This is a genomic window from Pseudomonas sp. Irchel 3E13 (assembly GCF_900187455.1).
In the GTDB taxonomy this organism is placed as follows: Bacteria; Pseudomonadota; Gammaproteobacteria; order Pseudomonadales; family Pseudomonadaceae; genus Aquipseudomonas.
The window spans coordinates 57,672-112,687 of record NZ_FYDX01000014.1; the positions used below are offsets into that span (position 1 = coordinate 57,672).

Here is a 55,016-nt window from a genome sequence, read left to right on the forward strand (position 1 = left end):
ATAGGCAACGGACGCTCTTGGTCCTCTGCCAGCCTTGGAACGCGGCCGGGTGGAAAAATTCCCCGCGGGCATCAGGCCCGTACGAACGGGTTCTGGCGCATTTCCTCGCCCAGGCGGGTGTCGGGACCATGCCCGGCAACCACCGTCGCCTCTTCATCGAGGCTGTACAACCGCTCTCTGATCGAACGAACGATAGTCGCCTGGTCGCCGCCCCACAAATCGGTGCGGCCAATTCCACGACGGAACAAGGTATCGCCCGCGATCAACAGCTTGGCGTCGGCGAACCAGAAACTCATCGATCCCGGCGTATGCCCTGGCGTGTGCAATGCCACGCCGCAACCACAGGCCAGTTCCTCGTCATCCGCCAGCCAGCGGTCCGGCGAAGGGACCGGGACATAGGGCACGCCGAACATGCGGCACTGCATCTCGAGGTTGTCCCACAAGAACTGATCGTCCTTGTGCAGGTGCAGGGTGGCGCCGGTCTTCTCTTTCAACTGCCCGGACGCCAGGAAGTGATCGAGATGGGCGTGGGTGTGGATGATGCTGACCACCTTAAGGCCGTGGGCGTCGAGGCGTTTGATAATCAGGTCCGGGTCGCCGCCCGGGTCGACGACAATCGCTTTCTTCGTCACGGGATCACCGATGATCGTGCAGTTGCACTGCAACGGGCCGACGGGGAAGGTTTCGCGGATAAGCGTGGTGGGTGCGGGATTCATGGCAGCGTCCTCTCAGGCGAATCGGCCATTCTGGCCCCACCCGCCCCCTCAGATCCAGGGCAGCAGCACACTCACCGCCAACGGCAACGCCAGCGCCGCCAACAGCGTCTGCCCGGCAATGATCCCCGCCATCAGCGGCGCATCGCCGCCCAGTTGCCGGGCCATGATGTAGGACGACGAGGCGGTCGGCAGCGCCTGGAACAGCAACACCGCGACCGCCGCCTCGCCCTTGAGGCCGAACAGGTGGCAGGCCGCGAGGGTGATCAGCGGCATCACCATGAATTTCGCCACCGACGACAATCCCACCGGGCGCAGCCAACTGCGCACCGCGCGCAGGTCCAGCGCCGCGCCCACGCACAGCAGGCCCAGCGGCAGCGAGGCCTGGCCCAGCGTCTTCAGCAATGGCTCGATCGCCAGCGGCAAGCCCAACCCGGTGACATGCAGCAGGATGCCGCCGGCGCAGGCCATCAACAGCGGGTTCAACGCCAGTTGCTTCACCACCCCGCCCAACGACAGCCGCCCCGCCGTGCCATACCGGGCGAACACCAACACGCAGAGAATATTCACGGTCGGCACGATGGCGGCGTTGGCCACCGCCGCCAGGGCGATGCCCTGCGCCCCGAACAAGCCGGCCGCCGCCGAAACGCCGACGTAATTGTTGAACCGCACGCCGCCCTGGAACACCGAGGTGAACGCCGCGTCATCGACACGGAAACAGCGCCGCAACGCCACCAGCAGTGCCGCGACCAATACCGTGGAAGACACCAGCGCCAGCACCATGCCTTGCACCGGCACGCCATCGAGCCTGGCTGTGGACAGGCCGTGAAGAAACAGCGCCGGCAGCAGCACGTAGTAACCCAGGCGCTCGGCCTGCGGCCAGAAGCCGTCGGCGAGGAACTGACTGTGTCGCAGCCAGGCACCCAGGGCGATCAACAACGCGATGGGCAACAGCGCCAACAGCAGGGAAAGGGTCATCGCGCACTCCGGGGCACCAAGGGATGAGCGCTACGATAAAGACCCGGATGCTTGATTAAAAACGATGAATTCTTGAGCCATCCTCAAGTTTTACTCATCAGTCAGCGCAGCCTGGCGGCGCACCGCCTGGGCCAGAGCCGCCGCCAGCCGACCCCTCGGCCGGTCTTCGCGCTCGATCAACACCACCTGGCGGGTCCGTTGCGGATCACCGAACGGCATCAGGGCCAACAGGCCAAGACGTTCCAGGTTGCGCCGGGACGACGGCACGATGGACACCCCCAGCCCGCTGGCGACCATCTGGATAATCGCCTCCTGGCTGTCCAGCTCCATGGTGGTCCGCACCCGCAGGCGCAAACGCCGCAACTCCCGCTCGATGGTGCGCCCGGCCCAGGCCCGGCGGTCGAAACGGATGAAGGGCTGCTCCTGCAACAAGCGCCGCGGCTCGACCTGCGCCAACGCCAGCGGCGCAATGATCCAGAACCCTTCCTCGTACAACGAAGTGCTGACCAAGCCGTACGGGTGCGGTTTGACCGGCTCGGTGGTGACCGCCGCGTCCAGCTCGCCCGCCTCGACCCGCGTCGCCAGTTCGGCCGACATGCCCGAGGCGACGTTGACCCGCAGATGCGGGTGCTCGGCGCTCAGCGCGGCCAGGGCCTTGGGCAAGAGCCCGGCCAGCGTGGTGTGAATCGCCCCCACCCGCAGGCGCCCGCGCAACTCGCCGTCTTCGCCGAGTTCGGCGGCGATGCTGTCGTACAGCGCGAGGATTTCCCGCGCCCGCTCCAGCGCCAGGTGCCCGGCCTCGGTCAGCACCGGCAAGCGCCGCGAGCGGTCGAACAGCGGCGCGTTGAATTCTTCCTCAAGGCCACGGATATGCAGGCTCACCGCCGATTGCGTGAGGTGCACCGCGTCGGCGGCGCGGGCGAACGAGCCGTGCTGGGCGATGGCAACCAGGGTTCGCAGGGCGCGCAATGACATGGGAAAGATCCGTGGGAAAAGTCGCTACAGATTAGCAATCCGGCGGCGATGCGTCTGCGCTGGGCGCCGGCTGTCGCGAATGGACCTGCCCTCTGTCGCTCACAATAGTGTCAATCCGTTTGAACTCGCTATCCTCAGAGAAAGTCTCGACAGAAGACGGGTTGTGCTTGACGTGCGAGTGACATCCCGTCCCGGAAATTCACCTAACGGGACACGCCAATGCCAGGGAAAAATCGCCGAAGCCTCAAGGCCAGAGCCACCATCATTTGCCTGCGCAGCGGCAGGGTCCTGCTGGTGCGCAAAAAGGGCGGCAAGTGGAACTTCCCCGGCGGCACCATCGAGTCCGGTGAGCAGCCCGTCGAAGCCGCCGCCCGCGAGCTGAAAGAAGAAACCCGCATTCGCAGCCTCGGCCTGTTGCAGCTCTGCACCCTGGAGGTCGACGGGGTCGTCCATCACATCTTCACCACCCAGCTCGGCGACTACGCCGACGCGGTGGCCGACAACGAAATCGTCGCCTGCAAATGGGTCCGCCGCGACGCGCTCACCGCCACCCTGCTCACCCCCACCGCCGCCGCCCTGATAAGCCGTCAACTGCCCGCCTTGAGCGCCTGATCGAGCGAACCGAGCGCCGCACTTTGCACGGTGACCAAGCGGTCCGTCATGCAAATTGCAGACGCGGCACTTCGCCATCTATCTGTAAGCCCATGATTTTCAATAGATAACCCCTCAGCCAAAAGCGGCACGGCTTTCGCAATATTCCCAGGGATAACTCAGCGCCGGCGCCACCGCTGCCGGCGCGCACCTTATGCCTGGAGAAAACCATGAATGCCATCGACCTGCTGGAAGGCGATCACGAACGGGTCAAGGCCCTGCTGGCCGAGCTGAGCGACTCCACCGAGCGCGGTGTCAAAAAACGCACCGAACTGCTGGCCAAACTGGAGCGGGAAATCACCCTGCACACCCAGCTCGAAGAAGAAATCCTCTACCCCGCGTTCAAGTCCGAGGGCGGCAAGGAACAGGACGTCATGTACTACGAAGCCAAGGAAGAGCACCGCACCGTGGACTCCCTGGTGTTGCCCGACCTGAAGCACACCGACCCTGGCACTCCGGAGTTTTCCGGGCGGGTGAAGGTCGTCAAGGAACTGCTCGAGCACCATATCGAGGAAGAGGAAAAAGAGATGTTCCCGCAGGCTCGCAAGCTGTTGGGCAAGGCCAAGCTGGAGGAGCTGGGTGCCCAGATGGAAGCGATGAAGGCCGAGTACAAAAAAGCCTTCCGCGGCCAGGCATCGGCCTAGAACGCCTGCCGCGCACCGCTTTGAACGTGAAATGACCCGTGAGTCCCTGGCTCATGGGCAGAAACAAAGGAGGGGATTTCAATGGCAGGACCGCAACTGTACGTCATCGACTACGAGCTTCAGGGCAAGCAGCGCTCATTCATCATCCGTCTTGAGCACATGGACAACGTCGAGGCCTGGCACTGGGCGAGCTGCGATGCCGGGGTGGGTGTGATACCGCGTTTTGGTCAGCAGAAGATCAAGAAAGTCAGCCGACCCATGGCCGAGCGCTATGGCATCGCCAATGTCAGATGGAGGGTTTCCGGCCAGGGCCAGGAATTCGTACCGACGCCGGTCGACCCGAAGAAATTCGCCGAGTCCGATTGAGCCGCGCAACGCATGCGAAGGGCCGCAACGCGGCCCTCATCACAACCCCTTCGCCATCTCCGCCGTCCCCGCCCAGCCCAGCGCCTGATACAGCGGCCGCCCCGCCTCGGTGGCATGCAATATCGCGAACCCCAGCCCGCGCCGCGCGAACTCCGCCTCTCCCAGCCGCATCAACTTCGACGCCAGCCCGCGGCGCCGATACCCCGGCTCGACGTAGACATTGAGCACATACCCGCGCTGATCGACCGCCGGGTGCGCCGGATGCGGCGGCCATTCGATGCTCATCAACCCGATCGCCGCCGCCGGCGCATCGCCCTCCAGCACCACGAACCCGTAATAGCGCCCGTCTGCCAGGCGTGGCTCCAGCCAGGGCCGAAAGTGCTGCGTCATCCGCCGCAGGTTCTGCGCATCGCCACCGGCCTCGAGAAACATCGCCTCGCGATGACGGCAAACCATCTCGCGATCCCCCGTTTCAAGCCGGCGCAGCGTAAAGCCAGAGAAGTCGAGATCACCGGGAATGTCGTTCATTGCGTCGTACCTTGGTCGGAGTTCCAGATTCTCGCGCAACCCGTACCGGGCCGTTAGACACAGATCCCGGACCCGCCTGCCATACAGATTTGCCGGCGTTGCCGCCGCCTCCGCGCCCGTGCGACCAAAGCACTATCGGTAGAAACAGTGTGGGGTCGACGAAAAAAAACTTCTTTGTGGGCGCCGCGAATGTCCGCTATCAATTGCACAAAGCGCCTGCCAAGCAGGCATTCGATGCATTCAATGCAACAGGACCGAACCGTTCAGATGAATAACAACAAGACGACGGACGCTGTAGCCCTCCCCGCCCCCACCCACTGGATCGGCCCTGCGGCCTTCGCCTTGCTGGCCTTCGCCGCCAATTCGATCTTCTGCCGCCTGGCCCTGGTCAACGACGCCATCGACCCGCACAGCTTCACCGCCGTGCGCCTGCTCAGCGGTGCGGCCTTCCTGTTGCTGCTGGTCAGGCTGCGCCAGCCCGGCACGCCACTGGGCGGTAGCTGGAAAGGCGCACTGGCGCTGTTTCTCTATGCCTGGCTGTTTTCCATCGCCTACGTACGACTGGGCGCTGGCGTCGGGGCGTTGATCCTGTTCGGCGCGGTGCAGATCACCATGTTCGCGGTCTCCTGGCTGCGGGGCGACGGCGTTGCTCCGCGGGTGCTGCTGGGCATGCTCATCGCCTTTGCCGGGCTGGTTGCCCTGCTCCTGCCCGGCGCCAACGCCCCTGCGCCGGGCAGCGCGCTGATCATGGTGGTATCGGGCATTGCGTGGGGCGCCTACTCGCTGATTGGCAGGGGCTCGACCCACCCGGTGAGCGACACCGCCGGCAACTTCACCCGTGCCCTGCCACTGCTGCTGGTGCCGGCGCTGGCGGCGGTGTTCGCCGGGCACCTGCGGATCGGCTCTGCCGGCCTGTTCTATGCCCTCGGCTCCGGCATCCTCGCCTCGGGCGCTGGCTACGCGGTGTGGTACGGCGTCCTCAAACAGATCAGCGCGCAACAGGCTGCGACCCTGCAGTTGAGCGTGCCGGTGATCGCCGCGCTGGGCGGGGTGATGGTGTTGAGTGAGCCGGTGTCGATGAGGCTGGTGGGGGCTTCGGTGGTGGTGCTGGGTGGGGTGGGGCTGGCGTTGAGTGGGCGGAAATAGAAGCCCGCTTGAAGCCTTGATCCCCCGCGTACGGCTGCCACCCATTTGTTTGACAGCGAATTCGTGGCGGCTCCAACTGCAAGGTAGACGCCATGAAAAAGATCGTTCCAGATCCCCCATTCTCTTCCTCTATCAAACCACCCGGCCGCCGCCTGCCACCCGCAGATCGTCGCCTGGCCCCATGCCGATGTTGAAAACGGTCTGCAACAGCTGTCGAGGTTGCTTCGCTCGGCGACCGAATCCAATTACCAAGCCTGTGAACAAGCCGACTGCCGGGTCGAGGCATTGATCTGGAACACCCAGTTCATGCTGTAGGCGGCACAGGACGTCAGGTCACCGCGAAACGGCGTCCGGTGAATCCGCTCCCACAGAATGGTGAGCGGTTGGCGGTTTGCGATTGCCGCCGTCGGCCACGGCGGGGTTGTCCTACTCCGCGCCGACAGCCGCAGCGCATCTCCACAGCAAAAAAATATCCCGCCCTCAGAAACTTGTTTTCGACATCCCAGTCTGTAATAGCAAGCTGCCACTTCCGCTGTGGCAGCGCCCTCGCCCATGACCTGCGCGGGCCTGAAAACCTCCCGTAAATCACGAGCCCCCTCGTAAGGAAACACCCATGAAACTCAAGGTTGTGCTGTTGAGTGCGGTCCTGCTCGCCTCGCCTTTGTCCCAGGCGTTCGCCGACACCTGTCGGGAGAACATTTTCGGCGGACAGGACTGTCAGTATAGCGACGGCACCAGCTCCACCAGCCGCTCCAACATCTTTGGCGGACAAGACACCGATTACAGCGACGGGCGCCGCTCAACCAGCCGCGAAAACATCTTCGGCGGGCAGGACACCAACAACAGCGACGGCACCAGCTCTACCAGCCGCTCCAATATCTTCGGTGGACAAGACACCGATTACAGCGACGGGCGTCGCTCAACCAGCCGGGAGAACATCTTCGGCGGGCAAGACACCAACAACAGCGACGGCAGCAGCTCGACGAGCCGTTCCAACATCTTTGGTGGGCAGGACACGGACCACTCGGAGTAGCAGCTAACACATGGCCTTGGTAGTGGCGCCGGGGCTGTACGGCCAGCTTTTATCTTCGCGCCAGTCCACCATCCGCACGCCGAGGATCAGGCTGGCGCTGTCGGTCAGGTGCCGGCGCGAGGTCAGGTAGGTGGCGTATTGGGTCGCTGTCAAGGTTGCGGGAAGGTGGATGCTGACACTCAAACGATGCCCACGCGCCGCATAAGGCTGAGTACTATGCGGGGCATCACTTTCCAGGATGGAAACCCCACGGTGAATCGCCCCGGATTCTCTGGACACCTTGCAAGCTCATTGCGTAACGCTTTTCAAACTCTACCGGTGACTGAGGTGACTCCACTAATCGTGAGAGGTTACCCATGAAAAAGCTCGTCCCCGATCCACCACCCATCACCACTACCCACCATCCCTTCAGCCCTTTCCCGACCACAAAAGCCCCCTTGTTCGCCGTCTGCGACGGTGTCGAAATCGGCCACGCCCTGGAGCAGCTCGCGGGATTGCTGCGTTTGTCGTGGGACAGTAATTACCTGGCCTGCGAAACAGCGGAAACCAACAGCGGAATGAGCGAATTGCTCTGGTCCACCCAGCATGTCCTCGAGATGTCGCAGGCGCTGGTGGATTCATTACTGGCAGGCGTGGCGAGGCAACAGGCCGCGCGCTGAGCCGGCTGAATGTTGCGGGGGCCGCATTCGCGGCCCCACCGCTGTTCTGAAGAAGGGGCTGACACCAAGGCCATTTCCGTCCTACGCAGGCGCAAAGCCCGGCTGACTGTCCTACCGCCAGGCATGGGGAATAATTGCCCGCTCACTGCATCGGAGCTGACCCTCATGAATCCCGGCTACTACCTGCTGGCCGTTATCGGCTTTTTGCTCTCAGGGTGTGGAACCTTCAACACCGTTGTGCGCGGCGATGATGTCACCGCGAAGAATCTCAAGGAATGGCGCACCCAGTGTTCATCGCTGCCCCGTGTCTACAGCGGTGCGATTTACAACTTCTGCATTCTCAATGGCGCACCCAATCCGTCCACCGAGGCCCCTGGGTCACCCGGCGGCATTCCGTTCGTGATCTGGGATATCGCGCTTTCCGGTGCGCTGGACACACTGGCCCTGCCGTACACGATTTATCGGCAGGTTGGGGATGGGAATATCGAGTTGCGCCACTGATTTCTGATGGGTTTGAGGGCCTCGTCAGCCACTTGCAATCCTGTAGGAGCGGATTCATCCGCTCCTACAGTTTGCGGTGATATGACGCTTTTTACTTGCCTGCGAGATGTGTAGATATCCATGCTCATCGCTGGCAAGCCAGATCGTCGAGCCACCGAGCCGCAGCGATGACAGACTAAAATCCCCCATCAATCACGGCAAATACATCCTGAACAACCCGCCTCCCAACGCCCCGCCGTTGGCAATCTCGATCCGGCCCTGCACGCCATTACGCTCATGCAGCGCGGCGATGCGGGCGGCGAAGTACAGGCCCAGGCCAGTGCTCGCGGTGCTGTGTTCGATGCCCTGCACATACTGCTCCTGCTGCTCGATCATCTTCGCAGGGAAGCCGGTGCCGTCGTCGTTGATGCTGATGACCAGCATCTCGCCCTCTTCCCGCACCGTCACCAGCAACGCGTGCCCGGCATAGCGGGTGGCGTTGTTGATGATGTTGGACACCACCGACCCCACCAGCTCGCGGTCGAAGAAGCCCAGCGGCGTAGCCTCATCAATCTCGAAGCGGGCAACGATGTCGCGGCTGACGAGAATGCCCTCGTAGCCAGCGAGCAACCCGCCGATAAAGTCATCGAGGTCGTGGTAGTCAGGGAGCATCGGCAACTGGTTGATGCCCAGTTTGTACAGGCCAAGCAACTGCACGAGCATGCCGTTGAGGTGGGCGAACTCGTGCTCGATCACCACCTGCTCCGGCGCGTGGTGCTGTTGGTCCTGCAGACGTGCCTGCCACTGGCTGTGGGCCTGCATGAGCATGGCGAGGGAGTTCTTCATGTCGTGCACGGTGGAGGCGATCACCGTGGAAAAATCCAGCCCCGATTGCTTAGACATCATGTCCCCACGGCGCGGATGCGCAGTTTGCGGTAGCGCTCATAGCGCGGATCGGTATCGGGAATGCCGGCCACCTTGGCCAGGCAATCGCGACATTCCTGCAGCACCGCCGCCGCCGGTTGCTCACCCCCCAGACGCAGCAGCGCCTGGGCGGTGTTGAGGGCGATGCTGATGTTCTTCGGTTGCAGTTTCAGCGCCTTGCGGAACAGTTCCAGGGCTTCGGTCATCTGCCCGGCCTGGTAGCTGCGCACGCCTTGGCGGTTGAGGTCGACCGCTTCGTTGCCAGCGCCGAGGATGGAAGGATCGTCGGTGAGCTTGGCGATGTTTTTCATTACCGCGTTGTCGTCGCCGTAGACCTCGACGCAGTTTTTCAGAATCGATTTGCCGGCGTCTTCCTGGCCCAGTTGCTTGAGCTGCGCGGCCACGGCGAGGGCAGCTTCGGCGGAGAAGAACTGGTCCATGGTGTCGAGGCGGGCCATGGCTGCCTCGGTCAGTTTGGCGGCGGTCTCGGCGTCGCCGGCCTGCTGCAGGCCGGTGGCCTTGATCAGGCGGGCGCGCACTTGCAGGCCCTGGTCTTCGCCGTATTCCTTGGCGACATCGCCGAGCACCTGGTTGATCTCGACCCTGGTACGCGCATCGAGACCGTTGCCGGCGTTCTTGCTGATCAGCGCCTGGGCCAGGCCGAGGTTGCTTTCCGGGTCTTTGAAGCGCGAGTTCTGGCCCTGGCTGACGGCCTGGCGATACGCCCGCGAAGCGCTGTCGAAGTCGGCGTTGCCCAAGGCCAGCTTGCCCAGCAGCATCTGCCGCTTGACCGCCAGCGGCGACAGCCGCACCGCGTCTTCCAGCACATGCTGGGCGCGGCGGTGTTCGCCGCTGGCGGTGAGCACTTCGGCGAGGCCGTCGTACAGGCCGGGCATCATCGAGAAGCTTTTGATCGCCTGTTCGTAGACGTCTTGGGCCTGGGCGACCTGGCCGCGCTTGAACATCAGTTTGCCCAGTGCCGCGTAGGCCCAGGGCGTCGGGCGGTTGGCCAGAATCGCCTTGAGGAACCGCTCCAGTTCTTCATGGCGGTTCAGCGCGGCCATGGCGTCGGCGCGGTAACGCAGGCACAGCGGGGCGAAGCGCGGGTCCTGGCGGCAGAGCTGCTCGCAGGCCACCAGCACTTCGGCCGGGCGGCCACGGTCCAGCGCCTGGAGAATCGGCTTGAGCAGGGTTTTGCGCTGCACCAGTTTGTCCAGCCGCTGGGTCAGGCCGACCCGGTTGAAGGGCTTGGTCAGGTAGGCGTCGGGTTCGTATTCGAGGGCGCTGAGCACCACCGCCTGGCTGCTTTCGGCGGTGATCATGACGAAGATCGCTTCGTGGCTGATCAGCTTGTCCAGCATCAGGTCTTCAAGCACCTGCTGGCCGTTCTTCTTGCCGTCGCCCATGTGGAAGTCGTGCAGGACGAAGTCGTAGCGCTTCTGCGCGCACATGCGAAGGGCGGTTTCACCGCTTTCGGCGGTGTCGACGTCCTTGATGCCCATTTCGCGCAGCATCGATCGCAACGACGTCCGGAAATCGGTGAAGTCGTCGACGATCAGAAAACTCTTTTGGCTGTAAACCAGCATCCACAAAACCTGTCATTGAAATAATTGAGACGCCCGCACACGCAAGGACAGGCCCGGCATCGCCGCAAGGGAGGCACGATCACCCGCAACCCTCGCTACGCTATCGGCAGCGCGCAACCATTGCTTGAGCCGGGGAGACACGCTGTTGTGCTGATCGCACGGGAGGGTGAAACAAGGGCGCCGGAGCAGCTAAATAGCAATGTGCCATTATCGCCGTCCGGCGTGCGCCTTACAACGCGCAGTGATCGCAGACGAGAGCTGTCTCTCAGTTGGCAGGAGTGGCGACGGTCTCGGCACGGCGTTGGCGGCTGTAGCTCAGCACCCAATGGGCAACCAGGCCGAAGATCAGCCCCCAGAACGCTGCGGCCAAGCCGAGGAAGCTCATGCCCGAGGCGGTCACCAGGAAGGTGATCAGCGCCGCTTCACGCTGCTTTTCATCAGCCATGGCGCCCGCCAGCCCCGTCATGATCGCGCCGAACAGCGCCAGCCCGGCCAACGCGGCGATCAACTCTTTGGGCAAGGCGGAAAACACCGAGGCCAGGGTCGCGCCGAAAGTGCCCATGAGGATGTAGAACACCCCGCAGGCGATCCCCGCGATGTAGCGTTTGCTGGGTTGTTCGTGGGCTTCGCGGCCGGTGCAGATAGCTGCGGTGATTGCCGCCAGGTTGAAACCGTGGGAACCGAACGGCGCCAGCAGGACCGAGCCAATGGCGGTGACCGCGAGGATCGGCCGCGCCGGGGTGGTGTAGCCGGCGCTGCGCATCACCGCCATGCCCGGCACGTATTGCCCGGTGAGGCTGACCAGCGCCAGCGGCAGGCCGATGTTGATGATCGCGTGCCAGCTCCATTGCGGCGTGATGAACGCCGGTTCAGCCAGGGCCAGGGTCAGCGCCGAGCCGTTCAACTGGCCGAGCAGGCCGGCCACCGCGCAACCGACGATCAGCACCGAGAGAATCGCGTAGCGCGGCGACAGGCGCTTGAACACCAGGTAACTGGCGAACATCGACAGTACCAGCCACGGCTGCACCTTGATCGAGGTGAACAGCTCGGCGCCGAAGCGGAACAAGATGCCGGCCAGCATCGCCGCCGCGATGGCCTTGGGCAGGCGGCTCATCAGTTTGTCGAAGGCGCCGCTCAAGCCGACCAGCGCAATGACCAGAGCGGCGACGATATACGCCCCCACCGCTTCGGCCAGCGACACCTGCGGCAGCATCGACACCAGCAACGCCGCGCCAGGCGTGGACCACGCGGTAATCACCGGCGCGCGCAGACGCCAGCTCAGCAACAGGCCAGTGACGCCACTGCCAATGGAGATTGCCCAGATCCACGACGACACCTCGGCGGGCGACAACTGCGCCTCGCGGGCGGCCTGGAACACGATGATCAGCGGGCCGGCGTAGGAAATGATCACAGCGATCAACCCGGCGACAATCGCCGACAGCGAACAGTCTTTTCTCAGCGTTTCCATACAGTCTCCAGTGGCGGGCGGGGAGCAAATTGATTCGATTCATTTCAAATCTATTCGATTCAATCGAATCAATTCAATAGACTCAATTAAACATTTTGAAATATCTTCTCCCTCAACCCTGTCGCCGACAGCGCTGTATTGATCGCCCCATCGGGCCGATTGCTGCGATGTGATAGGCTCGATCCACTTGTTTTCACCGGTAGCAAATGTCCATGTGGGTCCCCCTTCTCAACGCCTTCAACCAACCCGTTTACCTGTCGATTGCCGACGCCCTGGCGCGGGATATCGCCAGCGGCCTGCTCAGCCCCGGCGAGCGCCTGCCGACCTTGCGCGAGCTGGCCCAGGCGCTGCAGGTCACGCCGGGCACGGTCAGCCGCGCCTACAGCGAGGCGCAGCGGCGCGGGTTGTTGCAGGGTGAAGTCGGCCGCGGCACCTACGTCCGCGCCACGCCTGCGACCGAGATCAGCGCGCCCCCCGCCGTCGCGACCTCGCCGTTGCAGGGCAGCTCGCAGGTGCTGGACCTGTCCATCATCAAACCCGCCGGCGACACCGCCACGTCCTGGCTGCGCGGCGCGCTGGTGGAACTGGCCAACGGAACCGACTTCGCCCAGACCCTCGATTACGCCCCCGACGGCGGTCATCCCGCGCACCGCGAAGCCGGCGCGCAATGGCTGCGGCACTCGCTGCCGGACGCCGTATGGCAACAGGTGGTGATTACCGCCGGCGCCCAGCACGGGCTGCTGGTGGCGATCAGCGCGCTGACCGAATACAACGACCTGATCCTCTGCGAGTCGCTGTGCTACCCGGGGATCATCTCCCTGGCCCACAGCCTGCAACGGCGCCTGCGCGGCGTTGAGATGGACGAACAAGGCATCATCCCGGCGTCGCTGCGCGAGCTGTGCCAGCGTGAGCGCCCGACGATGCTGGTGTGTGTCGCCACCTGCCAGAACCCCACCACCGCCACCATGTCGCATGAACGTCGGGCGGAGATCGCGGCGATTGCCGAAGAGTTCGACTTCCTGATCCTGGACGACGACATCTACGGTTTCCTCGCCAGCGACACCACCCTGCGGCCGTTGGCGAGCTATGCGCCGGAGCGTTCGGTGTACCTCACCAGCTTGTCCAAGTCGGTGCTGCCGGCGCTGCGCATCGGCTACCTGTACAGCCCGCCGCGGCTGCTGTCGCGGCTGACGGCGATGGTGCGCAGCAGCGTCTGGATGCCGTCGCCGCTGACTGCGCAACTGGCGAGCAACATCATTGCCGAAGGGCTGGAATTGAAACTGGTGCGGCTCCAACGCGAAGAAGCGGCGCGCCGCCAGGCGTTGGCGCGCGAGCTGCTACCAGGATTGCGAATCAAGGCCGAGGCTCACAGCTATCACCTCTGGCTGGAACTGCCGGAGCCGTGGAGCGCGGATGAATTCACCACATTGGCGCGGGCGCAGGGGGTGAAAGTCCTCAGCGGATCGCAGTTCCAGCCCGAGCGCAACGGCGAGACACGCGGCGTGCGGGTGGTGCTGATGTCACCGACCCGCGAGGATGAATTGAGGTTCGCGTTGACCCAGTTGGCGAGCCTGGCGGGGGCTTCGGATCCGCGGCGGTTTTATTGATTTGAATGCAGGGTTGGCGCTGCCGGCCTCATCGCTGGCAAGCCCGCTGCCACAGGGATTTGTGTGAGCGGGTGAGATCTATTGCAGGGCTGTGGTGTTCAATCACCACAGCCCCCGTGGGAGCTGGCTTGCCAGCGATGAGTCCAGCAAGAGCACCACCACTTACCGCACAAACACCTGCGCCGTAGTAATCGCCATATCCCCCCCCGGCAACTGGATCTTGCCCTTCGGCTCAAGGCTATCGGCATCAAAAATAGCGATGTCGTTGTAGGTGCCCGCAAGGTAGATCCGCGTCCCCGCCTTGTTCATCGAGACGCAGTAGTACGAGTGATCCAGGGTCGCGGCCTTGATCAGTTTTTTCTCCTTGATGTCGTACTTGGCCAGGCGATTGAGCACGCCATAAACCACATTCGGGTCGGTCGGCGAGCGCATGCCGCTGAAGTAGATTTCGGTCAGCGGGCCGAAGTCGACGGTCTGGCTCTTGCCGGTAGCAAGGTCGATGTTGAAGAAGCCGTACACGTACTCGGCCGTCGCCGGGTCCTGTTTCTCGTCCTTGAATTTCGACGCGGTGTAGAGCAGCGAGAAATCATGCCGGTAGGTCTGCTGGTTCCACACGTAGAGCACGTCCGGGGCGCTGTAGTTGGGGCGCTTCCAGTTGCGGCTGGGGACGATGACGTCGAATTTTCCGGTCTTCACATCGACCTTGTAGATGTCCGGCCCGGCCACGTACAGGCTGCCGTCGTCACCGCTCTGCATGATGGTCAGTTGCCGCGGCGCCGGGAAGCTGCGCAGCGGCTTGGCGTTAAGTCCACCATCGGTGCCGTACACGTCCAGCCGCGGTGCCTGCACTTCGTAGTGGTCGCTGAACATCTTGGTCGGGTTGGCGACGGTGTAGATTTCCTTGCCGTCGTGGCTGATGGTGAAGGAGAACATCGACCGCGCTTTCTCGCCCGGCAACTGGCTGATGCTGGCATGGAACACCTGTTTGCAACTGTCCAGTTCGACGCCATAGATGTCGGCGTAGTGGTTGTTCAGCACATAAGCGATGCGTTTGTCCGGCGACATCTGCACCGAGCCCGGCCCGAAGGCGTCGGGCATCTGGCAGGTCTTGTAGAGCTTTTCACTGGCCAGGTCGATGATGTGCAGGTTGTTCGGGTAGTTGGTGGTGACCATGTATTCGTGGCCGGCGTTGAGCGCCTTGCCTTCGTCGGCGGCCATCGCCGAACCGGCGCCGAGCACCACCAGGGCGGCCAGGCCGCGGGTTGCAATCTGAAGCATGCGGATATCCCTCTTCTTGTCTGCCTGGGGGCTCATTTGTCGTCCGGGAACACGGTCCCGAGGTTGCGCCAGTTGTCGCCGGAGGCCTGGGCATCTTTGTTCCAGTCGGGGTAGGTGCTCATCATGTCCGGCACCTGGGCCGGCCACCAGCAAGGGTCGGAGCAGCCATACAGGTCCGATTCCATCGGCTGGCACAGCGACGAGACGCCACCGAAGGCGTCGATTTCCCAGCCCGGGTCGGTGGTCGAGGCGCAGCCGGCGACCGAGTTCATCGCCAGCACTTCTTCGATGCGGTTTTCCTCGGCAGCCTGTTCCAGCTTCAGTGCTTTGTTGTTGATCGGCTTGAGATGCTTCATGTCAGTGGACCTTGCGCGCAGTGATGTAGCGGCTGATGAAGGCCGGGTTCTCGGCCATGATCCGGCTGTAGACTTCGATGCCGAAGTCCACCCAGTCACGCATCAGTTCGCAATAGTGGTAGGTCGGATGGGCCGGGTCGCCGTAGCGGGCGTAGCTCTCGTGGTAGCAGCCGCCGGAGCACAGGTTGCGGATGCGGCAGGTGTCGCAGCCGGTGTTGGTGCGGTCCAGGCGCTGTGAAAGGAACTCGTTGAGTTCGACCTGCTTCACGCCGCTGTGCACGTTGCCGAAAGTCGGCAGGCTGGAGCCGGTGAAGCGGTGGCAGAGGTTCAATTCGCCCTTGTGGTCCACCGCCAGCATCTTCAGCCCGGCGCCGCACGGCAGCGCTTTCTTGTGGCCTTCATGAATGTCGGTGAGCAACTGGTGCAGGTTGGAGAAGCCGATGTTGCGGTGCTCCAGCGCCGCCTCCAGGTACTTGCGGCCGAGGGCCTTCATGTTGGCGAAGACTTCGATCAGCTCCTCAGACGAGAGGTTGTAGTCGCTGATGTCGCCCGAGGTCACCGGGGCGAAACCGACTTCGGCAAAACCCATCTCGTTGAACAGGTGGTTCCAGATGGTCTCGATATCGGTCACGCCCTTGGTCAGGGTGACGCGCGCGCCCACCGGGCGGCTGTCGTAGCGCGACAGCAGCATGTCGGCCTTGCGCCGCACCACGTCATACGTGCCCTGCCCGCCCACGGTGATGCGGTTGCGGTCGTGCACGGTCTTCGGCCCGTCGATGCTCACCGACAGCCCGAAGCGGTGGGCATTGAGGTAGTCGACGATCTCTTCGGTGAGCAGCGTGGCGTTGGTGGTCATGACGAAGTCCACCCGCTTGCCCACCTCGCTGAAACGCCGCTCGCAGTAATCGACCATGTACTCGATCAACTTGCGGTTGCTCAGCGGCTCGCCGCCGAAGAACACCACGGTGTAGAACGGCTCGTCGGGCGACTCCTTGAGCAGCATTTCCACCGACGCCACTGCGGTCTCGACGTCCATGCGCTTGCCGGCCGAGGGCTTGTCCAGGTCTTCCTTGTAGCAGTAGGTGCAGCTCAGGTTGCAGCCGGTGTTGACGTTGAGCACCACGGTATTGAGCGCGGTGCGCTCGACTTTTTTCAGCGCCGTTTCCGGGCTCAGCGGCGAGCCGTCGCTCACCAGTTCCAGCGCGATCAACTCGCGCAGGGTCTCGTTGATTTCAACGCCATCGAAACGCGCCGCCAGGCGTTGCACCAGGGCATCGCTGGAGCAGCTTTCGTGGCGCAGTGCGTCGATGATTTCCCCGGTCAGGGCATCGCTGGCGAACAGCGAGCTGCTGGGGATGTGGAACAGCATGCGGGCGTCATCGACCCGCACTTCATGCAGATTGCGTTCTACCAAATTCAGAATCGCGCCCATCGCAACCTCCTAGAACATTCGGATGTGGCCAGGTCAAACCGCCGTGTCACGGGATGGGCGGGTTATTCCAGCGCTGGATGGTCACGATCAACTGACCTTCACCGGTACGTGCCGTGCCGGCGTCGTCCACGGCGGCAATGACCTTGAGGTTGCCGGCGTTGTTGGTGGACATCTTGCGCGCCGGGTTCGGGCCGGCATCGCCGGGGGTGAACACGCCGCTGTCGGCCTGCATGCTGCCGGCGAACTTGACGTCTTCGTCCTCGCGGGCGCGGTCGTCGAACGGCTCGACTTTCCATTGCGCCGGGAACACGCCGATGCGGTAAGCCTTGCCATCCACGCCCTGGCCCCAGGCCTCGGCGTCGAAGCGGCCCTGCACCTTCGGCGTGGAACCGCCGTTGTCACCCACCCGCGCCACGGAGAACGCCGGGACCACTTTCACCTCGGCGATCTCGCGGTACACCGCCAGTTGCGGACCGTCGAGCTTGCCGACGCTGACCACCTGCAGGCCCTGCGGCGCATCCGCGGCGGCCTTGACCTTGACCCGCACGCGCTGCGGCGTTTCCTCCAGCACTTCGAGCACTTGCACGCCCTTGCCGAACGACGGCGTGCCGCTCAGGCCGCTGCCGACCAGGGTCAACTCGGCTTCGCTGCCAGCCTTCACATAACCCGGCTGCACCGCCAGCAGACGCGGCGAGCCTTGCTGCGCGGCGACGAAATCGAGGCCGCGTTCATCGTGGGCTTTTTCGAACATGCGGCCGGTGAGCTGGCCGTTATTGGCGGCGAGCACCTGCCGCATGCTTACGCCATCCACGTCCACGGTGCCGCGCCATTCATAGCCGCTGTAGAGCATCGCCGTGCCCTGGCCCTTGAACGGCGTGCCGTCGGCGTACTGGCCGTCGAGGCTGACCTTGAAGCGATCGCCGGATTCCGGGCTGACGTTCATCACCCCGTTGAGTTCGCCCTTGCCCGGCAGGTGGCCGCTGAAGCTCCAGGTGCCGGCCAGGGTCGCGGCCTTGGGCATCGACTTCTGCCAGTCGCTCCAGGCCTTGCTGTCGAACGGGTACTGCTGCGCCAGCAGCGGCACCATGTCTTTCTTCGCCAGGTCGAACCAGTCGCGGTCGCGAGACAACGCCTGGTATTCCAGCGACGGCCACTGGCCGAGGTGGAAGTTGACCAAGTGTTCCCACTCCTTGGCCGGACGCCGCTGCAGGGCGATCCGCGCACCGGAGTGGCAGCGGGCGCACATTTGCTGAGTGGGTTCGCCGATCTGCTCGACGGTGTTCAGGCGGCGTTCGAGGGCGTAGCGCACGCCGTCGGTTTCGCTGGGCGCCAGGCCCTGGGTGTCGGCGAGGTACTTGACCAGCGTGCGGCGGTCTTCGTCGCTGATCTGCAACTGGTGCATGGTCTGCATGCGGCCGATGGTCATCAGCCAGCCTTCGGGGGTTTTGCGTTGGTGGCTGATGCGGCTCAAGGCGTTGTCACCTTCGGGCAGGTGGCAGCCCTGGCAGGTTTCCTTGAGGATCGCCTGGGCTTCGCGGGCCTGGCTGACCTGGGGCTGCAAGGCAAGGCTGACGGCCATTGCCAGCAAACCTCCAGCGCTGGCGAACCTGAGTGTTCTCTTCATCGATGACTGACCTCCACGGGGGTTCTTCTTATTGTTCGTACACTTCTTATAGGTCTCTTCTGTCGGCCGTACAGCGGCAGAGCACGGACCGAAGAGCAGCTTGCAAGGGCCGATACATATTGTGTGCCAAGAGCCGGAAGCACCGTATCAGGGGCTTCGCGGACCATATGACACGGGCCTCGCGGCTAAATTCGCGACAACTGAGACGGCGTGAGACGGCTGTCGCAGGCCGCTGAGAATGTCTCAGCGCCTGTCGCAATTTGCGACGGCCGGTGTGGGGCAGCAGCCAGGCTGCGGCAACGTTTCACCCCTTGGATTCACAGCGCTACAGGACGACACCCGGCACTTGGCACAGCGGTTGCGATCCGCCCTGGCAATCACTCACAAGAACGAGGTTTGCCATGTCCACCACTGCCCCCCTGCACCCTGCCGTCGAGGCGTTTATCCGACGTGCGCCGACCATGCTGATCGGCGCCGACTGGGTCGAGTCCAGCGACGGCGAGCGCCTGACCCTGCGCAACCCGGCCAGCGGCGAGGTGCTGTGCCAGGTGCCGGCAGCCACGCCCGCCGATGTCGGTCGCGCAGTGAGCGCCGCGCGCCAGGCCTTCGATGATTCGGCCTGGAGCCGGACCCGCCCGCGCGAACGGCAGAACCTGTTGTGGAAACTGGCCGACCTGATGGAGCGCGACGGCGAAATCCTCGCCCAGCTCGAATGCCTGAACAACGGCAAGAGCGCCGCGGTGGCGCGGGTGATGGACGTGCAACTGGCGATCGACTTCCTGCGCTACATGGCCGGCTGGGCGACCAAGATCGAGGGCCAGACCGTCGAGGTGTCGTTGCCACTGATGCCCAACGACGAGTTCCATGGTTTCGTGCGCCGCGAAGCGGTGGGTGTGGTCGGCGCCATCGTCGCCTGGAACTTCCCGCTGCTGCTGGCCTGCTGGAAACTCGGCCCGGCCCTGGCCACCGGGTGCAGCGTGGTGCTCAAGCCCGCCGACGAAACCCCGCTGAGCGCGCTGAAACTGGCCGAACTGGTGCTGGAAGCCGGCTACCCGGCGGGCGTGTTCAACGTGGTCACCGGCACCGGCGTGGTCGCCGGCGACGCCCTGACCCGCCACCCCGGCGTGGACAAACTGACCTTCACCGGCTCCACCGCCGTCGGCCAGCAGATCGGCAAAGTGGCGATGGACAACATGACCCGCGTCACCCTGGAACTGGGCGGCAAATCACCGACCATCGTCATGGCCGACGCCGACCTCTCCATCGCCGCCGCCGGCGCCGCCCAGGCGATCTTCTTCAACCAGGGCCAGGTCTGCTGCGCCGGCTCCCGCCTGTATGTGCACCGCAAGCACTTCGACAACGTGGTGGCCGACATCGCCGGCATCGCCAACAGCATGAAACTCGGCAACGGCCTCGACCCCAGCGTGCAGATGGGCCCGCTGATCTCCGCCCGCCAGCAGAAACGCGTGTTCGACTACATCGAACAAGGCCGCAACAGCGGCGCCACCATTGCCTGCGGCGGCGAGCAGTTCGGCCCTGGCTATTTCGTCAAGCCCACGGTGATCGTCGATGTCGATCAGAAGCACCCGCTGGTGCAGGAAGAAATCTTCGGCCCGGTGCTGGTGGCCATGCCGTTCGACGACGAAGCCGAGGCCCTGCGCCTGGCCAATGACAGCCCGTACGGCCTGGGCGCGAGCATCTGGTCCAACAACCTCGGCGCCGTGCACCGGATGATTCCGAAGATTCGCTCGGGCTCGGTATGGGTCAACTGCCACAGCGCCCTGGACCCGGCGCTGCCGTTCGGCGGCTACAAGATGTCCGGCGTTGGCCGGGAGATGGGCGCGGCGGCCATCGAACATTACACCGAGTTGAAATCGGTGTTGATCAAGCTTTAAGAATCAGGGACGGTAGCCCTGGCTCAGCAGCCAGCCACGGATGTGGCGCTGCTGTTCCGGGCTCAGCGGCGCCAGCACTTGATCGGCCGGTTCAGTGCGCAACCGGCTGACCAGCGGCGCCAGTTCCACACCATTCAGGTGCCAGATGCCCAATGGCTGATCGGGGCTGATCACCACGTGCGCGAGGTCCACAAGACCGTCACGCAGCACTGGCGCCTGTTCTATCCGCAAGCTGGCGAAATCCACCTCGGCGTGGATCGGTTCGGCGTCCGGCCATTGCCGCCGCGCCTGCCAGAACGGCTGGTCGGCCCAGCGTTGTTCCTCGATATAGAAATCCCGCCCGAGTCGGGCGAAGCGCCAGAACAGGTGCTCGACCCGCTGTTGATGAAACCGCAGCGCCAGGTCGCGGCGCTCCGGGCGGGTCAGCAGGGTGTTGATCACCGCCGGTGCCTGCAGGGCCGAGGACAGTGACTGGAAGATGCCGTTGCCCGACAGCGGGTCCACCGCCATCGCCGCATCGCCCACCCGCAGCCAGTTGTCGCCGCCACAGACCGGCGTGAGGATCGCCGTGCTGCTGCGCGCGTGCAGTTGCAGGTCGCGTTCGTCCTGCGCGGCGAAAAACGCCCGCGCCAGCGGCGATTGCCAGCGGCGTTCGCGGCAGAAATCGAGCAGCGCGGATTTGTCCGGCAACGTCGTGCCGGCAACATCCAAGGTCCATTGCCAGTAGCAGCGACCATCGGCCTGCCGGGCCATCCACATCCAGCCATCGGCCTGGCTTTCCACGGCGCTGGCGCTGCTGCCGGGCTCGCCCTGCCAGCGGTTCAGCAGGCTCAAGGTCTCCGGCCCGCGCCAGGCACGGCCCACGGAACGGTCGTGTTGCGGGGCCTGGCGCCCGCGGGCTTCGACGTAGAAATCAGCGGACAACGCGGGCGCGCCGTCCAGTTCGACGGTCACCCCGCCCGCTTCGCTCCGCACGCCAAGCACCCGTGCTTCGATCAGGCGAACGCCGGCGTGGTGCAGGTCGTCGCGCAGGCCCTGGTCGAAACGCGGACGGTCCAGCAGAAATTCGACATTGCGGTCATGGGCCTCGCCGTTCCAGCGCGCGTGGCGCCGCGACGGCTCGCTCGCCACCGCCAATGCCCGGTTCAGCCCGGCACCGCGAAGCGCTTCCAGCACCCGTTGCGACACGCCTTCGAGCGCGGCGAAGCGCCGCCATTCGCTGACCACGCACACCTCGAAACCAAGCCGGCGCAGGCCCAGGGCAACAGCGGCACCGGCAGGCCCGGCGCCGAGCACGACGATGGATTTCATGCCTGGCCTTTGTATTCGCGCCCACGGTACTGGGCGTTGTACAGCAGCCACGCCATTACTTGAGCGTTGCTCGCGTGAGGCTGGTCGCGCAGGAAGGCGGCGATGTGCCCGGTCAGTGCCGCGCAGCCAAAACTGGCGCCGGACAGCGGGCTTTCGCGGGCTCGCACGCAAGCACCGAAATCGGCCTGCGGCGTATCCAGCCAGCTCCACTCATCGGGCTGGCAACGCGCATCGCCGGTGATGCGCAGCACACCGGGATATGCGGCGGGAAACACCGGCATACCCTGCGCCGGGGTCGAGGCGCAGATCAGCACGCCGGCCTTGATCGCCGCCGCGCAGGACTCCCGCAGCGCCGGCCGGTCCTCGCGCAGGCCAAGACTGAGGTTGATCAAGCGCACGCCGCAGCTCACCAGCCAGTCGATCCCGGCGGCGACCTGCAAGGCAGTGGTGACACCCCGCTGATCGAAGACCTGGGCGACATGGATCGGCACGTCTCCGGCACCCGCAGCGATCAGTTGCACCACGGCGCTGCCGTGGCCGAGGGCGTCTTCCAGCGGCGGCTGTTCGCTGATCCCGACCGAGGCCAACTGGAAACGCCGCGCCTCGCCCATGCGCGCCAAGGGCGTGCCGCTGTCGACCACGCCAACCCGAAAATCACGCATGGCCGGCCTCCGTCAGAACGTGCAGGCGACCCTCACGCAGGACCAGATGCAGGCTGGCGTCGGCCAGGGTCGAGGGACGGTGGCTAACCAGGATGCGGGTACGGTCAGCAAAGAGTTGGTCAATCGCGGCAATCACTTCACGCTCCGTGTGTTCGTCAACTTGCGAGGTGGCTTCGTCCAGCACCAGCAGCAGCGGGTCCTGCAGCAGTGCGCGGGCGATAGCAATACGCTGTTTCTGACCGCCCGACAACTGCTGGCCGCGCTCGCCCAGCGGGCTGTCGAGGCCTTCCGGCAGGCTGGCGATCAGGCTGTCCAGTTGCGCCAGCCGGGCGACTTCGGCAATGGCTTCGCGACTGGCATCCGGCACGCTGTAGGCGAGGTTGTCGGCGAGGCTGCCACGGAACAGCACGATGTCCTGGCTGACCACCGCCACCCGCCGCCGCAAGGCGTGCAGATCGAGTTCGCGCAGGTCGACGCCGCCCAGCAGGATCTGCCCCGACTGCGGATCGTAGAAGCGCTGCAGCAGGTCGATCAAGGTGGATTTGCCGGCACCGGAGATACCGCGCAGGGCGACCTTGCTGCCGTGGGGAATACTCGCGCCGACATCCTGCAACAACGGCGGGCGCCCCGGGTGGGCGAAGCACACCCCGCGCAAATGCAGGTCGCCGCGGTCCGGCATCGGCCGGGTGTGGACCGGGCTGTCGACTTCCGGGGCAACGCCGCGCAACTCCATCACCCGGCCAAGGCTGACGCTCATGCGCTGCATCGCCACATACAAGCCCAGCAGGCTTTGTACCGGGCCGACGGCCATGCCGAGGTAGGTGGAAAACGCGATCAGCGCGCCCAGTTGCCAGGTGCCCTGCACCACCCAGTAACCGCCCACCAGAAACGCGCAGGCGCGGGACAGCGACGTCAGGGTGCCAGGCACCGCCTGGGTAAAGAATTCGGTGACCTGCACCCGCAGCAACTGGCCCATATAGCCCTGCCCCAGGCCATCAAGACGGCGGGCCTCGCGTTGCTGCTGGCCGGCGGACTGGATGAATTTCATCGCCGGCAGGGTCTCCACCAGAAACGACGAAACGTCCGCCGAACGCTCGCGCAACTGCCGCACCTCGCGCTCGACCTTGCGCCGCATCCAGCGCAGCCAGAGCACGTCCAGCGGAATCAGCACCAGCGCCAGCAGCGCCAGCTTCCACGACAACACCAAGAGCATGGCCAACGCGCAGACCAGGCCGATCACGCTGGACACGGCGGAGAACAGCGAATCCACGGCAAAGCGCTGGATCTCGGCGACGTCACCGTCCAGCCGCGACATCAGGTCACCCAGCCGGCGCTGGCCGTAGAAGGTTGGCGAAAGACGTTGCAAGTGCCGGTACAACTCGTCGCGCAGGGCGAACAGAATGCGCCCCGAAAGGCGCGTGTGCAGGTAGCGGTTGAGGCCGGACAACAGCGTGCCGACGATCCCGGCCAGCACCATCAGGCCGGCGATCAGCGCCAGCTTCGGGAAGTCCTTGGCCAGCAGGCCGTCGTCGATCAGCAGCTTGGTCAGCCACGGCTGCACCAGCACCAGCGCCGTGGCGCACATCGACAGCCCGAGCAGGCCGGCGATGGCCAGCCGCTGCGGGCGGACGAAGCTGTACAACCAGCCCAGTGCGTCGTGCAGGGCGGGACGGTCCTGATGCTCGATCAGGCGCGCGAGCAGACGCTGCATCACTGCGGCATCTGCTTGAGCTTGCGGTACAGCGTGGCGCGGCTGATGCCCAAGGCATCGGCGGCCGCCGAGACATTGCCGTGATGACGGTCGAGGGCCTGGCGAATCAGGTCGTGCTGGTTGTGGCGCAGGTTGTCGCGGTTGACCGGTGGCTCGCCGGCGCGCAGCTCGTCCAGCAGGTTGTCTGGCAGATGGTCAAGGCCCAGCTCTTTTTCGCCGTCTTCGCGCATCGCCAGCAGCAGGCGCAGGCTCATTTCCAGTTGGCGGATGTTGCCCGGCCAGTGATAGCCGGCGAACAACCGCGACACTTCGACGGACAGCCGCACGCCCTGGCCGCCGAGGCGGGCCAGCAGGCTGTCGATCAGCGCGGGCAGGTCTTCGCGCTCGCGCAGAGCCGGCAACTGCACGCTGATGCCGTTGATGCGGTAGTAGAGGTCTTCGCGGAACTGCTGGTCTTGCACCTGGCGCTTGAGGTCGCGGTGCGTGGCGCAGACCAGCGCGATGTCCAGTTCCTGCTCCTGGGCCGCGCCCAGCGGCGCCACCTTGCGCTCCTGCAACACCCGCAACAGCCGGGCCTGCAAGGCCAGCGGCATGTCGCCGACTTCGTCGAGAAACAGCGTGCCGCCATGAGCCTGCTGCAAACGCCCGACCATGCCGCCGCGACGCGAGCCGGTGAAGGCGCCTTCGCGGTAGCCGAACAGTTCCGATTCGATCAGCCCTTCGGGGATCGCCGCGCAGTTCACCGCGATGAACGGTTTGCCGGCGCGGGCGCTTTCCTGATGCAGCGCGCGGGCGACCACTTCCTTGCCGCTGCCGGTTTCGCCCAGCAGCACCACCGGCAATTCATTGGCCAGCCCTTGGCGGGCCATGCGCAACGCCCGGGCAAACCGGCTGTTGCCGGCGCCGAGTGCTTCCAGCGACGGCGTGGTGGAAACAGCGGGGGCGACGCGGGCGACCAGCGCCGGAACCGACACCGCGAGCGGACGCTGCGGCACTTGCAGGGTCTTGTAGTAAAAGGCGCCTTTGGCGGTCTCGACGCTGTCGACCTGGCCAGGTTGCAAACGCGCCAGCCATTGCTCCAGGCGCATGCCCAGCAGGCCGTCGCAGCGCTGGCCAATCAAACTGGCGCGGTCGCTGCGCAGCAACTGGCAGGCCTGGTTGCTGGCGGCGAGGATATGCCCGTCCAGGCTCACCGCCAGCAGGCCCTGCCAGCAGGATTCCAGGTACTGCCGCCGGCTGTGGAAGGCCAGCACGATCTGTTCGGGGAAGCTGCTCTTGAACAGCCGGCTTTCGATCTGGCTGACCGCCAGCGCCAGCAGCGCGGTGCGGTCAGGCAGGCGGCCCAGCGGGCCTTGGCGGGTCAGGTCGAGGACGCCGAGCAGCTCACCTTGCGGGCAGTGGATCGGCACCGAGGTGCAGGAAAAATCGCTGAGCCGTTCGAGAAAGTGCTCGCCGCAATCGATCTGCACCGTGCGCGCTTCCACCAGCGCGGTGCCGAGGGCGTTGGTGCCGCGAGCGGCTTCGCTCCAGCAGGTGCCGGGGGAAATATCGCCGAGGCCACGGCGCTTGAGCACGGCGGATTCGCCATGGATGGTGAGGATGGTGGCGTCGGCATTGGCGAGGATAATCAGGCTGTCCTGACCCTGGCGCGCGCCGAGGTAATCGAGTTCGGCGGTCGCGGCGTCCAGCAGTGGGCGGTTGTTGGCCAGCAGCAGGTCGAGGCTGGCGGCGGAAGTCAGGGCGACTTCCTGCCCGGCGTTACCGGTAACCCCATGGCCGAGGCTACGGCGCCAGGAGGCGTCGATTTCGGCACGCAGGAAGCCATCGGGCAGTTGCCCTTCCACGGACAGGCGTTCCCGGGCAAGGCGGGGGTTAGAGGTCGCGGTGGCGGACGCTGTTTTTATTGTGCTCATCGGCGGCTCCGGATCGGTTAATCCGTTACAAGCAAGTCCTGCGCCATTTGGTGGCAGGGCTTTTCGGGGCCGTTTTATGGCGTATCGCGAGCAAGCTCGCTCCTACCGTAGGAGCGAGCTTGCTCGCGATGGGTCATGAAAGCAGCCCACTCACCCGAATATACCCTGTTACAAAAGACCGAGCGACTTGGCCCGCGCCACCGCCTGGGTGCGGCGCTCGACGCCGAGTTTGCTGTTGATGTGGCTGGCGTGGGTCTTGACGGTATGCAGCGAGATGAACAGTTGCTCGCTGATTTCCTGGTTGGAACAGCCCTGGGCGATCAGCTTGAGCACCGCCTGTTCGCGGACGCTGAGGGTTTCGCCACTGCCGTTGGCTTCCTGGTTGGGCAAGAAGCCCAGCAGGCTGACCTGGGCCGGGCTGGTCGATTGCGCCTGAAGTTGTTCGCGCAGCCAGTCGGGGTGTTCGTTGAGCAGGCGCTGATAGGGTTGCAACACCCCGCCCCGCGCGGATTCGAGGCTCGACACCAGACGCTCGCGGGCACCAGACAGGTCGCCCTGAGCCAAGAGCAAACCCACCTGCTGGCACAGCGCGATAACGCAGAGCAATTGCCCGCCGCTGGCCTGACCACGGCTGACCAGCGCCTGCAGCCGTTGCCCGGACTGGGCCAGCCGTCCCTGGGCCTGCTCCAGCAGGGCCTGCTGCAATTCGATGTGCAACGGCAGCAGCGGATGGAACTCCGGCGCCGCGGCGGCTTGTTGCCCGCCATAGGTCTGGCTCAGGCGCAGTAGCCAGGATTCGGCCAGGTCGTTGCGCCCCTGGGCCAGCCAGAGTTCGCATTTGACCAGGGTAATCATCGCCAGATAGAAGATCGGCGGCACGTCCCAGATGTGCATCAGGCGCTCGGCCTCGGCCAGCTCGGCAAAGGCTTCGGCGAAGCGTCCTTCGCGACCGTCCAGGGTCGCCAGGGCGCAATGGCCGATCAGCACGCTGATATCGCGACAGGCCCGCGCTTCGATCAACCCGGCCCGCAGGCGACTGCGCCCGGCTTCGGGTTGCAGGCGGCTGACCAGCAAGTAACCCTCGTAAAGCATCAACCGCGCGCGCACCGCATACAGCCGCTGCGCCGACAGGCCGTGCAGGCGTTGCAGGCCCTGACGCACCTCCTCCATCGAACGCAGCGTCTCGCCGCGGGCATGCAGCACCCGCGCCCGGTCGTAATGGGCCAGGGCCTCGAACAACGGATTGCCGACCCGCTGCGCCAGCTCAAGGGCTTCACGGTTCCAGCCCCGCGCGCGCCAGAAATCGGCGTCGGCGATGGCCAGGTTGGACAGCGTCGACAGGCACATCAGGCGCTGCCCATAGCGTTTGTTCGGCAGGCTTTGCAGGGCCTGCTCGCAATAAGAGCGGGTGCGTTCGCGATCACCCCGGCCGCGGGCGATGATTCCGCTCAAGGCCAGCCACTGCGCGAGCATGGACTTCTGCGCGGTGGCCGAAGGCGCCGGCAGGAAGCGGCTGAGGTGGCTGGCCAGTTCCTCGGCGGCGTCCAGTTGGCAGGCCAAGCCCAGCGCCCAGCTGTACAGCACGATCAGCCGCGGCGTGCTGATCAGCAGGCTGTCGGGCAGGTCCATCTTCCAGCGCAGCAGCATGCCGACGTTCTGTTCGGCCAGCAGTTGTTCTTCAGAGAGGTTCTGCACCAGGTTGGCCGCCACATCCAGGTGCCCGGCCCGCAGCGCCTGCTCCACGGCTTCGTCCAGCAGACCCTGGCCGTGGAACCAGCGACAGGCGCGCAGGTGCAGGCTCGACAGCGGCAGGCTGGCCTGGCGGGTGCGCAGCAGGTCGGAGAACAGGTGGTGATAGCGGAACCAGTAACCGTGCTCGTCCAGCGGCACGAGGAAGACCTGGTGGGATTGCAGGTAACGCAGGATTTCGTCGCTGTCGTGGCTTTCCCGCAGGGCGTCGCACAGGTCGGCGCAGAAACGCTCCTGGCAGGCGGTGTCGTTAAGGAAGCTCTGGACCTCGGCCGGCAGGCAGTCGATGACTTCTTCCAGCAGGTAATCGCGGATCAGCCCTTCGCCGCCGTGCAAGGCCTGGGGCAACGGGCTGTCGGCACCGGACTCGGTGGCCGCCAGCAGCCAGAAACGCAGCCCGGCAACCCAGCCGTCGCTGCGCTGGATCAGGTTGTCCAGCGCCTGCCCGCGCACCGACGGGTGCTGGCCGAGCACGGCGAGGGATTCGTCGGGGGTCAGGCGCAGGTCCTGTTCGTTGAGTTCGAGCAATTGCCGCGACAGCCGCAGCCGCGCGAGGTGCCAGTCGGGACGCTGGCGGCTGGTGACCAGCAGCACCAGGCCAGGCGGCAGGTGATTGAGGAAGAATTGCAGGCAACGGTCCAGCACGGGCCCTTGGGCCAGGTGATAGTCATCCAGCACCAGCAGCACCGGGGACGTGCTCAGCAAATGCTCGGCCAGTTCATCGAGCAGGCCGTCGAGCCATTCCTCGAACGCGAACGGCTGGTGCCGCTGGCGCATTTTCAGCAGGCCCAACGCCTGGCCGCCGAGGCTCGGGCAGTACTGTTGCAGACCTTCGAGCAGGCGTTCGAGAAAACGCCCGGGATCATTGTCACGTCGGCTCAGCCCCAGCCACAGGCTGCGCCAATGCGGCGGCAGGCTTTGGCAGAACTCCACCGCCAACGAACTCTTGCCGAATCCTGCGGGTGCATTGACCAGCAACAGACGCCCACCCAGCCCGGCCTGCAAACGCTGGCAAAGGCGTGCCCGCGGCACATGCCCGTCGGGCAGCGGTGGCCGGTAGAAACGCCCTTCCAGAACCGACACGGTCTGTTGGGTGAACCCTTGCGTGCTGGACAGATCGGTCATGGCCGGCTCGTTTTAGTTGAAATCTTCGGCAACAGGGATTGGCGCAGACTAGCGGTTTAACCGGCACATTTGAAGGCGATTGCCGCAAGTACGGAAAAAAGACTACAACAAGAAGCAACAGAGACAACATTGACAGGGCGCAATGGACTACCAGGTTAGCGGTAAAAACGGCGGGGCCAGCGGAAATAGTCGATGGCTGCGACGGAAATCAAAACGCCCCGGCAAGCCGGGGCGTTCTGGGGATCACACGGAGGGTTTGAAGCGTTAACGCACGCCCGACTGACGCAGGGCGGCTGGCTGGAAGTCAGCCTTGCTGGCGGTGAAGCCGAAGTCGTAGGCCTTCTTCTCTTCGTTCTTCATGCCCAGCGCCAGGTAACGGCCCGATTGCAGGTCGTAGATGGCTTCCAGGGTGTACCACGGCACTTCCACGTTGTAGTAGTCCTGGGAGTGGGCCTCGGAGACGCGCCACAACTGGTCACGACCGTCGTACTGGTCGATCACCGCCGCTTGCCAGGTGTCTTCGTCGATGTAGAAGTCACGTTTGGCATAGATGTGGCGCTGGCCCGGTTTCAGGGTCGCGACCACATGCCAGACGCGGCGCAGCTCGTAGCGGGTCAGGTCCTGATTGATATGGCCCGCCTTGAGGATGTCGGCGTACTTCAGGGTTGGCGAGTCCAGCTTGTAGCTGTTGGAGGCGATGAACAGCTCTTTCTTGCCTTCCAGTTTCCAGTCGTAGCGGTCTGGCGCACCGTTGAACATGTCCAGGTTGTCGGAAGTCCGCAGACCGTCGGCAGCGGTACCCGGACCGTCATAGGACACCTGCGGCGCCTGGCGTACACGGCGCTGACCGGCGTTGTAGACCCACGCCTTGCGCGGCTCCTTGACCTGGTCGAGGGTCTCGTGGACCAGCAGCACGGTACCGGCCAGACGTGCCGGAGCAGTCACTTCCTGCTTGAAGTAGAACAGCACGTTGCCTGGCTCTTGCGGGTTGTAGTCCTTCATCTTGTCGCGGAAGACGAACTGGTCCTGGAAGTACACCAGGCTGTAGCTGCCGTTGGGCTGCGGCGTGGCCTGGGTCACCAGGCGGGTCACGCTGCCGCCACGGTAGCGGGTGATGTGGTTCCAGATCACCTCGACGCCGCTTTTCGGAATCGGGAAAGGCACGGCGGTATCGAAGTTTTCCAGGCCGTTGCCACCCCCTACCAGCGTAGTGGAGGTGGCGTTCTTCTTGATAGCGGCGAAAACGCTGTCCGGCACGGTAGAGCCGCGGTGGGTCGGGTAGACCGGGATCTTGAAGGTCTCGGGGTAGCGCTTGAACATCGCGACCTGGCCAGGCGAGAGCTTGTCCTTGTACTGGTCGACGTTCTGCGCGGTGATGGTGAACTTCGGCTTTTCACTACCGTAAGGGTCGGACAGGAACCCCTTGGCATCGACGGTACCGGCAGTCTTCGACAGCGGCTGCCAGGCCGTGATGGAACCGTCGGCGTTACCGGCCTTTTCCGCGCCCATCGGGGTCAGCGTCGAGCCCAGTTTGGCCGCTTCGTCGGCGGAAACGGCAGCCATTACGCTGGTCGCCAGCAGGGACAGGCCCAGCACGCCGGCTTTCAGCAGAGTCTTGGTGGTTTTCATTGTCATGTTCTTCTTCCTGAATCAATGCGCTTAGAAGTTCACGCCGAAGCTGAGGGCGACAAAGTCGCGGTCATCCACGGTGGTGTACTTGCCGTCGAAGAAGTTGGTGTACGACAGGCTGGCGGTGTAGGTGTTCTGGTATTCGGCATCCAGACCGAGGCTGACGGCCTTGCGACCTTCCTCGAAGTTGCCGCCAGGACCAGGCGAGTAGCCTTCCACGTCGTGGGACCAGGCCACGCTCGGCTTGAGGTTCACGCCGGCGAACACGTCCGGGTAATCCCAGATGGCGCGGCCGCGGTAGCCCCAGGAGGTGCGGGTGGTGTAGCCGTCGTCTTCGCAATTGCGGTCGAGGTTGGCGGTCGAGGCACCATTGGCGGCACCACCGATGGTGCTGGTGTTGAGCACCACACAGGTATTGCGGCCCGCGGTGGCTGGCAGAGGGCCTGGGCCGTATACCGGGTCACGGCCGTAACGGACCTTGCTGCTGCTTTCCAGCCCGCCGACCACGGTCACACCGACTTCACCCACCAGCGTCAGGCGGCTGGCGCCCATGACCTGGTCGAAGAAGTGCGTGAAGGTGGTCTGGAACTGAGTGACTTCCTTGCGGCGATAGCCGTGCAGGTCCTGGCCTGGAGTGCCTTTGAGCAGCGAAGCGTTGCCCAGGCCGAAGGCCGGAGGCAGCGCGGTGACACCCGCGTAGAGAATGTCGGTGGTGTTGAGCTGCACCGGAGCATTCGGGCGATAGCTGACTTCACCGCTCCACGCGGTACCGGTTGGCAACGTGGTGGAGAAACTCAGGCCGTAGAGACGGATATCTTCCGGGTACTCGACAAAGTACTTCGAGTTGCCTGCAACGATGATCGGCGCTGCGGTACCCGCCCCGGCTGCCGCCGTGTAGGCCGCCTGAGGCGCGCCGGTGGCGCTGAAGATCGGTGCACGGCTGTGGTAGTTCATCGCGTACAGCCCGAACTCGGTGTTCAACGGCTCGTACATGTAGCGCAGGGCCACGCCGAACTGGCCGCTGTCGCGGGCATCACGGTCCGGGCCGCGAGCAACCTTCACGCCTTCGGCATTGACGTCGATGCCCAGGGCCCTGAATGTCGCCTGCTGTACCGGGGTCAGCGCACGGTTGCTGGCCAGTACGCGCAGGTTGTCCGAGCAACCATCCGCGATCACGTCCGGCTGCGAGAAGAACGTTCCGCAGTTATCCACCACGGTCTGGTCCCACTCGAGCTGGTAGAAGGCTTCGGCCGACAGGTTGTCGGTCAGGCTCTGGGAGATGTAGAACATGTTGACCGGGATCAGGCCTTCCTTGATCTCCGAGCCAGGACGGCGGAACGCGGATACGTCAATCGGGTTGATAGCGTTGATACCGCTGCCGATGAAGGTACTTTCACCCCAGCTCACCACCTGCTTGCCGAGGCGAACGCTACCCGGCAGATCGGCGATGGAATAGTTGTGGTACACGAAGGCGTCGAGAATCTGCGCGCCGGAGGACTTTGCGCCTTCCTTGCGGTTCGAGTCGCTGATGTCCTTGAACTCGCGGCCCTCATCCTTCAACTCGAAGTCATACCAGTACTTGCCCCGGACGAAGACGCCGGTGTCGCCGTACTTGAGTTCGAGGTCATGGATGCCCTTGAAGATCTTCGAGAAGGTCTCGCCCTTCTTGAAGTTCAGGTGACCGTCGTCGGAGGTCTGCGACAGACCCTTGCCGCCGTTGTTCACCCCGATCAGGTTCTTGTTCGGGTTGGCGGTGGACCAGCTCGCACCGACCGACAGCGACGAGTCGAAACTCCCCTCGATCTCACCGATGTTGAAACTGACGGCGAATGCTGGACTTGCAAGCGTAGAAGCGAGGCTGACGGCCAGGGGCAGTTTCGCCCGGCGCCAGAACAGATTTACTGATGTCATCGACGCTACTCCATGTACTTTATTTTTATGGCAGTGAGTCCTTCAATGAAACGGAGGCCGATCGGTCGCCAGACTGGCAGGGCGTATGTCGGTGCGCTGCATGCGCATTCCCCATTCCTCAAAATCCCCTGACCCGACTATAGCCAGCAGGTAGTAGTGCTTGATCCCTCTAAAGTGTGATTTGCACATCACACCCGCTCATGGCAGGGCCGGAGCGGGTGAGCTACAGGCTGGCTGGGCAAGAATGGCTGATATTTTCCATTTCACAAGGCAGCGGGGCCTCTGGAATGCGGCCCGCGTCGGTCAAGACGCGGGCCGGTGCGGCTTACAGGGTGGAAAGAAAAGCGCTGTTGCTGGCCTGCCACTCGACGATATCGATGCGGATACGCTTCTTGTCGAGCTTGCCGACACTGGTCTTGGGAATTTCGGTAACAAGCGCGATCTGGCTGGGGATTGCCCACTTGTTGATGTGGCCCAGCTCGACAAAAGGCTTCAAGTGTTCCTTCAATACCCGCGCATCGATGCTCGCGCCGTCCCGCACCACCAGCAGCGCGAACGGCCGCTCGCCCCACTGCGGATCGGCGATGCCCACCACCGCCACTTCGCGGACCGCCGGATGGCGACTGATCAGGTCTTCCAGGTCGAGTGACGACACCCACTCGCCGCCGGTCTTGATCACGTCCTTGATGCGGTCGCGGATGTCGATCACGCCCATGCTGTCGAGGGTTGCCACATCGCCGGTGTGCAGCCAGCCGCCGGCCCACAGCTCCTCGCTCTTGGCCTCTTCGCGGTAGTAACCCATGGTCAGCCACGGCGCACGCAGGACCAGTTCGCCCTGGGCTTCGCCATCGGCCGGAAGGAATCTGCCGTCGCCGTCGACGATCGCCGCTTCCACCAGCGGCACCGGCACGCCGGCCTTGATCCGATAAGTGACGCACTCGTCCTCGCTGCCGGCCAGCAGTTCTTCGTTAAGGTGCGCGCACGCTACCAGCGGGCAGGTCTCGGACATGCCGTAGGCGGCGGTCAACTGGATGCCGCGGGCCTTGGCCGCTTCGTACAGCGCGCGGTTCAGCGCGCTGCCGCCGATGATGATCTTCCAGCCGCCGAAGTCCTCGTTCTGCGCGCCCTTGGCGTTGAGCAGCATCTGCAGGATGGTCGGTACGCAGTGGGAGAAACTGACTTTCTCGTCGCGCCACAACTTGACCAACAGTTCCGGATCGTAACGCCCCGGGTACACCTGCTTGAGGCCGAGCATGGTCGCGACATACGGAATGCCCCAGGCGTGAACGTGGAACATCGGCGTGATGGGCATGTAGACGTCGTCGGTGCCGAGCAGGCGGATGCTGTCGATGCTACCGGTAACAGTGGCCACCCCCATGGTGTGCAGCACCAGTTGGCGGTGGGTGAAGTAGACGCCCTTGGGGTTACCGGTGGTGCCGGTGGTGTAGAAGGTGGTGGCGACGGAATTTTCGTCGAAATCCGGGAAGTCGTAGTGCGGGCTGGCGGCGGCCAGCAGTTGCTCGTATTCGCCGACCAGGCCAGGCAGCTCGGTGGTTTTCTCGGGACCATCGGTGAGCAGGATGGTTTTTTCCACCGTGGTCAATTGCCCGGCAATCGCCTGGTAGAGCCCGACGAACTCGCTGTTGACCAGCACGAAGCGGTCGTCGGCGTGGTTCATGGTGTAGAGGATCTGCTCCGGCGACAGGCGCACGTTGATGGTGTGCACCACCGCGCCGATCATCGGAATGGCAAACATGCACTCCAGGTAGCGATGGCTGTCCCAGTCCATCACTGCCACGGTATCGCCGGCCTTGACCCCGGCTTCGGTGAGCACGTTGGCCAGGCGCGCAATGCGCTCGTTGAGGGTCAGGTAGCTGTAGCGCAACTGGTCGCGGTAGACGATCTCGCGGGTTTTCTCGTAGCGGCTGCCAGACATGAGCAGGCGCTTGATCAACAGCGGAAACTGATACGCACCCTCGGCGGGGGCGATGATACGGGTCTGCAACATGGGAGTCCCTTTTCTGGAGTTGCACGGGGCATGGACAAAGCTGTCCTTACTCTAGAACGGGCCAGCGGCGGTCAAATCAGCCAAAGGAATGATTTGACCGCCATTCGACCGAACGGTCATACCGTCCGGCCGCCTCTGTTCAGCGTATTTCGCTGAACGCGATCTTTATCCCGAGGGCGATCAGCACAGCGCCCATGGTGCGGTCGAACCAGTGCCCCATGCGGGCAAAGCCGGCGCGCACGCGGGCCTGGCTGAACAGCATCGCCACCAGGCAGAACCACATGCCGGTGGCCAGCGCCAGGTACACGCCGTAACCGGCCTGGACCGACAGCGGTGTATGCGGGTTGATGACCACGGTGAACAACGACAGGAAAAACAGCGTCGCCTTGGGGTTCAGGCCATTGGTCATGAAACCGGCGACGAAGGCCGCGCGCGGTGTGCGTTCGACGGTGGAAACCTGGATCGCCTCGCCGCCCGCGCCAGCCGGCTTGGCGCGCAGGGCCTTGAAGCCGATGTACACGAGGTAGGCGGCGGCGGCCCATTTCAGCACGTTGAACAGCATGATCGACTGCGACACGATCAGGCCGATGCCCAGCAGCGAGTAGCCCACATGCAGGAAAATCGCCGTGCCCACGCCAAAGGCGGTCCAGGTCCCGGCACGGCGACCGTGGGTCACGCTTTCGCGCACGACCACGGCGAAGTCCGGGCCGGGGCTGGCGACGGCCAGCAAGTGAATCAGCGCGACCGTGAGAAATTCTGCCCAATACATGAAAAGCGGCTCCTGGTAAAAATGAGGGGCGTACCTTAACGATTCATAACTTGTTACAACAGGTACAGTTGGGTGTGGTCTTCAGTGCCCTACAAGCTTGACCCTCCCCCAAGGGTCAACCCCTACCCTGCGCCCTTTTCCCAAGGGCCCCGCCACACATGACCCAACGCATCCTGATCATCCTCGGCCACCCCGCCTCCGACAGTTTCTGCGCCACCCTAGGCCAGCACTACGCCGACGCTGCCCGCGAGGCCGGCCACGACGTCCGCCTCCTCAAACTGGGCGACCTCGCTTTCGACCCGATCCTGCGCCTGGGCTACCGCCAGGAGCAGCCGCTGGAACCCGACCTGCTCGAAGCCCAAGAGCACATCACCTGGGCCCAACGCCTGGTGCTGGTCTACCCGGTCTGGTGGGGCGGCGTGCCGGCGCTGCTCAAGGGTTTTCTCGACCGGATACTGCTGCCGGGCTTCGCCTTTCGCTACAGGAGCGGCTCGCCCTTCCCGGAAAAACTCCTGGCCGGGCGCACCGCCCACCTGCTGGTGACCCTGGACACTCCGCCCTGGTTCTTTCGCTGGATCTACGGCGCGCCCGCCCTGCACCAGATGCGCCGCACCACCCTGGCCTTCTGTGGTATCCGCCCGGAAAAGACGCTAACGTTCGGCCCGGTTCTCCACTCCACGCCGCGGCGCCGCCAGTCCTGGCTACAGCAGGTCCGCGCCCTGGCCCTGCATTGAAAGGATGTTCGATGTACATCGGCGAAGCCGCCCGCCTCTCCGGCACCACCATCAAGTGCATCCGCCACTACGAAAGCATCGGCCTGCTGCCCCCGGCGAAACGCCAGGGCAAGTACCGCATCTATGACCCGCACGACGTAGAGCTGCTGGCGCTGATCAAATGCGCGCAGCGGCTCGGCTTTACCCTCCGCGAGATGCAGGCTCTAATGGCCGACGGACAGATTTCCCTCGAGCGTGCCCGCCAGGCCATCGCCGGCAAGAGCACGCAACTGCGCCAGCGGATCGACGACCTGCAACGGCAATTCGATGAATTGCAGGCGTTCGACGCCAATCTGCAGCAGATTACCGACACCTGCTTTCCCCCTCTCTAATCCGCCACCGATCCAGGAGCCCTTCATGACCCACGCCGTCTTTCTCGATCACAGCTCGCTGGACCTCGGTGATCTCGACCTGAGCGGTCTGCGCGACTGTTTCGACAGTTTCGACGTCCACCCCGCCACCGCCCCCGAGCAGGTCGCCGAGCGCCTGCGCGGTGCCGATGTGGTGATCAGCAACAAGGTGGTGCTGGACGCCGCCGCCCTCAAGGCCAGCCCGGACCTGAAGCTGATCCTGGTGGCCGCCACTGGCACCAATAACGTCGACCTGCAGGCCGCCCGCGCCCAGGGCATTGTGGTCAGCAACTGCCAGGGCTACGGCACGCCGTCAGTAGCCCAGCACACCCTGACGTTGCTGCTGGCACTGGCCACTCGCCTGCCGGACTACCAACAGGCGGTCGCCGCCGGCAAATGGGGCCAGGCCAAGCAGTTCTGCCTGCTGGATTTCCCTATCGTCGAGCTGGAAGGCAAAACCCTCGGCCTGCTCGGCCACGGCGAGCTGGGCAGCGCCGTCGGGCGACTGGCCGAGGCCTTCGGCATGCGCGTCCTGCTCGGCCAACTGCCGGGCCGGCCACCGCGTGAAGATCGCCTGAGCCTGGACGAGTTGCTGCCCCAGGTCGACGCCCTGACCCTGCACTGCCCACTCAACGACAGCACCCGCCACATGATCGGCGCGGCGCAACTGGCGCTGCTCAAGCCCGGCGCCTTTATCGTCAACACCGCCCGCGGCGGCCTGATCGACGAACAGGCGCTGGCCGACACCCTGCGCGCGGGCCATCTGGGCGGTGCGGCGACCGACGTGCTTTCGGTCGAGCCGCCCGTCAACGGCAACCCGCTGCTGGCGCCCGACATCCCGCGCCTGATCGTCACCCCGCACAGCGCCTGGGGCGCGGTGGAAGCGCGGCAGCGGATCGTCGAGCAGTTGAGCGAAAACGCTCGTGCGTTCCTGAGTGGCAGCCCACGGCGGGTGGTCAGCTAAGCCAAGGCGGGTTCTGTTAGACTTCGCCACTTTTTTCAGGAGCCGCCGTCCATGGACCCGCGCAGTGAAGTGTTGCTTCGTCAGGCCGATCTGTTCACAGGCCCGCTGTTGCTCGCCGGGTTACCGGCCGACAGCCTGCTGGGCACCTTCAGCCAGGCACTGGGCTGGTCCTGGCATGCCGGCGACCAGGCAACGCTGGACGCCCGTTACAGCGGACGCAGCCACTACGGCGTCGACGTGCCGGAGGTGCCGTTCGACGGCGCCGTGCTGTTCCTGCCCAAGTCCCGTGACCTGGCCAACTACCTGCTCAACGCCCTCGCCTCGCGCCTGGGCGGCCGCGAACTGTTTCTGGTCGGGGAAAAACGCGGCGGCATCGAGGCGGCGGCCAAGCAACTTCACGCCTTCGGCAAACCGCGCAAGCTCGACAGCGCCCGCCACTGCCAGTTGTGGCAGGTGACCGTGGAGCACCCGCCCGTCGCGCAGCCGCTGGAAAGCCTCGCGGAACGCTTCGAACTGCCGCTGGCCGATGGCCCGTTGCAGATCGTCAGCCTGCCGGGCGTGTTCAGCCATGGCCGGCTGGACCGCGGCACCGCGCTGTTGCTGGAGCATCTGGACGGTCTGCCCTCGGGTCATGTGCTGGACTTCGGCTGCGGCGCCGGGGTGCTGGGCGCGACGATCAAACGGCGTTATCCACAGAGCCGGGTCACCCTGCTCGACGTCGACGCTTTCGCCGTCGCCAGCAGCCGCCTGACCCTGGCGGCCAACGGTCTGGAAGGCGAGGTGATCAGCGGCGACGGGATCGACGCCGCACCTCGTGGACTGGACGTCATTCTGAGTAATCCGCCGTTCCACACCGGGGTCCACACCAATTACCAGGCCTCGGAAAACCTGCTGAAAAAATCCGCCGAACATCTGCAAAAAGGCGGCGAAATGCGGCTTGTCGCCAACAGCTTCCTACGCTATCAGCCGCTTATCGAGGGCGCGCTGGGCAACTGCGAAGTGCGTGCCCAAGGCCAGGGATTCAAAATCTACCGGGCGTTGCGGTCGTAAAAACTTCGCTTGCCGAAACGGTTTTGCGAAGGCAGAATCCGCTCCGTCCTAGGGGAGTAGTCTCCCGCGAGCGCCCTGCTCGCCTGGTGCGACGTCAACATACTTGGTCCACAGACCATGGCGCGCACGACCCACGGTCCGCACAGACGGATCCAGGGTTTGACAAGACCTATGACACGCACACCTTACCCGGGGCGGGAAGGCTGTACGTGTCATAGCCGTGTCGACCCGCCCCCGTAGGAATCCTGATGCTGGAATCGTTGCTCGTCCCCACCGCAATCGTTGCGCTCGCTGAAATCGGCGACAAGACGCAGTTGCTGGCCCTCATTCTCGCCGCACGCTTTCGCAAGCCCTGGCCAATCATCGCCGGCATCGTCGCCGCAACCCTGGCCAACCACGCCGCTGCGGGTGCCGTCGGGGCCTGGTTCGGCAGCTTCTTCAGCGAAGCGACCTTGCACTGGATTCTGGCCGCGAGCTTCCTCGCTACCGCCTTGTGGACGCTGGTTCCGGACAAGATGGACGATGACGAAGCCAGCACCGCGCGGCGCTTCGGGCCATTCCTGACCACGCTGATCGCGTTCTTCATCGCGGAAATCGGTGACAAGACCCAGGTCGCCACGGTGATGCTGGCGGCGCAATATCCACACCTGATCCTGGTGATCATCGGCACCACCCTGGGCATGCTGATTGCCAACGTGCCGGTGGTACTGGCGGGCAACTTTGCCGCCGACAAACTGCCTCTGACCCTGATCCGCCGCCTGGCAGCGAGCGCCTTCGTGGTGCTGGCGGTGGTCGCGGTGTATTCGGCGATGAAGGTGAGTGGCTGGGTAGGCTGAGCCTGATCGGGTATTGCTGATGGCCTGATCGCCGGCAAGCCGGCGATCAGGCTTACAACCTCTTACTTCTTCGCCTGCTCATACAACGGCATCACCTTCGGAATCGCCGCCTGCAACGACGCGATGCGGCTGTCCGAAGCCGGGTGAGTGCTCATGAACTCCGGCGGCGAGTTGCCACCCGAAGCCTGGGCCATCTTGTTCCACAAGGTGATCGCGGCATTCGGGTTGTAGCCGGCACGGGCCGACAGTTCGAGGCCGATCAGGTCGGCTTCGTTCTCGTTGCCACGGCTGTTGGGCAAGGTCAGGCTGTACTGCACAACGGTATCAGCCAGGGCCAGGCTGTCTTCACCCAGACCCAGCAAGGCGCCAGCGCCCTGGCGGGCAATCTGGATGCCATAGGCCTTGGACATCGCTTCACGACCATGCTCGCGCAGGGCGTGGGCGATTTCATGGCCCATCACCGCGGCGATTTCATCGTCGGTCAGTTTCAGTTTGTCGATCAGGCCAGTGTAGAAAATGATCTTGCCGCCAGGACCGCAGTTGGCGTTGAGCTCGTCGCTCTTGATCAGGTTCACTTCCCACTTCCACTGCGCAGCATCCGGGCGGAACTGCGGCGCCTGGGCAATCAGCCGGTCAGCGATGGCCTGCACACGTTTGGCCGCAGCGCTGGTCTTGTCCAGTTGGCCCTTGGTGGACGCTTCGCCCAGGGTCTGCTGATAAGACTGGGCGTACATCTGGTTGACCTCATCGGTCGACAGCATGCTGAACATGTATTGCTTGCGTTCAACACCCACCGCTCCGCCGTTGGTGGTGTTCACCGCCTGGCAACCCGCCAGCAGCATCGAGGCGCTCAAGGCGCCAATAACAACCGATCTACGCATCAATAAAACTCCCTTCTAACGTGGGCCGTATCCTAGGCCGGCACGATTCATCGCGCCACAACCGTTAGCAAAGATTTCTGTCCGACAGTCTCATGATTTAGCGGCGGCACGCCGATAACACCGGGGCAAGGCGACTTTTCCCTGCGCTCGGAGCCTCTATGAAGTTCAAGTCGATCCAGTTTTCCGTTGCGGCCCTGGCGGGCGCCATCGTGTTGAGTATCGTCGCAGCCCTGGTGCTGTATGCGGTGTATTCCGGTGCAAAAACCCAGGAACTGGTGCAGAACCGCACGCAGCAGCAGTTCGATACATTGATAGAGCAGCGCCTGACCGCACTGGCCCAGACCCAGGTCAGCCAGATTCTGCGTCGCCTTGAAGCCCCCCTGTTGATCGCTCGCGGCCTGGCCACCACCAACGCCCAGATCGGCCAGAAAAACGAAGCCGGCACACCGCGCCTGCAGGTCCAGCGCGAAGAGTTGATCACCCTGCTGAAGCAGACGGTTGTGGATAACCCGCTGGTGCTGGGCGGTTACATCGCCTGGGAGCCGAACGCACTGGACCACGCCGACGCCAGCTTCGTCGGCACCTCGATCAAGGGCATCGACCCCAGCAACGGTCGCTTTCAGCCCTGGTGGTACCGCAATACCGATGGCAGCATGGCCGTGGAAGCGCTGGTCGACCTGAGCAACAACACCCTGCTGTCCACCGGCGTGCGCGCCAGCGAGTACTACCTGTGCTCGCAAGAAAGCCGGCGCGCCTGCGTGATCGACCCCGCGCCTTATAAAGTGGGCGACAAGATGGTCATGCTCGCCTCCTTTATCGAACCGATCCTGGTGGACGGCAAATTCCAGGGCATCGTCGGCGCCGACCTCTCGGTGAACTTCATCCAGGACCTGCTCAAGGCCGCCGACAGCCAGCTTTACAACGGCGCGGGCGAACTGGCGCTGATCTCCAACAACGGCCGTCTGGTCGCCTACACCAAGGACGAAAACAAGTTCGGCGAGAAAGCCAGCGACGTCCTCGACGCCGCCGATGCCGCCGGCCTGTCCAAGCTCGGTGGCGACACACTGCGCTATGAAGTCGACCATGAAAACGGTCAGATCCGCCTGTTCCTGCCGTTCAGGATTGCCGACACCGATACCCACTGGACCCTGCTGCTGCAACTGCCCACCAGCGCGGTCATGGCCGATTCGGAAAAACTGCAAAGCGAACTGAGCGAACAACGCCGCACCGACATCACCGGCATGACCCTGGTCGGCCTGGCCATCGCGGCCCTCGGCCTGCTGGTGATCTGGCTGCTGGCCCACGGCATCGCCCGTCCGCTGCGGCAGATGGTGGCCATGCTCGATGACATCGCTCAGGGCGAGGGCGACCTCACCCGCCGCCTGCACAGTGATCGTGCCGACGAACTGGGCTCGATCGCCAAGGGCTTCAATACCTTCCTCGGCAAGCTGCAATCGATGATCAGCCAGGTGGTCAGCTCGGTGCAGAAGGTCAGCGACTCGTCGGAGCACACCGCCGATATCGCCATTCGCACCAACCAGGGCGTGCACAAGCAGATGGCGGAGATCGACCTGGTCGCCACCGCGGTGCACGAAATGACCGCCACCGCCCAGGACGTGGCGCGCAACGCCACCCACGCCGCCCAGGCCGCGAGCAATGCCGACCAGGCCGCCAACCAGGGCCTGTCGATTGTCCGCGACACCTCGCAATCGATCACCGCCCTGGCCGAAGAGATCGGCCGCGCGGTTGGCGTGGTGCAGGCGCTGGCCCGCGACAGCGAGAACATCAACGCCATCCTGGTGGCGATCCGTGCCATTGCCGAGCAGACCAACCTGCTGGCGCTCAACGCCGCCATCGAGGCTGCGCGGGCGGGTGAGCAGGGCCGCGGCTTCGCCGTGGTCGCCGACGAGGTGCGCAACCTGGCGCAGAAGACCCAGCAGGCCACCGAAGAAATCCAGCAGATGATCCAGCAACTGCAGCAAGGCACCCGCGATGTGGTGCGGGTCATGGAAGACAGCCAGGGCAAGACCGACGTCAGCGTGCAGCAGGCGGCGCGGGCGGCCGAGGCGCTGGAAAGCATCACCCGCGCGGTGTCGGTGATCAACGACATGAACACCCAGATCGCCAGTGCCGCCGAAGAGCAAAGCGCGGTGGCCGAGGACATCAACCGCAACGTGATCAACATCGGTCAGGTGGCCAACGAAGTGGCCGGTGGCGCCGACGAGTCCAGCACCGCCAGCGCCGAGCTGACCAAGCTGGCCGAGCAGCAGCGCCGGTTGATCAATCAGTTCCGGGTCTGAGAACGCGTCGGGCGCCGGGTATCAACCCGGCGTCAGGCATTCCGGGCCATTCAGCTTCGGATCGTTGACGAAGTTGGCCAGCACCCGCTCGCGCAAGGCGGCGGGCTGGCTGGCCAGCAGGCCCTGGAGTTCACCGACCGGGGTGTCCGGGTTGAGCCAGGCGGCCTGCCCGGCGGCATCGAGGATCAGTGGACGACGCTGGTTCATCGCCGCCTGGGTCACCACCGCGGTGCTCAGCCAGACCTGCTCCTGCACCGGATACGCTTCCCAGATCGCCGCGAAGAACAACGACGAACCCTCCCCTGGCGTCAGCCAGTACGGGCGCTTGCGCACCGCGCCGCGCCATTCGTAGAAACCGTTGGCCGGCAGCAGGCAGCGACGCTTGGCGAAGGCTTCACGGAACATCGGTTGTTCGGCGAGGGTTTCGGCGCGGGCATGGGCGGGGGTGCGGGTGAGGTCGGTCAGCCAGGGCGGGGTCAGGCCCCAGCGGGCGCGGGCCAGAGTCATCTGGCCGTCGTCCAGGCGCTGGATCAGTACCTGGGCGCCGGGAGAAATGTTCCATTGGGCCTGCTGGCCCTCAGGAAAGCCGGGCAACGCGGCAAAGGCCGGCGACCAGCGAAACAGCGCATAACGTCCACACATTCAGGCGAAACCTAGCAAATCAGAATTCCCGGAAGGTGATCCGGCTCGTCGCCAGGAAGTGGCTGGGCCGCATTGTACGCGGCGATCAGTTGCCGTGCGTACTCGGCCTGCTCGTCGGGCACCGCGAGGCCGAGCAGGCCGTGCACCGGCAACTCGCCAATGCCGCCCATCAGGTCGCGCCCGGCCAGGTACGCCTCGATGCCTTCGCTGCCGAGCATGCCGATCAGCACTTCGGCTTCCAGCAGGTTTTCCGGCTCGTAGATTCGCTGCATCAGTCGTCCTCGCGCTTAACGTCCAGCATCCATTCGTCACCATGGACCTGCAAAATGAACACGATCGGGCGGCAACACACCGCGCAGTCCTCGATGTAATGCTGGTCACCGCCGGAGAGATCGACGGTGGTTTCCACGGCTTCGCCGCAATAAGGACAATCGTAGATCGCAGTTTCCAGCATCGCGGCCTCCGCAGTGATTGTGCGTATAATTGCCGGTCTTGCGCCCCCTCAAGCCGGTATTTCTGGGCGCAGCCTTACCCTTTACCCTAGCCGTTTCACAACAAGAGAGCATGATGGGCGAATTCGATGCCATCCGACCCTACGACGACGCTGAGGTCCCTGCCGTTCTGGCACGCCTGCTCAGCGACCCGGCATTCCTGGATATCCTCACCCGCTTCCGCTTCCCGCGCATGGCCACAGGTTTCGGCTGGCTGCTCAAGCCGCTGATCGCTCGCCGTCTGCGCAAGGAATTCGCCGGCGTGACCTGCGTCTCGACCCTGCAGGACAAGGTCGAGTTCTACGTCGACCACACCATCGAGCGCGCCACCGACGGCGTCACCTACACCGGTGTGGAGCAATTCAAGTCGGGTACCGCCTACCTGTTCCTGGCCAACCACCGCGACATCGTGATGGACCCGGCGTTCGTCAACTACGCGGTCTACCACGCCGGCCTGCCGACCCCGCGCATCGCCATCGGCGACAACCTGCTGCAGAAGCCCTTCGTCAGCGACATGATGCGCCTGAACAAGAGCTTCATCGTGCACCGCTCCATCAGCGGCCGGCGCGAGAAGCTGGCGGCCTATCAACTGCTCTCGGCCTACATCAACCACTCGATTCGCAACGACGGCGCCTCGATCTGGATCGCCCAGGCCGAAGGCCGCGCCAAGGACGGCGACGATCGCACCGATTCGGCGATCCTCAAGATGTTCCACATGAGCCGCAAGAGCGAGCCGTTCGGCGAGGTGATCCAGTCGCTGAACCTGAGCCCGGTGTCGATCAGCTACGAATACGACCCGTGCGACCAGGCCAAGGCCCGCGAGCTGTACATCCGCGCCACCACCGGCAGCTACAGCAAGGCGCCGGGTGAGGATGACCTGAGCATCGCCCAGGGCATCACCGGCTACAAAGGGCGGGTGCACATCAACTTCGCGGCGCCAGTAACTGAGCTCTTCGACGACACCAAGCAATTGGCGGCGGAGATCGACCGGCAGATTCTCGCTGGCTACCGGCTGTTCCCGGCGCATTACCTGGCGTACGCGCAGTGGGCGGATGCGGACCCAGAGTTGCAGGTGCCGAAGGCGGCCGAACTGTTTGGCGCCGAAGAGCTGGCCAAGGCTCAGGCGGAGTGGCAGCGCCGGCTGGAAGCGTGCCCGCAAGAGCATCGTCCGTACCTGGTGTTGCAGTACGCGATGCCGGTGCGCAATCAGTATCGGGTCAAGGCCGGGTTGCCGCTGTAACTTTCAGGGCCTCATGGCGAACGCGCGATGAGGCCCTGAAGAGGTCAGATCCAGGTGCTGACCCAGGACAACAGCAACGCCAGCGCCAGGAAAGCAAACCCCAGGCTGTAGTAGAACCGGTTGACCCGCTGGGTCAGCAGGTCGATGGCTGCCTCGCCCGCCGGCAGGCTGGCCATGGCCCGCGAGGCACGGCGTCGGGCGTTGTGCAGGAGCACGCCGCCAGGGCAGGTCAGCAGCAGGGCCAGCAGGTTGATCAGTTTGGTCGGGTGGGCAGCGAACAAGCCCCAGAACATTTGCAGCGACATCGCCTTACCTCGAAAGAACCACGATTGCTTCGAAACGCGCGCATTCTACCCAAGCCGCCCGTCCCTGCCCGCCCTTTACGACCAATGACGATAAATTGCGCCGTCATACAGTCGTCATCCAGACAAGCCACCCTGTTGCCCTCCCAACGAACCGGAGCTTGTCATGCTGCACGCCGAAAACCAGGATCGCCTCTATCTGATTGCCCAGAGCGAGGAGCAGGAAGCGCTGATCGACGGTTTGGCCTTCAACGTCCAGGACCGCCAATGGCTGGTCTACTGTGCCCTGGGCGGCCATCCCCACGATCATTTGCCGGAGGTCGACAGCCAGACCGGTATCAGCGTGCTCGACTTCTACGTCGACGCGGCCTGACCGCCGCCATGAAAAAGCCCGATGCCTGGCGACAGGCATCGGGCTTTTTGCGTTTGCTGCAGGAGCGAGCTTGCTCGCGAAGGGCTGCAAAGCAGCCCGATAGCGTTACTCGCCCAACACCTGACCGATGGTCGGATCCTTGAACAGGCGGGTCAGGGCGTCGCTGAGCACGTCGCTGACCAGCTTGGTGTTGGTTTCCTGGTTCGGCGCCATGCCGAAACGCTGGTCCAGCGAAGCGCCGTAGCGGCCGCTGTAACGGCGGTTGGCGTTGTTTACGTCAGCCTTGAAGGTCGCACCGATGGTGGCTTCGGTCACGTACAGGCCTTCTTTGGGCGACTGGTACTTGAGTTCGGCCAGGGTCACGGTCAACTGCGGCGCGTTATAGGCGTTCGGCGTCGGGGTGAAGCCCAACAGGCGGACAGCGGCTTCAGCCTGGGCCTGCAGCTTGGGCAGGATGTCGTTGCCGGTGACGCTGATGGCGCTGGTTTCCGGGTACAGACCACCGCGGGTGCCGAGGGTCTGGGTACCGCGTCCGTCGACCACCCGCACCACCACCGGCTGGCCATGACCAACGGGTGCGAGCTGGGCGGTGAGTTTCGGTTGCGGGCTGAGTTGTTGCGGACTGTGGGCACAACCCACCAGGGTCAGGCTGGTCACAGCGATCAAACCGAACAACAAACGTTGCAACATGCTCATCTCTCCTGGAATAGCGGCAAAGGCCGCCAGTATACCCAGCCCGTCGTGCGCCAGTCATCGGGCCTCTGGGGTTAGGACAGCGCTTTCATGCATCCAATTCCCTGTCATACGGACTTCATCATTGCCGACGTATGCTGACGCCAGTTTCCTACCGGTACATCGCCATGCACAGCCTCTGGTCCCTGCTCTTCAAACGCCAGCCGCAACGCCACTTCGCGCGCCTCGACGCGCAGGGCCTGTGCCAGGCATTCAAATGCTGCGAACAGCTACCTGCCGGGTTCGGCTGGGTGGAAGTCAGCGAATCGCGCCTGCAATGGCTGAACCGTCCACTCCCCGGTAACGCCCGGGTCGTACAGCGTCCGCGCGGCAATCGACTGCAGCGCATGCTCGCCGCCTGACGGCCGAGCAAGAAAAGTCGTTAATAAAGGTCGTTTCTCCCGGCGACCTCGTTATAATCTGCCCCCGATTATAAGGACGTCTCCTGATCGGGCCCCGCAGTACCGCCAATGCCACGCATCGGCTTCCCCGCATCCGCCCACAGAGAGCCGCCCACACAGGTCTTGCGAAGCCGGTGTGCCCGCTTTTTTCTCGGCCCCCATGCTCTGCCTGAACCTGACGGACCTGCCCTGCACGGTCCATTTTTGAGGTTCACGACTCCAAAAGAGCGTGAAAAAACGGGTTTTCACAACTTCACAAGAGTGTGGCGAGCAATGAACAGTCTGGTATGTGCAAAAGCATCATCAGTGTCCCGAACAGCCCCAAGCAGCTGGCTACGGCCTTCATCCGTCATGGGTGACTGAGGCCGGTTTCATAGCGCACGACGGGCGCCTCGACCATAAGTCGAATTGCCGCACCGGCCGCAAAATGCGTTCATACGCATCTAACGAGCCTGGTTGGCAGTGTCCGTGAACGTTGGAAAGCTGCGAAGTATCGGATAGGGCAGTCTCGGAGTTCCGGGGTCCTATGCTGTCAATTAGGTGCTGAAGATTTTGGAGATGCGTTAAATGGCGCAGAACGAAACAGTCGATGTGGTACTGGTAGGGGCAGGCATCATGAGTGCCACCCTGGCCGTGCTGCTCAAGGAACTCGACCCGGCAATCAAGCTGGAAGTCGTCGAGTTGATGGATTCGGGTGCCGCGGAAAGTTCCAATCCGTGGAACAACGCAGGTACGGGCCATGCCGGGCTGTGTGAACTGAACTACACGCCTCAGGCCGCTGACGGCAGCATCGACATCAAGAAAGCGGTGCTGATCAACACCCAGTTCGAGGTTTCCCGTCAGTTCTGGGCGTACCTGAGCAAAAAAGGTGCGTTCAGCTCGCCACGGGCGTTCATCAACCCGGTGCCACACCTGAGCTACGTCGAGGGTGACAAAGGCGTCGCGTTCCTGAAGAAGCGCTTCGAGCTGCTCAAGCAGCATCACGCCTTCACCGAGATGGAATACACCGAAGACCAGGCGGTGATGAAGGAGTGGATGCCACTGATGATGCCGGGTCGCCCGGCGGACCAGAAGATCGCCGCTACCCGCGTGATCAAGGGCACCGACGTCAACTTCGGCGCGCTGACCAACAAACTGCTCAAGCACCTGGCCAACGCGCCGGATGCGCAGGTCAAGTACAGCAAGAAGGTCACTGGCCTGCGCCGTAACGGCAGCGGCTGGACCGTCAGCGTCAAGGACGTCAACAGCGGCAGCAGCCGTGATGTCGACGCCCGCTTCGTGTTCCTCGGCGCCGGTGGCGCGGCCCTGCCGCTGCTGCAAGCGTCCGGTATCCCGGAAAGCAAAGGCTTCGGCGGCTTCCCGGTCAGTGGCCAGTGGCTGCGCTGCGACAACCCGGAAATCGTCAAGCAACACCAGGCCAAGGTCTACAGCCAGGCCGCGGTCGGTGCTCCGCCGATGTCGGTTCCGCACCTCGACACCCGTGTGGTGGACGGCAAGAAATCCCTGCTGTTCGGCCCATACGCGGGCTTTACCACCAAGTTCCTCAAGTACGGTTCGTTCCTTGACCTGCCGCTGTCGGTGCGCATGGGCAACATCGGCCCGATGCTGGCCGTGGCCCGCGACAACATGGACCTGACCAAGTACCTGGTCAGCGAAGTGATGCAGTCGATGGAGCAGCGCCTGGACTCCCTGCGCCGCTTCTATCCGGAAGCGAAAGCCGAGGACTGGCGCCTGGAAGTCGCCGGCCAGCGCGTGCAGATCATCAAGAAAGACCCGAAAAAAGGCGGCGTTCTGCAGTTCGGTACCGAACTGGTGGCCGCACAGGACGGCACCCTCGCCGCCCTGCTGGGTGCCTCGCCAGGCGCTTCGGTGACAGTGTCGATCATGCTGGATCTGATCGAACGCTGCTTTGCCGACAAGGCCAAGGGCGAGTGGGCCGAGAAGCTCAAGGAAATCTTCCCCGCGCGGGAGAAAGTCCTGGCAGCCGACGCAGCCCTGTACCACAAGGTCAGCGCCTACAACGACGAGGCCCTGGGCCTGGTCGAAAGCAGCCCGGCGCCAAGCTACGCTTGAGTCGCGCTCATAAAAAAACGCCCTTCGGGGCGTTTTTTTTGCGCCGAAGATCGATCAGCCGCGGGCTTTCTCTATGATCTCGACGTATTCCGGCGCGTTGCGCTGGTCGGCGATCGCCTCGACGAAGGTCTTGCCGTGCTCGTCCTTGCCGTCCAGGTCGTAACCGGCTTCAACGAAGAAACCGACATAACGCTCGAAGTCGTCGATGCGCAGGCCACGGTAGCCCTTGATCAGCTTGTGGTGCGAAGGCGAGGTCACGCCATCGGCTGGCTCGTAAATGAGGAACGATTTGACGTAGTCATCGCTGATTTCGTCGCCAATCACCTGCTTCTTGTCTTTACGCATTACCGACTCCAACTGAACCATCAAGGACATTTTCCACGGGGCGGGCAGTTTACCCCCCGGCGGGCCCGGCGCTCAACGCGCGCGAAGGGTTCCGGTGTGCAGATCGGCCCAGATGTGGCCGTTGGGGTAGCTGAGGAATTGCACGTAGACGGTGTCGTTGCGCAGCAGGTCGAGGATCACCTGGTACTGCGCCGGCGCGTAATTCAGGGTCAGGGTGCGGGTGGCACTGTCGAAAGCCGGCTTTTTCAGGCTTTTGCCCTCGCCGTCGAAGCTGATCACCACCTGGGTGATGGTCGCGCCCTGGCTGAGCGGCTTGCCTTTCAGGCGCATGGTCAGCGACGAAGTGATCGGCAGCGGTTGCTGGTTGGACTGGCGCTGGTTACCGACGACCACCGAATAGCTGGTCACTTGCAGCAGTTGCTGGCTTTCGGGGTTTTCCCCGCGTACCGACTGCTCGTCCGGCGGCAGGAACTGGCCATGCATCGGCGCCGCAACGGCAGGCAGGCTCAGGAACAGGAGAAGCGGGAGAATCGTCGCACGCATGACAGGCTCCTTGGAGGGCCTGGCACTCTACCATGATGTGTCCGGTTGTCGCGGGGCGCAGGCGTTGCGCCAGGCCCCGCGGGCAATCAGTCGAACTGTGCGCGCATCCACGCCTGGTAGGCCGCGACTTCCGGACCGCCTTCGCGCGGTGCCCAAGGGGCCATGTCGCCGTCGCTGACCGGGCGGTACGGGCCGGCCTTGCATTCGAACATCAGGGTGTCAGGTTCCATGACCACCAGGCCATGGAAAATGCCGGGCGCCAGATCAACCCCCAGGCAATCGCCGCCAGCCTGCATGATCCGCTTGTCCAGCACGTTGCCGGCCTCATCGAAAATCAGCACGCCTAGCTTGCCCTTGAGGACGATCAGGTTCTCGGCCTTGTCGGCCGCCTGGTGGCGGTGAGGCGGAACGTAGGTTTCCGGCTGCAGGCCGACCAGCATGCGGTGGCACGGATCTTCCATCTCATGGAAGTTGTGGTGCGCACGGGCCCGCGGGCTTTGCGCGGCCTTTTGTGCCACCTCGGCAAACAGCGACTGGTCCAGGTAGGAAGGCTTGGCCATGGTGTCAGAGTCCTTTGACGGCGTAGATGCCATTGGCGTTACGCCAGTAGCCCTTGTAATCCATGCCGTAGCCGAAGACATAGCGGTCGACGCAGCTCAGGCCAACGAAGTCGGCCTTGAGGTCCGGGCTGGCCTTGCGGTCGTGGTCCTTGTCGATCAGCACGGCGGTGTAGACGTTGCGCGCACCGGCATGACGGCAGAAATCCATGATGGCGCTGAGGGTGTGACCTTCGTCGAGGATGTCGTCGATGATCAGCACGTCGCGGTCGATGAACGAGACTTCCGGTTTGGCCTTCCAGAACAGGTCGCCGCCGCTGGTCTGGTTGCGGTAGCGGGTGGCGTGCAGGTAGGAGGATTCCAGCGGGAACGGCAGGTGGGTCAACAGTTTGCCGGCGAAGATCAGCCCGCCGTTCATGACACAGAACACCACCGGGTTGCTGTCGGCCAGGCGCTCGGTAATCTGCGCGCCGACCCGGGCGATGGCCGCCTCGACTGCGGCTTCATCGTGCAGGCAGTCGGCCTCGCGCATGACTTGACGGATGTGCTCGAGATCAGCGGACATGAAACTCTCCAGGGAGTCAGGATTTGGAAAAGCGGGCAAAGGTACGCATCCACACGCATCAGATCAAGCATTTCTGGACTAACGTCCAGTGTGGCTATAGGACACACACGGTCGAATAGATTAATCTAGCGCGGTTTTTTTGCCCGCATTCCGGAGCCCTTCCCCATGCCCATCCGTGAGATCCGCCATCCGCTGATCCGCCACAAGCTCGGCCTCATGCGCCGTGCCGATATCAGTACCAAGAATTTTCGCGAACTCGCCCAGGAAGTCGGCGCGCTCCTGACCTATGAAGCCACCAAGGACCTGCCGCTGGAAACCTATTCCATCGATGGCTGGTGCGGCGCCGTTGAAGTCGAGAAGATCGCCGGCAAGAAAATCACTGTAGTCCCGATCCTGCGCGCCGGCATCGGCATGCTCGAAGGCGTGCTCAGCCTGATCCCGGGCGCCAAAGTCAGCGCCGTAGGCGTGGCCCGCAACGAGGAAACCCTCGAAGCCCACACCTACCTGGAAAAACTCGCGCCGGAAATCGACCAGCGCCTGGCCCTGATCATCGACCCGATGCTGGCCACCGGCGGTTCCATGGTCGCGACCATCGAGCTGCTCAAGCGCGCCGGTTGCAAGGATATCCGCGCCATGGTCCTGGTGGCCGCGCCGGAAGGCATCGCCGTGGTGGAAAAAGCCCACCCTGACGTGCAGCTCTTCACCGCTTCGATCGACCAGCGCCTGAACGAAGACGGCTACATCATTCCCGGCCTGGGCGATGCCGGCGACAAGATCTTCGGCACCAAGCAGAAGGACGCCTGAGCATGCAGGACGAGTTCAACGAACCGCTCTGGCGCCAGATCGTCTCCGGCGCACAAATGCTCTTCGTGGCCTTCGGCGCCCTGGTGCTGATGCCACTGATCACCGGCCTTGATCCCAACGTTGCACTGTTTACCGCAGGCCTCGGCACGCTGCTGTTCCAGATCGTCACCGGGCGTCAGGTGCCGGTGTTCCTGGCCTCCAGCTTTGCCTTCATCACCCCGATCATCCTCGCCAAGGGCCAGTTCGGCCTGGCCGAAACCATGGGCGGCGTCATGGCTGCGGGCTTCGTCTACACCTTCCTGGGCCTGGCGGTGAAGATCAAAGGCACCGGGTTCATCGACCGCCTGCTGCCACCGGTGGTGATCGGTCCGGTCATCATCTCCATCGGCCTGGCCATGGCGCCGATCGCGGCCAACATGGCCATGGGCAAGGCCGGCGACGGCACCGCCCTGATGCCGTACAGCACGGCGATGATGATCTCGATGCCGGCACTGCTGACCACCCTGATCGTCGCGGTCTTCGGCAAAGGCATCTTCCGCCTGGTGCCGATCATTGCCGGCGTGCTGGTGGGCTTTGGCCTGTCGTTCGCCTTCGGTGTGGTCGATGTCGCCAAGATCGCTGCTGCGCCTTGGCTTGAACTGCCGAAGTTCACCGCGCCGGCGTTCAACTGGCAGGCCATCCTGTTCATCGTTCCGGTCGCCCTGGCGCCGGCGATCGAACATATCGGCGGCGTGATCGCGGTAGGCAGCGTGACCGGTCGCGATTACCTGAAGACCCCTGGCCTGCACCGCACCCTGCTGGGTGACGGCATTGCCACCACCACTGCCGGCCTGTTCGGCGGCCCGCCCAACACCACCTACGCCGAAGTGACTGGCGCGGTGATGCTGACCAAGAACTACAACCCGAAGATCATGACCTGGGCGGCGGTATTCGCCATTACCCTGGCGTTCATCGGCAAGTTCGGCGCGCTGTTGCAGAGCATTCCGGTGCCGGTGATGGGCGGCATTCTCTGCCTGCTGTTCGGCTCGATCGCTGCGGTCGGCATGAACACCATGATCCGCCACAAGATCGACCTGAGCGAAGCCCGCAACCTGGTGATCGTTTCGGTGACCCTGGTATTCGGTATCGGCGGTGTGCTGGTAGGTAGCGGTGACGGCCCGGATGACTGGGGCCTGAAAGGCATCGCGCTGTGCGCGGTGGTGGCTATCGCCCTGAACCTGCTGTTGCCGGGCAATGATGGTTGGAAGAACAAGGTGATGGATGATCATCTGCCCTGAGGGGAGTGATTTTCACCTGTAGAAATGGGGCTGCGTTGGCAGCCCTTTTTTTGTGGTGAATACAGGGACAACTGATGCGAGCACCGCAACCCTTGTGGGAGCTGGTCTTGCCAGCGAAAAGCATGGGTATCTACATATCTTTAGGTCATGTGGTGGCTGGAAGGCGCCTGTCAAAAGACCGAGTAATGGCCACCAGGCGCATGCCGGAAGATCTCTATCGCTCTCAAGATCGAGCGCCGCCCGCGCGGCGCATCGCGAGCAAGCTCGCTCCTACATTTGTTGCAACGTGCCTATGCCTGTCAGGCCATAGTTGACCGCCTTGTTTGTACGACGCGGTATCGAGTCGATTTCAACAGCCTCCCCGCGATTCATCGCCAAACGCCAAGGGCGGGCAACACCCCACCGTCAGGCCATGGCACGTTGCAACCGATGTAGGAGCGAGCTTGCTCGCGATGCGCCGCGCGGGCGGCGCTCGGTCTTGAGAGCGCTGAAAAATTGTCGGCTAGCGAATGGTGGCCATTACTCGGTTTCCTGACTGGCGCCTCATGGTCTTTAGGCAATCCCGAGATGTGTAGATACCCATGCAGCGATGAGGCCCGCCAGAGCAACCATGATGCTCCTGCCACCGCCATCGCTGGCAAGCCAGCCCCACAAGGATCAAGCCCGCTCGCACAGCGTAACCAGCGCCTGCACCCATTGCGGGTGATCATTCAGACAAGGCACCAACTTCAACTCCTCCCCGCCCGCCTCGATGAACTGCTCGCGACCGCGGTCGCCAATTTCTTCGAGGGTCTCGATACAGTCGGCAACGAACGCCGGGCACATCACCAACAGCTTTTTCGCCCCGGCCTTGGCCAGTTCATCCAGCCGCGCTTCGGTGTAGGGCTCGATCCACTTCGCCTTGCCCAGCCGCGACTGGAAGGACACCGACCATTTGCCATCCGGCAAGCCCATCTTGCGCGCGAAGGCCTGGGCGGTCCGCAGGCACTGACCGCGATAACAGACGGCGAGCATTTCCGCCGAGGCCTCACGACAGCAGTCGGCGTCCTGGAAGTTATGCGTACCAGTCGGGTCGAGCTTCTTCAGGTGCCGCTCCGGCAGCCCGTGGAAACTCAGCAGAAGATGATCGAAATCCTGTTCCAGGTAAGGCCTGGCACTCGCCACCAGGGCATCGATGTACTCGGGCTGGTCATAGAACGGCTTCAACACCGTCATCTGCAACGGCAGTTGCTGCTCGGCGATGACCGCGTTCGCCTGAGTGATCACGGTGGTCACCGTGCTGTCGGCGAACTGCGGATACAGGGGCGCGAGGGTCACTTTGCGCACGCCTTGGGCGGCGAGTTTCTTCAACACCGAGGGCAGCGACGGCTCGCCATAGCGCATGGCGATTTCCACCGGCCCGTGGGTCCAGTGCGGCGCCACGGCCTGTTGCAGACGACGGGTCAGCACCACCAGCGGCGAGCCCTCGTCCCACCAGATCGATGCGTAGGCATGGGCGGACTGTTCCGGGCGCTTGATCAGGATCAGCGACACCAGCAGACGCCGCACCGGCCACGGCAAGTCGATCACGTAAGGGTCCATCAGGAACTGATTGAGGTAACGGCGCACATCGGCGACGGAGGTGGACGCCGGTGAACCCAGGTTGACCAGCAGCAAAGCATGATCGGTCATGCAACATCCTTTTCAGAGGCGGGGGGACAACTCATCCAGCGCCGATTGCACATCGTTGAAACGGAAGGTGAAGCCCGCCGCCAGCGCACGCACCGGGCGGGCGCGCTGGCCACCGAGCAGCAAGGTCGACAGCTCGCCAAGCCCCGCTTTCAACACCAGCGCAGGCAGCGGCATGAACGCCGGCCGGTGCAGCGTGCGGCCCAGGCGCCGGGCGAACTCGCGGTTGCGGACAGGCTCCGGAGCGCAGGCATTATAAGGACCGCTGGCATCGTTGCGCTGCAAGAGAAAATCAATCAGGGCGATTTCGTCGTGGATATGAATCCACGGCATCCACTGCCGGCCATCGCCGATCGGCCCGCCCAGCCCGAGTTTGAAGGGCAGCCGCAGGCGCGACAAAAAGCCGCCCTCGCTGGCCAGGACCAACCCGGTGCGAAGCAGCACGACACGGATGCCCAGGGCTTCGGCGCGCTGCGCGGTTTCTTCCCAGGCGATGCACAACTGGCTGGCGAAGTCCTCTTTGACCGGGCGCGAAGACTCGGTCAATTCACGCTCGCCGCCATCGCCATACCAACCCACCGCGGAGCCGGAAATCATCACGGCCGGGCGCTGCTCACGGCGCTCCAGCCAGGCCAGCAGGTGTTCGGTCAGGGTGATCCGGCTGCCCCACAACTGCGCCCGCCGCGACACGGTCCAGGGCCGATCGGCGATCGGCGCG

General features: G+C 64.0%; 54 protein-coding genes and 1 pseudogene (1 of these 55 only partly in view). 22 read left to right on the top strand and 33 right to left on the bottom strand.

Going from position 1 to position 55,016, the window contains the following annotated elements; translation table 11 throughout:
- Positions 1-71: 71 nt before the first annotated feature.
- The 3 genes from CKW37_RS23350 to CKW37_RS23360 form a co-directional block, all read right to left on the bottom strand.
- A complete protein-coding gene (locus tag CKW37_RS23350) occupies positions 72-716 on the bottom strand; it encodes an MBL fold metallo-hydrolase (protein WP_095158586.1) in 645 nt (214 codons plus the stop codon).
- Between the two features lie 48 nt (positions 717-764).
- Complete coding sequence (locus CKW37_RS23355; protein ID WP_095158587.1) at positions 765-1,691, bottom strand: AEC family transporter; 927 nt, start codon at positions 1,689-1,691, stop codon at positions 765-767.
- 90 nt (positions 1,692-1,781) lie between these two features.
- Positions 1,782-2,666, bottom strand: coding sequence for a LysR substrate-binding domain-containing protein (locus CKW37_RS23360; RefSeq protein WP_095158588.1), 885 nt, complete (start codon positions 2,664-2,666; stop codon positions 1,782-1,784).
- Between the two features lie 219 nt (positions 2,667-2,885).
- On the opposite strand from CKW37_RS23360, the gene CKW37_RS23365 reads away from it, so the two are divergent.
- The 3 genes from CKW37_RS23365 (at position 2,886) to CKW37_RS23375 (ending at position 4,327) form a co-directional block, all read left to right on the top strand.
- Positions 2,886-3,278 carry an NUDIX hydrolase gene (locus tag CKW37_RS23365; RefSeq protein ID WP_095158589.1) on the top strand — a complete coding sequence of 131 codons (393 nt, stop codon included), beginning with the start codon at positions 2,886-2,888 and terminating at the stop codon, positions 3,276-3,278.
- Between the two features lie 209 nt (positions 3,279-3,487).
- Complete coding sequence (locus tag CKW37_RS23370; RefSeq protein ID WP_095158590.1) at positions 3,488-3,961, top strand: hemerythrin domain-containing protein; 474 nt, start codon at positions 3,488-3,490, stop codon at positions 3,959-3,961.
- An 81-nt stretch (positions 3,962-4,042) separates the two neighbouring features.
- On the top strand, positions 4,043-4,327 hold the full coding sequence (locus CKW37_RS23375) for a DUF6555 family protein (protein WP_095158591.1): 285 nt from the start codon (positions 4,043-4,045) through the stop codon (positions 4,325-4,327).
- Positions 4,328-4,366: 39 nt separating this feature from the next.
- Here CKW37_RS23375 and CKW37_RS23380 read toward each other — a convergent pair whose 3' ends face one another.
- Positions 4,367-4,855, bottom strand: a complete 489-nt coding sequence (locus CKW37_RS23380) for a GNAT family N-acetyltransferase (RefSeq protein WP_095158592.1) — start codon at positions 4,853-4,855, stop codon at positions 4,367-4,369.
- Positions 4,856-5,122: 267 nt separating this feature from the next.
- Here CKW37_RS23380 and CKW37_RS23385 point away from each other — a divergent pair, with 267 nt between their 5' ends.
- On the top strand, positions 5,123-6,001 hold the full coding sequence (locus tag CKW37_RS23385; protein ID WP_095158593.1) for a DMT family transporter: 879 nt from the start codon (positions 5,123-5,125) through the stop codon (positions 5,999-6,001).
- Positions 6,002-6,614: 613 nt separating this feature from the next.
- Positions 6,615-7,034 (top strand): hypothetical protein, encoded by a 420-nt coding sequence (locus tag CKW37_RS23390; RefSeq protein ID WP_095158594.1) that lies wholly within the window; start codon positions 6,615-6,617, stop codon positions 7,032-7,034.
- Positions 7,035-7,037: 3 nt separating this feature from the next.
- Here CKW37_RS23390 and CKW37_RS32605 read toward each other — a convergent pair whose 3' ends face one another.
- A complete protein-coding gene (locus CKW37_RS32605) occupies positions 7,038-7,313 on the bottom strand; it encodes a hypothetical protein (protein ID WP_143502123.1) in 276 nt (91 codons plus the stop codon).
- A 77-nt stretch (positions 7,314-7,390) separates the two neighbouring features.
- Between CKW37_RS32605 and CKW37_RS23395 the strand changes: the two genes are divergently transcribed.
- Both CKW37_RS23395 and CKW37_RS23400 read left to right on the top strand, forming a co-directional pair.
- Positions 7,391-7,693, top strand: coding sequence for a DUF3077 domain-containing protein (locus tag CKW37_RS23395; RefSeq protein WP_095158595.1), 303 nt, complete (start codon positions 7,391-7,393; stop codon positions 7,691-7,693).
- A gap of 165 nt (positions 7,694-7,858) precedes the next feature.
- Complete coding sequence (locus CKW37_RS23400) at positions 7,859-8,194, top strand: YceK/YidQ family lipoprotein (RefSeq protein ID WP_095158596.1); 336 nt, start codon at positions 7,859-7,861, stop codon at positions 8,192-8,194.
- Between the two features lie 192 nt (positions 8,195-8,386).
- Here the strand turns inward: CKW37_RS23400 and CKW37_RS23405 are convergent, their stop codons facing one another.
- The 3 genes from CKW37_RS23405 to CKW37_RS23415 all read right to left on the bottom strand — a co-directional run bounded on the left by CKW37_RS23405 (position 8,387) and on the right by CKW37_RS23415 (position 12,151).
- Positions 8,387-9,079: a sensor histidine kinase KdpD gene (locus tag CKW37_RS23405; RefSeq protein WP_095158597.1), complete on the bottom strand. Its 693-nt coding sequence runs from the start codon at positions 9,077-9,079 to the stop codon at positions 8,387-8,389.
- Entirely contained in the window at positions 9,076-10,683 is a 1,608-nt protein-coding gene (locus CKW37_RS23410; RefSeq protein ID WP_095158598.1) for a tetratricopeptide repeat-containing response regulator, read from the bottom strand. The genes CKW37_RS23405 and CKW37_RS23410 overlap by 4 nt, the downstream gene beginning before the upstream one ends.
- Before the next feature lie 265 nt (positions 10,684-10,948).
- Complete coding sequence (locus tag CKW37_RS23415; protein ID WP_095158599.1) at positions 10,949-12,151, bottom strand: benzoate/H(+) symporter BenE family transporter; 1,203 nt, start codon at positions 12,149-12,151, stop codon at positions 10,949-10,951.
- A gap of 212 nt (positions 12,152-12,363) precedes the next feature.
- Here CKW37_RS23415 and CKW37_RS23420 point away from each other — a divergent pair, with 212 nt between their 5' ends.
- Positions 12,364-13,758 (top strand): PLP-dependent aminotransferase family protein, encoded by a 1,395-nt coding sequence (locus CKW37_RS23420; RefSeq protein WP_095158600.1) that lies wholly within the window; start codon positions 12,364-12,366, stop codon positions 13,756-13,758.
- Between the two features lie 162 nt (positions 13,759-13,920).
- On the opposite strand, the gene peaD is transcribed toward CKW37_RS23420, so the two are convergent.
- The 4 genes from peaD to peaA are packed head-to-tail and all read right to left on the bottom strand — an operon-like array spanning position 13,921 to position 18,448.
- Complete coding sequence (gene peaD / locus CKW37_RS23425) at positions 13,921-15,036, bottom strand: quinohemoprotein amine dehydrogenase subunit beta (RefSeq protein WP_095158601.1); 1,116 nt, start codon at positions 15,034-15,036, stop codon at positions 13,921-13,923.
- A gap of 32 nt (positions 15,037-15,068) precedes the next feature.
- Positions 15,069-15,392 (bottom strand): quinohemoprotein amine dehydrogenase subunit gamma, encoded by a 324-nt coding sequence (qhpC, locus tag CKW37_RS23430; protein WP_095158602.1) that lies wholly within the window; start codon positions 15,390-15,392, stop codon positions 15,069-15,071.
- A 1-nt stretch (position 15,393) separates the two neighbouring features.
- Positions 15,394-16,824 carry a quinohemoprotein amine dehydrogenase maturation protein gene (gene peaB / locus CKW37_RS23435; protein WP_095158603.1) on the bottom strand — a complete coding sequence of 477 codons (1,431 nt, stop codon included), beginning with the start codon at positions 16,822-16,824 and terminating at the stop codon, positions 15,394-15,396.
- A 46-nt stretch (positions 16,825-16,870) separates the two neighbouring features.
- Positions 16,871-18,448 carry a quinohemoprotein amine dehydrogenase subunit alpha gene (gene peaA / locus CKW37_RS23440; protein WP_095158604.1) on the bottom strand — a complete coding sequence of 526 codons (1,578 nt, stop codon included), beginning with the start codon at positions 18,446-18,448 and terminating at the stop codon, positions 16,871-16,873.
- 401 nt (positions 18,449-18,849) lie between these two features.
- Between peaA and CKW37_RS23445 the strand changes: the two genes are divergently transcribed.
- On the top strand, positions 18,850-20,343 hold the full coding sequence (locus CKW37_RS23445; protein WP_095158605.1) for an aldehyde dehydrogenase: 1,494 nt from the start codon (positions 18,850-18,852) through the stop codon (positions 20,341-20,343).
- Positions 20,344-20,346: 3 nt separating this feature from the next.
- Here CKW37_RS23445 and CKW37_RS23450 read toward each other — a convergent pair whose 3' ends face one another.
- The 9 genes from CKW37_RS23450 to CKW37_RS23490 form a co-directional block, all read right to left on the bottom strand.
- Positions 20,347-21,654, bottom strand: coding sequence for an NAD(P)/FAD-dependent oxidoreductase (locus CKW37_RS23450; protein ID WP_095158606.1), 1,308 nt, complete (start codon positions 21,652-21,654; stop codon positions 20,347-20,349).
- Positions 21,651-22,316 (bottom strand): S8 family serine peptidase, encoded by a 666-nt coding sequence (locus tag CKW37_RS23455; protein ID WP_095158607.1) that lies wholly within the window; start codon positions 22,314-22,316, stop codon positions 21,651-21,653. Before CKW37_RS23455 ends, CKW37_RS23450 begins: the two co-directional genes overlap by 4 nt.
- The gene (locus tag CKW37_RS23460; protein WP_095158608.1) at positions 22,309-24,027 is read right to left on the bottom strand and encodes an ABC transporter ATP-binding protein; all 1,719 of its coding nucleotides are present in this window, start codon (positions 24,025-24,027) and stop codon (positions 22,309-22,311) included. Before CKW37_RS23460 ends, CKW37_RS23455 begins: the two co-directional genes overlap by 8 nt.
- Positions 24,027-25,940: a sigma-54-dependent Fis family transcriptional regulator gene (locus CKW37_RS23465; protein WP_095158609.1), complete on the bottom strand. Its 1,914-nt coding sequence runs from the start codon at positions 25,938-25,940 to the stop codon at positions 24,027-24,029. The genes CKW37_RS23460 and CKW37_RS23465 overlap by 1 nt, the downstream gene beginning before the upstream one ends.
- A 168-nt stretch (positions 25,941-26,108) precedes the next feature.
- The gene (locus tag CKW37_RS23470) at positions 26,109-28,814 is read right to left on the bottom strand and encodes a LuxR C-terminal-related transcriptional regulator (protein ID WP_095158610.1); all 2,706 of its coding nucleotides are present in this window, start codon (positions 28,812-28,814) and stop codon (positions 26,109-26,111) included.
- Positions 28,815-29,078: 264 nt separating this feature from the next.
- Positions 29,079-30,443: a DUF1329 domain-containing protein gene (locus CKW37_RS23475; protein ID WP_095158611.1), complete on the bottom strand. Its 1,365-nt coding sequence runs from the start codon at positions 30,441-30,443 to the stop codon at positions 29,079-29,081.
- 30 nt (positions 30,444-30,473) lie between these two features.
- Positions 30,474-32,354, bottom strand: a complete 1,881-nt coding sequence (locus tag CKW37_RS23480) for a DUF1302 domain-containing protein (RefSeq protein WP_095158612.1) — start codon at positions 32,352-32,354, stop codon at positions 30,474-30,476.
- 325 nt (positions 32,355-32,679) lie between these two features.
- Positions 32,680-34,362 (bottom strand): fatty acid--CoA ligase, encoded by a 1,683-nt coding sequence (locus CKW37_RS23485; protein WP_095158613.1) that lies wholly within the window; start codon positions 34,360-34,362, stop codon positions 32,680-32,682.
- Between the two features lie 139 nt (positions 34,363-34,501).
- Positions 34,502-35,131 carry a LysE family translocator gene (locus CKW37_RS23490; RefSeq protein ID WP_095158614.1) on the bottom strand — a complete coding sequence of 210 codons (630 nt, stop codon included), beginning with the start codon at positions 35,129-35,131 and terminating at the stop codon, positions 34,502-34,504.
- A gap of 158 nt (positions 35,132-35,289) precedes the next feature.
- On the opposite strand from CKW37_RS23490, the gene CKW37_RS23495 reads away from it, so the two are divergent.
- The 5 genes from CKW37_RS23495 to CKW37_RS23515 all read left to right on the top strand — a co-directional run bounded on the left by CKW37_RS23495 (position 35,290) and on the right by CKW37_RS23515 (position 39,104).
- Positions 35,290-35,865 (top strand): NAD(P)H-dependent oxidoreductase, encoded by a 576-nt coding sequence (locus tag CKW37_RS23495; RefSeq protein ID WP_095158615.1) that lies wholly within the window; start codon positions 35,290-35,292, stop codon positions 35,863-35,865.
- Between the two features lie 11 nt (positions 35,866-35,876).
- Positions 35,877-36,236, top strand: a complete 360-nt coding sequence (locus CKW37_RS23500; RefSeq protein WP_095158616.1) for a MerR family transcriptional regulator — start codon at positions 35,877-35,879, stop codon at positions 36,234-36,236.
- Between the two features lie 25 nt (positions 36,237-36,261).
- Positions 36,262-37,218 (top strand): 2-hydroxyacid dehydrogenase, encoded by a 957-nt coding sequence (locus CKW37_RS23505; protein ID WP_095158617.1) that lies wholly within the window; start codon positions 36,262-36,264, stop codon positions 37,216-37,218.
- Between the two features lie 51 nt (positions 37,219-37,269).
- Positions 37,270-38,268 (top strand): class I SAM-dependent methyltransferase, encoded by a 999-nt coding sequence (locus CKW37_RS23510; protein WP_095158618.1) that lies wholly within the window; start codon positions 37,270-37,272, stop codon positions 38,266-38,268.
- 248 nt (positions 38,269-38,516) lie between these two features.
- Positions 38,517-39,104, top strand: a complete 588-nt coding sequence (locus CKW37_RS23515; RefSeq protein ID WP_095158619.1) for a TMEM165/GDT1 family protein — start codon at positions 38,517-38,519, stop codon at positions 39,102-39,104.
- A 62-nt stretch (positions 39,105-39,166) separates the two neighbouring features.
- On the opposite strand, the gene CKW37_RS23520 is transcribed toward CKW37_RS23515, so the two are convergent.
- Positions 39,167-39,985, bottom strand: a complete 819-nt coding sequence (locus CKW37_RS23520) for a M48 family metallopeptidase (RefSeq protein ID WP_095158620.1) — start codon at positions 39,983-39,985, stop codon at positions 39,167-39,169.
- Between the two features lie 1,241 nt (positions 39,986-41,226).
- On the opposite strand from CKW37_RS23520, the pseudogene CKW37_RS33790 reads away from it, so the two are divergent.
- Positions 41,227-41,427, top strand: a pseudogene (locus tag CKW37_RS33790) (HAMP domain-containing protein); the annotation flags it as partial.
- 114 nt (positions 41,428-41,541) lie between these two features.
- Entirely contained in the window at positions 41,542-42,285 is a 744-nt protein-coding gene (locus tag CKW37_RS33795) for a methyl-accepting chemotaxis protein (RefSeq protein WP_371864333.1), read from the top strand.
- Between the two features lie 21 nt (positions 42,286-42,306).
- On the opposite strand, the gene CKW37_RS23530 is transcribed toward CKW37_RS33795, so the two are convergent.
- Genes CKW37_RS23530 through CKW37_RS23540 form a run of 3 tightly spaced genes read right to left on the bottom strand, consistent with a single transcriptional unit; the run spans position 42,307 to position 43,381 of the window.
- On the bottom strand, positions 42,307-42,927 hold the full coding sequence (locus tag CKW37_RS23530) for an SOS response-associated peptidase (protein ID WP_095158622.1): 621 nt from the start codon (positions 42,925-42,927) through the stop codon (positions 42,307-42,309).
- Between the two features lie 11 nt (positions 42,928-42,938).
- Positions 42,939-43,199: a putative signal transducing protein gene (locus CKW37_RS23535; RefSeq protein ID WP_095158623.1), complete on the bottom strand. Its 261-nt coding sequence runs from the start codon at positions 43,197-43,199 to the stop codon at positions 42,939-42,941.
- The gene (locus tag CKW37_RS23540) at positions 43,199-43,381 is read right to left on the bottom strand and encodes a CPXCG motif-containing cysteine-rich protein (RefSeq protein WP_095158624.1); all 183 of its coding nucleotides are present in this window, start codon (positions 43,379-43,381) and stop codon (positions 43,199-43,201) included. Before CKW37_RS23540 ends, CKW37_RS23535 begins: the two co-directional genes overlap by 1 nt.
- A 110-nt stretch (positions 43,382-43,491) precedes the next feature.
- On the opposite strand from CKW37_RS23540, the gene CKW37_RS23545 reads away from it, so the two are divergent.
- Complete coding sequence (locus CKW37_RS23545) at positions 43,492-44,658, top strand: 1-acyl-sn-glycerol-3-phosphate acyltransferase (protein WP_095158625.1); 1,167 nt, start codon at positions 43,492-43,494, stop codon at positions 44,656-44,658.
- A gap of 44 nt (positions 44,659-44,702) precedes the next feature.
- On the opposite strand, the gene CKW37_RS23550 is transcribed toward CKW37_RS23545, so the two are convergent.
- Positions 44,703-44,963 (bottom strand): hypothetical protein, encoded by a 261-nt coding sequence (locus CKW37_RS23550; RefSeq protein ID WP_095158626.1) that lies wholly within the window; start codon positions 44,961-44,963, stop codon positions 44,703-44,705.
- 163 nt (positions 44,964-45,126) lie between these two features.
- Here CKW37_RS23550 and CKW37_RS23555 point away from each other — a divergent pair, with 163 nt between their 5' ends.
- Positions 45,127-45,333 (top strand): hypothetical protein, encoded by a 207-nt coding sequence (locus CKW37_RS23555; protein ID WP_095158627.1) that lies wholly within the window; start codon positions 45,127-45,129, stop codon positions 45,331-45,333.
- A gap of 105 nt (positions 45,334-45,438) precedes the next feature.
- Here the strand turns inward: CKW37_RS23555 and CKW37_RS23560 are convergent, their stop codons facing one another.
- Complete coding sequence (locus tag CKW37_RS23560; protein WP_095158628.1) at positions 45,439-46,023, bottom strand: YajG family lipoprotein; 585 nt, start codon at positions 46,021-46,023, stop codon at positions 45,439-45,441.
- Positions 46,024-46,193: 170 nt separating this feature from the next.
- Between CKW37_RS23560 and CKW37_RS23565 the strand changes: the two genes are divergently transcribed.
- Both CKW37_RS23565 and mqo read left to right on the top strand, forming a co-directional pair.
- Positions 46,194-46,427 carry a hypothetical protein gene (locus CKW37_RS23565; protein WP_095158725.1) on the top strand — a complete coding sequence of 78 codons (234 nt, stop codon included), beginning with the start codon at positions 46,194-46,196 and terminating at the stop codon, positions 46,425-46,427.
- 606 nt (positions 46,428-47,033) lie between these two features.
- Positions 47,034-48,539, top strand: a complete 1,506-nt coding sequence (gene mqo, locus CKW37_RS23570) for a malate dehydrogenase (quinone) (RefSeq protein ID WP_095158629.1) — start codon at positions 47,034-47,036, stop codon at positions 48,537-48,539.
- Positions 48,540-48,593: 54 nt separating this feature from the next.
- Here mqo and CKW37_RS23575 read toward each other — a convergent pair whose 3' ends face one another.
- The 4 genes from CKW37_RS23575 to CKW37_RS23590 all read right to left on the bottom strand — a co-directional run bounded on the left by CKW37_RS23575 (position 48,594) and on the right by CKW37_RS23590 (position 50,549).
- Entirely contained in the window at positions 48,594-48,884 is a 291-nt protein-coding gene (locus CKW37_RS23575) for a PA4642 family protein (protein ID WP_095158630.1), read from the bottom strand.
- A gap of 72 nt (positions 48,885-48,956) precedes the next feature.
- Positions 48,957-49,427 (bottom strand): hypothetical protein, encoded by a 471-nt coding sequence (locus CKW37_RS23580; protein ID WP_095158631.1) that lies wholly within the window; start codon positions 49,425-49,427, stop codon positions 48,957-48,959.
- An 86-nt stretch (positions 49,428-49,513) separates the two neighbouring features.
- Positions 49,514-49,987, bottom strand: a complete 474-nt coding sequence (locus tag CKW37_RS23585) for a WbuC family cupin fold metalloprotein (protein ID WP_095158632.1) — start codon at positions 49,985-49,987, stop codon at positions 49,514-49,516.
- 4 nt (positions 49,988-49,991) lie between these two features.
- Entirely contained in the window at positions 49,992-50,549 is a 558-nt protein-coding gene (locus tag CKW37_RS23590) for a hypoxanthine-guanine phosphoribosyltransferase (RefSeq protein WP_095158633.1), read from the bottom strand.
- Between the two features lie 165 nt (positions 50,550-50,714).
- Between CKW37_RS23590 and upp the strand changes: the two genes are divergently transcribed.
- Both upp and CKW37_RS23600 read left to right on the top strand, forming a co-directional pair.
- Complete coding sequence (gene upp, locus CKW37_RS23595) at positions 50,715-51,353, top strand: uracil phosphoribosyltransferase (RefSeq protein WP_095158634.1); 639 nt, start codon at positions 50,715-50,717, stop codon at positions 51,351-51,353.
- 2 nt (positions 51,354-51,355) lie between these two features.
- The gene (locus tag CKW37_RS23600) at positions 51,356-52,630 is read left to right on the top strand and encodes a uracil-xanthine permease family protein (RefSeq protein ID WP_095158635.1); all 1,275 of its coding nucleotides are present in this window, start codon (positions 51,356-51,358) and stop codon (positions 52,628-52,630) included.
- Between the two features lie 657 nt (positions 52,631-53,287).
- On the opposite strand, the gene hemH is transcribed toward CKW37_RS23600, so the two are convergent.
- Together hemH and CKW37_RS23610 are read right to left on the bottom strand one after the other, a co-directional pair.
- On the bottom strand, positions 53,288-54,301 hold the full coding sequence (gene hemH / locus CKW37_RS23605) for a ferrochelatase (RefSeq protein ID WP_095158636.1): 1,014 nt from the start codon (positions 54,299-54,301) through the stop codon (positions 53,288-53,290).
- Between the two features lie 12 nt (positions 54,302-54,313).
- Positions 54,314-55,016 carry the 3' portion of a TIGR01777 family oxidoreductase gene (locus tag CKW37_RS23610; RefSeq protein WP_095158637.1) on the bottom strand. 200 nt of this gene lie beyond the right edge of the window, so only the last 703 of its 903 coding nucleotides appear in the window; its start codon lies beyond the right edge, outside the window; its stop codon occupies positions 54,314-54,316.

Coding starts and splice junctions, on each gene's coding strand:
- CKW37_RS23350 (WP_095158586.1), bottom strand. CDS start 716: ATGAATCCCGCACCCACCACGCTTATCCGCGAAACCTTCCCCGTCGGC.
- CKW37_RS23355 (WP_095158587.1), bottom strand. CDS start 1,691: ATGACCCTTTCCCTGCTGTTGGCGCTGTTGCCCATCGCGTTGTTGATC.
- CKW37_RS23360 (WP_095158588.1), bottom strand. CDS start 2,666: ATGTCATTGCGCGCCCTGCGAACCCTGGTTGCCATCGCCCAGCACGGC.
- CKW37_RS23365 (WP_095158589.1), top strand. CDS start 2,886: ATGCCAGGGAAAAATCGCCGAAGCCTCAAGGCCAGAGCCACCATCATT.
- CKW37_RS23370 (WP_095158590.1), top strand. CDS start 3,488: ATGAATGCCATCGACCTGCTGGAAGGCGATCACGAACGGGTCAAGGCC.
- CKW37_RS23375 (WP_095158591.1), top strand. CDS start 4,043: ATGGCAGGACCGCAACTGTACGTCATCGACTACGAGCTTCAGGGCAAG.
- CKW37_RS23380 (WP_095158592.1), bottom strand. CDS start 4,855: ATGAACGACATTCCCGGTGATCTCGACTTCTCTGGCTTTACGCTGCGC.
- CKW37_RS23385 (WP_095158593.1), top strand. CDS start 5,123: ATGAATAACAACAAGACGACGGACGCTGTAGCCCTCCCCGCCCCCACC.
- CKW37_RS23390 (WP_095158594.1), top strand. CDS start 6,615: ATGAAACTCAAGGTTGTGCTGTTGAGTGCGGTCCTGCTCGCCTCGCCT.
- CKW37_RS23395 (WP_095158595.1), top strand. CDS start 7,391: ATGAAAAAGCTCGTCCCCGATCCACCACCCATCACCACTACCCACCAT.
- CKW37_RS23400 (WP_095158596.1), top strand. CDS start 7,859: ATGAATCCCGGCTACTACCTGCTGGCCGTTATCGGCTTTTTGCTCTCA.
- CKW37_RS23405 (WP_095158597.1), bottom strand. CDS start 9,079: ATGATGTCTAAGCAATCGGGGCTGGATTTTTCCACGGTGATCGCCTCC.
- CKW37_RS23410 (WP_095158598.1), bottom strand. CDS start 10,683: ATGCTGGTTTACAGCCAAAAGAGTTTTCTGATCGTCGACGACTTCACC.
- CKW37_RS23415 (WP_095158599.1), bottom strand. CDS start 12,151: ATGGAAACGCTGAGAAAAGACTGTTCGCTGTCGGCGATTGTCGCCGGG.
- CKW37_RS23420 (WP_095158600.1), top strand. CDS start 12,364: ATGTGGGTCCCCCTTCTCAACGCCTTCAACCAACCCGTTTACCTGTCG.
- peaD (WP_095158601.1), bottom strand. CDS start 15,036: ATGCTTCAGATTGCAACCCGCGGCCTGGCCGCCCTGGTGGTGCTCGGC.
- qhpC (WP_095158602.1), bottom strand. CDS start 15,392: ATGAAGCATCTCAAGCCGATCAACAACAAAGCACTGAAGCTGGAACAG.
- peaB (WP_095158603.1), bottom strand. CDS start 16,824: ATGGGCGCGATTCTGAATTTGGTAGAACGCAATCTGCATGAAGTGCGG.
- peaA (WP_095158604.1), bottom strand. CDS start 18,448: ATGAAGAGAACACTCAGGTTCGCCAGCGCTGGAGGTTTGCTGGCAATG.
- CKW37_RS23445 (WP_095158605.1), top strand. CDS start 18,850: ATGTCCACCACTGCCCCCCTGCACCCTGCCGTCGAGGCGTTTATCCGA.
- CKW37_RS23450 (WP_095158606.1), bottom strand. CDS start 21,654: ATGAAATCCATCGTCGTGCTCGGCGCCGGGCCTGCCGGTGCCGCTGTT.
- CKW37_RS23455 (WP_095158607.1), bottom strand. CDS start 22,316: ATGCGTGATTTTCGGGTTGGCGTGGTCGACAGCGGCACGCCCTTGGCG.
- CKW37_RS23460 (WP_095158608.1), bottom strand. CDS start 24,027: ATGCAGCGTCTGCTCGCGCGCCTGATCGAGCATCAGGACCGTCCCGCC.
- CKW37_RS23465 (WP_095158609.1), bottom strand. CDS start 25,940: ATGAGCACAATAAAAACAGCGTCCGCCACCGCGACCTCTAACCCCCGC.
- CKW37_RS23470 (WP_095158610.1), bottom strand. CDS start 28,814: ATGACCGATCTGTCCAGCACGCAAGGGTTCACCCAACAGACCGTGTCG.
- CKW37_RS23475 (WP_095158611.1), bottom strand. CDS start 30,443: ATGAAAACCACCAAGACTCTGCTGAAAGCCGGCGTGCTGGGCCTGTCC.
- CKW37_RS23480 (WP_095158612.1), bottom strand. CDS start 32,354: ATGACATCAGTAAATCTGTTCTGGCGCCGGGCGAAACTGCCCCTGGCC.
- CKW37_RS23485 (WP_095158613.1), bottom strand. CDS start 34,362: ATGTTGCAGACCCGTATCATCGCCCCCGCCGAGGGTGCGTATCAGTTT.
- CKW37_RS23490 (WP_095158614.1), bottom strand. CDS start 35,131: ATGTATTGGGCAGAATTTCTCACGGTCGCGCTGATTCACTTGCTGGCC.
- CKW37_RS23495 (WP_095158615.1), top strand. CDS start 35,290: ATGACCCAACGCATCCTGATCATCCTCGGCCACCCCGCCTCCGACAGT.
- CKW37_RS23500 (WP_095158616.1), top strand. CDS start 35,877: ATGTACATCGGCGAAGCCGCCCGCCTCTCCGGCACCACCATCAAGTGC.
- CKW37_RS23505 (WP_095158617.1), top strand. CDS start 36,262: ATGACCCACGCCGTCTTTCTCGATCACAGCTCGCTGGACCTCGGTGAT.
- CKW37_RS23510 (WP_095158618.1), top strand. CDS start 37,270: ATGGACCCGCGCAGTGAAGTGTTGCTTCGTCAGGCCGATCTGTTCACA.
- CKW37_RS23515 (WP_095158619.1), top strand. CDS start 38,517: ATGCTGGAATCGTTGCTCGTCCCCACCGCAATCGTTGCGCTCGCTGAA.
- CKW37_RS23520 (WP_095158620.1), bottom strand. CDS start 39,985: ATGCGTAGATCGGTTGTTATTGGCGCCTTGAGCGCCTCGATGCTGCTG.
- CKW37_RS33795 (WP_371864333.1), top strand. CDS start 41,542: ATGGCGGAGATCGACCTGGTCGCCACCGCGGTGCACGAAATGACCGCC.
- CKW37_RS23530 (WP_095158622.1), bottom strand. CDS start 42,927: ATGTGTGGACGTTATGCGCTGTTTCGCTGGTCGCCGGCCTTTGCCGCG.
- CKW37_RS23535 (WP_095158623.1), bottom strand. CDS start 43,199: ATGCAGCGAATCTACGAGCCGGAAAACCTGCTGGAAGCCGAAGTGCTG.
- CKW37_RS23540 (WP_095158624.1), bottom strand. CDS start 43,381: ATGCTGGAAACTGCGATCTACGATTGTCCTTATTGCGGCGAAGCCGTG.
- CKW37_RS23545 (WP_095158625.1), top strand. CDS start 43,492: ATGATGGGCGAATTCGATGCCATCCGACCCTACGACGACGCTGAGGTC.
- CKW37_RS23550 (WP_095158626.1), bottom strand. CDS start 44,963: ATGTCGCTGCAAATGTTCTGGGGCTTGTTCGCTGCCCACCCGACCAAA.
- CKW37_RS23555 (WP_095158627.1), top strand. CDS start 45,127: ATGCTGCACGCCGAAAACCAGGATCGCCTCTATCTGATTGCCCAGAGC.
- CKW37_RS23560 (WP_095158628.1), bottom strand. CDS start 46,023: ATGTTGCAACGTTTGTTGTTCGGTTTGATCGCTGTGACCAGCCTGACC.
- CKW37_RS23565 (WP_095158725.1), top strand. CDS start 46,194: ATGCACAGCCTCTGGTCCCTGCTCTTCAAACGCCAGCCGCAACGCCAC.
- mqo (WP_095158629.1), top strand. CDS start 47,034: ATGGCGCAGAACGAAACAGTCGATGTGGTACTGGTAGGGGCAGGCATC.
- CKW37_RS23575 (WP_095158630.1), bottom strand. CDS start 48,884: ATGCGTAAAGACAAGAAGCAGGTGATTGGCGACGAAATCAGCGATGAC.
- CKW37_RS23580 (WP_095158631.1), bottom strand. CDS start 49,427: ATGCGTGCGACGATTCTCCCGCTTCTCCTGTTCCTGAGCCTGCCTGCC.
- CKW37_RS23585 (WP_095158632.1), bottom strand. CDS start 49,987: ATGGCCAAGCCTTCCTACCTGGACCAGTCGCTGTTTGCCGAGGTGGCA.
- CKW37_RS23590 (WP_095158633.1), bottom strand. CDS start 50,549: ATGTCCGCTGATCTCGAGCACATCCGTCAAGTCATGCGCGAGGCCGAC.
- upp (WP_095158634.1), top strand. CDS start 50,715: ATGCCCATCCGTGAGATCCGCCATCCGCTGATCCGCCACAAGCTCGGC.
- CKW37_RS23600 (WP_095158635.1), top strand. CDS start 51,356: ATGCAGGACGAGTTCAACGAACCGCTCTGGCGCCAGATCGTCTCCGGC.
- hemH (WP_095158636.1), bottom strand. CDS start 54,301: ATGACCGATCATGCTTTGCTGCTGGTCAACCTGGGTTCACCGGCGTCC.